The 57290-nt window shown below is 48.6% G+C and carries 56 protein-coding genes and 2 riboswitches (2 of these 58 only partly in view); of the genes, 37 read left to right on the top strand and 19 right to left on the bottom strand.

Annotated features, from left to right (window positions below):
- Positions 1-427: the 3' portion of an aminotransferase-like domain-containing protein gene (locus HPY27_RS18175; RefSeq protein ID WP_174225621.1), read on the top strand. Its footprint begins 1022 nt before the window's first position; the window shows 427 of its 1449 coding nt (coding positions 1023-1449); its start codon lies beyond the left edge, outside the window; it ends in the stop codon at positions 425-427.
- Between the two features lie 42 nt (positions 428-469).
- Here the strand turns inward: HPY27_RS18175 and HPY27_RS18170 are convergent, their stop codons facing one another.
- From HPY27_RS18170 to HPY27_RS18140, 7 genes are all read right to left on the bottom strand, one after another.
- The gene (locus HPY27_RS18170; protein WP_017251484.1) at positions 470-802 is read right to left on the bottom strand and encodes a spore coat protein; all 333 of its coding nucleotides are present in this window, start codon (positions 800-802) and stop codon (positions 470-472) included.
- Between the two features lie 13 nt (positions 803-815).
- Positions 816-1136, bottom strand: a complete 321-nt coding sequence (locus tag HPY27_RS18165; RefSeq protein ID WP_007718471.1) for a ferritin-like domain-containing protein — start codon at positions 1134-1136, stop codon at positions 816-818.
- A gap of 104 nt (positions 1137-1240) precedes the next feature.
- Entirely contained in the window at positions 1241-2047 is an 807-nt protein-coding gene (locus HPY27_RS18160; protein WP_174225620.1) for a hypothetical protein, read from the bottom strand.
- Positions 2048-2124: 77 nt separating this feature from the next.
- Positions 2125-2967 carry a pyrroline-5-carboxylate reductase gene (gene proC, locus HPY27_RS18155; RefSeq protein ID WP_174225619.1) on the bottom strand — a complete coding sequence of 281 codons (843 nt, stop codon included), beginning with the start codon at positions 2965-2967 and terminating at the stop codon, positions 2125-2127.
- A 20-nt stretch (positions 2968-2987) separates the two neighbouring features.
- Entirely contained in the window at positions 2988-4256 is a 1269-nt protein-coding gene (locus tag HPY27_RS18150; protein WP_173622893.1) for a glutamate-5-semialdehyde dehydrogenase, read from the bottom strand.
- Between the two features lie 39 nt (positions 4257-4295).
- Positions 4296-5396, bottom strand: a complete 1101-nt coding sequence (proB, locus tag HPY27_RS18145; RefSeq protein WP_017251480.1) for a glutamate 5-kinase — start codon at positions 5394-5396, stop codon at positions 4296-4298.
- Positions 5397-5745: 349 nt separating this feature from the next.
- Complete coding sequence (locus HPY27_RS18140) at positions 5746-6363, bottom strand: hypothetical protein (RefSeq protein ID WP_017251478.1); 618 nt, start codon at positions 6361-6363, stop codon at positions 5746-5748.
- Between the two features lie 152 nt (positions 6364-6515).
- Between HPY27_RS18140 and HPY27_RS18135 the strand changes: the two genes are divergently transcribed.
- From HPY27_RS18135 to HPY27_RS18105, 7 genes are all read left to right on the top strand, one after another.
- On the top strand, positions 6516-6932 hold the full coding sequence (locus HPY27_RS18135) for a hypothetical protein (RefSeq protein ID WP_017251477.1): 417 nt from the start codon (positions 6516-6518) through the stop codon (positions 6930-6932).
- A 140-nt stretch (positions 6933-7072) separates the two neighbouring features.
- A complete protein-coding gene (locus HPY27_RS18130; RefSeq protein WP_174225618.1) occupies positions 7073-7798 on the top strand; it encodes an ABC transporter ATP-binding protein in 726 nt (241 codons plus the stop codon).
- Positions 7791-9458 carry a putative ABC transporter permease subunit gene (locus HPY27_RS18125; RefSeq protein ID WP_174225617.1) on the top strand — a complete coding sequence of 556 codons (1668 nt, stop codon included), beginning with the start codon at positions 7791-7793 and terminating at the stop codon, positions 9456-9458. The genes HPY27_RS18130 and HPY27_RS18125 overlap by 8 nt, the downstream gene beginning before the upstream one ends.
- 229 nt (positions 9459-9687) lie before the next feature.
- Positions 9688-10809, top strand: a complete 1122-nt coding sequence (locus tag HPY27_RS18120) for an S-layer homology domain-containing protein (RefSeq protein ID WP_174225616.1) — start codon at positions 9688-9690, stop codon at positions 10807-10809.
- A gap of 371 nt (positions 10810-11180) precedes the next feature.
- Complete coding sequence (locus tag HPY27_RS18115) at positions 11181-13589, top strand: 3-hydroxyacyl-CoA dehydrogenase/enoyl-CoA hydratase family protein (RefSeq protein ID WP_174225615.1); 2409 nt, start codon at positions 11181-11183, stop codon at positions 13587-13589.
- A gap of 18 nt (positions 13590-13607) precedes the next feature.
- On the top strand, positions 13608-14786 hold the full coding sequence (locus HPY27_RS18110; RefSeq protein ID WP_017251472.1) for an acetyl-CoA C-acetyltransferase: 1179 nt from the start codon (positions 13608-13610) through the stop codon (positions 14784-14786).
- Between the two features lie 25 nt (positions 14787-14811).
- Positions 14812-16590 (top strand): acyl-CoA dehydrogenase family protein, encoded by a 1779-nt coding sequence (locus tag HPY27_RS18105; RefSeq protein WP_174225614.1) that lies wholly within the window; start codon positions 14812-14814, stop codon positions 16588-16590.
- Between the two features lie 55 nt (positions 16591-16645).
- Here the strand turns inward: HPY27_RS18105 and HPY27_RS18100 are convergent, their stop codons facing one another.
- From HPY27_RS18100 to HPY27_RS18090, 3 genes are read right to left on the bottom strand one after another with little or no spacing between them, the layout of a single operon-like run.
- The gene (locus HPY27_RS18100) at positions 16646-17797 is read right to left on the bottom strand and encodes a Ger(x)C family spore germination protein (protein ID WP_174225613.1); all 1152 of its coding nucleotides are present in this window, start codon (positions 17795-17797) and stop codon (positions 16646-16648) included.
- Position 17798: 1 nt separating this feature from the next.
- The gene (locus HPY27_RS18095) at positions 17799-19307 is read right to left on the bottom strand and encodes a spore germination protein (protein ID WP_174225612.1); all 1509 of its coding nucleotides are present in this window, start codon (positions 19305-19307) and stop codon (positions 17799-17801) included.
- Entirely contained in the window at positions 19294-20478 is a 1185-nt protein-coding gene (locus HPY27_RS18090) for an endospore germination permease (protein ID WP_254612924.1), read from the bottom strand. Before HPY27_RS18090 ends, HPY27_RS18095 begins: the two co-directional genes overlap by 14 nt.
- Positions 20479-20542: 64 nt before the next feature.
- Between HPY27_RS18090 and HPY27_RS18085 the strand changes: the two genes are divergently transcribed.
- Genes HPY27_RS18085 through HPY27_RS18075 form a run of 3 tightly spaced genes read left to right on the top strand, consistent with a single transcriptional unit; the run spans position 20543 to position 24299 of the window.
- Positions 20543-22087: a spore germination protein gene (locus HPY27_RS18085; protein ID WP_174225611.1), complete on the top strand. Its 1545-nt coding sequence runs from the start codon at positions 20543-20545 to the stop codon at positions 22085-22087.
- Complete coding sequence (locus HPY27_RS18080; RefSeq protein WP_173622899.1) at positions 22087-23187, top strand: GerAB/ArcD/ProY family transporter; 1101 nt, start codon at positions 22087-22089, stop codon at positions 23185-23187. Before HPY27_RS18085 ends, HPY27_RS18080 begins: the two co-directional genes overlap by 1 nt.
- Positions 23184-24299, top strand: a complete 1116-nt coding sequence (locus tag HPY27_RS18075; RefSeq protein WP_173622900.1) for a Ger(x)C family spore germination protein — start codon at positions 23184-23186, stop codon at positions 24297-24299. Before HPY27_RS18080 ends, HPY27_RS18075 begins: the two co-directional genes overlap by 4 nt.
- A 52-nt stretch (positions 24300-24351) precedes the next feature.
- Here the strand turns inward: HPY27_RS18075 and HPY27_RS18070 are convergent, their stop codons facing one another.
- From HPY27_RS18070 to HPY27_RS18055, 4 genes are read right to left on the bottom strand one after another with little or no spacing between them, the layout of a single operon-like run.
- Positions 24352-24864 (bottom strand): 1,2-dihydroxy-3-keto-5-methylthiopentene dioxygenase, encoded by a 513-nt coding sequence (locus HPY27_RS18070; RefSeq protein WP_173622901.1) that lies wholly within the window; start codon positions 24862-24864, stop codon positions 24352-24354.
- Between the two features lie 13 nt (positions 24865-24877).
- Complete coding sequence (locus HPY27_RS18065; protein WP_174225610.1) at positions 24878-25534, bottom strand: methylthioribulose 1-phosphate dehydratase; 657 nt, start codon at positions 25532-25534, stop codon at positions 24878-24880.
- Between the two features lie 3 nt (positions 25535-25537).
- On the bottom strand, positions 25538-26206 hold the full coding sequence (locus HPY27_RS18060) for a 2-hydroxy-3-keto-5-methylthiopentenyl-1-phosphate phosphatase (RefSeq protein WP_106834401.1): 669 nt from the start codon (positions 26204-26206) through the stop codon (positions 25538-25540).
- Positions 26203-27417 (bottom strand): 2,3-diketo-5-methylthiopentyl-1-phosphate enolase, encoded by a 1215-nt coding sequence (locus HPY27_RS18055; protein ID WP_174225609.1) that lies wholly within the window; start codon positions 27415-27417, stop codon positions 26203-26205. Before HPY27_RS18055 ends, HPY27_RS18060 begins: the two co-directional genes overlap by 4 nt.
- An 86-nt stretch (positions 27418-27503) precedes the next feature.
- Positions 27504-27680, bottom strand: a riboswitch (SAM riboswitch).
- Positions 27681-27810: 130 nt separating this feature from the next.
- On the opposite strand from HPY27_RS18055, the gene HPY27_RS18050 reads away from it, so the two are divergent.
- The 9 genes from HPY27_RS18050 to HPY27_RS18010 all read left to right on the top strand — a co-directional run bounded on the left by HPY27_RS18050 (position 27811) and on the right by HPY27_RS18010 (position 36964).
- A complete protein-coding gene (locus HPY27_RS18050) occupies positions 27811-28062 on the top strand; it encodes a sigma factor (RefSeq protein WP_371814342.1) in 252 nt (83 codons plus the stop codon).
- On the top strand, positions 28014-28118 hold the full coding sequence (locus HPY27_RS30620; RefSeq protein WP_371814341.1) for an anti sigma factor C-terminal domain-containing protein: 105 nt from the start codon (positions 28014-28016) through the stop codon (positions 28116-28118). Before HPY27_RS18050 ends, HPY27_RS30620 begins: the two co-directional genes overlap by 49 nt.
- 141 nt (positions 28119-28259) lie before the next feature.
- Positions 28260-28405: riboswitch (SAM riboswitch) on the top strand.
- 135 nt (positions 28406-28540) lie between these two features.
- Positions 28541-29770, top strand: a complete 1230-nt coding sequence (gene mtnK, locus HPY27_RS18040) for an S-methyl-5-thioribose kinase (RefSeq protein ID WP_174225608.1) — start codon at positions 28541-28543, stop codon at positions 29768-29770.
- Positions 29767-30807, top strand: a complete 1041-nt coding sequence (mtnA, locus tag HPY27_RS18035) for an S-methyl-5-thioribose-1-phosphate isomerase (protein WP_017251457.1) — start codon at positions 29767-29769, stop codon at positions 30805-30807. Before mtnK ends, mtnA begins: the two co-directional genes overlap by 4 nt.
- A 100-nt stretch (positions 30808-30907) precedes the next feature.
- Positions 30908-31480 (top strand): GNAT family N-acetyltransferase, encoded by a 573-nt coding sequence (locus tag HPY27_RS18030; RefSeq protein ID WP_017251456.1) that lies wholly within the window; start codon positions 30908-30910, stop codon positions 31478-31480.
- Positions 31481-31618: 138 nt separating this feature from the next.
- Complete coding sequence (locus HPY27_RS18025) at positions 31619-33361, top strand: ABC transporter ATP-binding protein (protein WP_174225607.1); 1743 nt, start codon at positions 31619-31621, stop codon at positions 33359-33361.
- Positions 33362-33380: 19 nt separating this feature from the next.
- On the top strand, positions 33381-35465 hold the full coding sequence (locus HPY27_RS18020; RefSeq protein WP_174225606.1) for an ABC transporter ATP-binding protein: 2085 nt from the start codon (positions 33381-33383) through the stop codon (positions 35463-35465).
- Positions 35466-35493: 28 nt separating this feature from the next.
- Positions 35494-36678, top strand: a complete 1185-nt coding sequence (locus HPY27_RS18015) for an MFS transporter (RefSeq protein ID WP_174225605.1) — start codon at positions 35494-35496, stop codon at positions 36676-36678.
- 133 nt (positions 36679-36811) lie between these two features.
- Positions 36812-36964, top strand: coding sequence for a hypothetical protein (locus HPY27_RS18010; protein WP_017251452.1), 153 nt, complete (start codon positions 36812-36814; stop codon positions 36962-36964).
- Positions 36965-37029: 65 nt separating this feature from the next.
- Here HPY27_RS18010 and HPY27_RS18005 read toward each other — a convergent pair whose 3' ends face one another.
- From HPY27_RS18005 to sppA, 3 genes are all read right to left on the bottom strand, one after another.
- Entirely contained in the window at positions 37030-38040 is a 1011-nt protein-coding gene (locus HPY27_RS18005) for a CAP domain-containing protein (RefSeq protein WP_174225604.1), read from the bottom strand.
- A gap of 116 nt (positions 38041-38156) precedes the next feature.
- Positions 38157-38648, bottom strand: coding sequence for an RDD family protein (locus tag HPY27_RS18000; protein WP_017251451.1), 492 nt, complete (start codon positions 38646-38648; stop codon positions 38157-38159).
- 30 nt (positions 38649-38678) lie between these two features.
- Positions 38679-39644, bottom strand: a complete 966-nt coding sequence (sppA, locus tag HPY27_RS17995; protein WP_174225603.1) for a signal peptide peptidase SppA — start codon at positions 39642-39644, stop codon at positions 38679-38681.
- 177 nt (positions 39645-39821) lie between these two features.
- Here sppA and HPY27_RS17990 point away from each other — a divergent pair, with 177 nt between their 5' ends.
- Positions 39822-40550 carry an amino acid ABC transporter ATP-binding protein gene (locus tag HPY27_RS17990; protein ID WP_217368685.1) on the top strand — a complete coding sequence of 243 codons (729 nt, stop codon included), beginning with the start codon at positions 39822-39824 and terminating at the stop codon, positions 40548-40550.
- Between the two features lie 59 nt (positions 40551-40609).
- Here the strand turns inward: HPY27_RS17990 and HPY27_RS17985 are convergent, their stop codons facing one another.
- Complete coding sequence (locus HPY27_RS17985) at positions 40610-41311, bottom strand: polysaccharide deacetylase family protein (RefSeq protein WP_017251448.1); 702 nt, start codon at positions 41309-41311, stop codon at positions 40610-40612.
- 141 nt (positions 41312-41452) lie between these two features.
- Between HPY27_RS17985 and HPY27_RS17980 the strand changes: the two genes are divergently transcribed.
- From HPY27_RS17980 to gcvH, 6 genes are all read left to right on the top strand, one after another.
- The gene (locus tag HPY27_RS17980) at positions 41453-42265 is read left to right on the top strand and encodes a DUF2797 domain-containing protein (RefSeq protein WP_174225602.1); all 813 of its coding nucleotides are present in this window, start codon (positions 41453-41455) and stop codon (positions 42263-42265) included.
- A 47-nt stretch (positions 42266-42312) separates the two neighbouring features.
- Entirely contained in the window at positions 42313-42486 is a 174-nt protein-coding gene (locus tag HPY27_RS17975; protein WP_017251446.1) for a hypothetical protein, read from the top strand.
- Positions 42487-42619: 133 nt separating this feature from the next.
- The gene (locus HPY27_RS17970; RefSeq protein ID WP_026043314.1) at positions 42620-42985 is read left to right on the top strand and encodes an arsenate reductase family protein; all 366 of its coding nucleotides are present in this window, start codon (positions 42620-42622) and stop codon (positions 42983-42985) included.
- The gene (locus HPY27_RS17965) at positions 42982-44172 is read left to right on the top strand and encodes an aminotransferase class I/II-fold pyridoxal phosphate-dependent enzyme (protein WP_174225601.1); all 1191 of its coding nucleotides are present in this window, start codon (positions 42982-42984) and stop codon (positions 44170-44172) included. The genes HPY27_RS17970 and HPY27_RS17965 overlap by 4 nt, the downstream gene beginning before the upstream one ends.
- 33 nt (positions 44173-44205) lie before the next feature.
- Complete coding sequence (locus tag HPY27_RS17960) at positions 44206-44658, top strand: redoxin domain-containing protein (protein ID WP_017251443.1); 453 nt, start codon at positions 44206-44208, stop codon at positions 44656-44658.
- A gap of 59 nt (positions 44659-44717) precedes the next feature.
- Positions 44718-45098, top strand: a complete 381-nt coding sequence (gcvH, locus tag HPY27_RS17955; RefSeq protein WP_017251442.1) for a glycine cleavage system protein GcvH — start codon at positions 44718-44720, stop codon at positions 45096-45098.
- A gap of 54 nt (positions 45099-45152) precedes the next feature.
- On the opposite strand, the gene HPY27_RS17950 is transcribed toward gcvH, so the two are convergent.
- Complete coding sequence (locus tag HPY27_RS17950; RefSeq protein WP_174225600.1) at positions 45153-47207, bottom strand: methyl-accepting chemotaxis protein; 2055 nt, start codon at positions 47205-47207, stop codon at positions 45153-45155.
- 308 nt (positions 47208-47515) lie between these two features.
- Here HPY27_RS17950 and HPY27_RS17945 point away from each other — a divergent pair, with 308 nt between their 5' ends.
- The 10 genes from HPY27_RS17945 to sufB all read left to right on the top strand — a co-directional run.
- Positions 47516-47956, top strand: a complete 441-nt coding sequence (locus tag HPY27_RS17945; protein ID WP_017251440.1) for a hypothetical protein — start codon at positions 47516-47518, stop codon at positions 47954-47956.
- Positions 47957-47978: 22 nt separating this feature from the next.
- Complete coding sequence (locus tag HPY27_RS17940; protein ID WP_007726371.1) at positions 47979-48371, top strand: VOC family protein; 393 nt, start codon at positions 47979-47981, stop codon at positions 48369-48371.
- A 499-nt stretch (positions 48372-48870) separates the two neighbouring features.
- Positions 48871-49212 carry an SCP2 sterol-binding domain-containing protein gene (locus HPY27_RS17935; protein WP_017251439.1) on the top strand — a complete coding sequence of 114 codons (342 nt, stop codon included), beginning with the start codon at positions 48871-48873 and terminating at the stop codon, positions 49210-49212.
- Between the two features lie 59 nt (positions 49213-49271).
- The gene (locus HPY27_RS17930; RefSeq protein ID WP_017251438.1) at positions 49272-50414 is read left to right on the top strand and encodes a M20 peptidase aminoacylase family protein; all 1143 of its coding nucleotides are present in this window, start codon (positions 49272-49274) and stop codon (positions 50412-50414) included.
- Between the two features lie 292 nt (positions 50415-50706).
- On the top strand, positions 50707-52290 hold the full coding sequence (gene pckA, locus HPY27_RS17925; protein WP_174225599.1) for a phosphoenolpyruvate carboxykinase (ATP): 1584 nt from the start codon (positions 50707-50709) through the stop codon (positions 52288-52290).
- Between the two features lie 666 nt (positions 52291-52956).
- Positions 52957-53745: a Fe-S cluster assembly ATPase SufC gene (gene sufC / locus HPY27_RS17920; protein ID WP_017251436.1), complete on the top strand. Its 789-nt coding sequence runs from the start codon at positions 52957-52959 to the stop codon at positions 53743-53745.
- A 21-nt stretch (positions 53746-53766) separates the two neighbouring features.
- A complete protein-coding gene (gene sufD, locus HPY27_RS17915; RefSeq protein WP_017251435.1) occupies positions 53767-55065 on the top strand; it encodes a Fe-S cluster assembly protein SufD in 1299 nt (432 codons plus the stop codon).
- A complete protein-coding gene (locus HPY27_RS17910) occupies positions 55065-56291 on the top strand; it encodes a cysteine desulfurase (protein ID WP_017251434.1) in 1227 nt (408 codons plus the stop codon). Before sufD ends, HPY27_RS17910 begins: the two co-directional genes overlap by 1 nt.
- Entirely contained in the window at positions 56278-56715 is a 438-nt protein-coding gene (gene sufU, locus HPY27_RS17905) for a Fe-S cluster assembly sulfur transfer protein SufU (RefSeq protein WP_017251433.1), read from the top strand. The genes HPY27_RS17910 and sufU overlap by 14 nt, the downstream gene beginning before the upstream one ends.
- 39 nt (positions 56716-56754) lie before the next feature.
- A protein-coding gene (gene sufB, locus HPY27_RS17900; protein ID WP_017251432.1) for a Fe-S cluster assembly protein SufB crosses the window boundary here: on the top strand, positions 56755-57290 show its 5' end (the start). Its footprint extends 862 nt past the window's final position; only the first 536 of its 1398 coding nucleotides appear in the window; the start codon lies at positions 56755-56757; the stop codon falls past the right edge of the window.

The following is a 57290-nucleotide window of genomic DNA, read 5'->3' as shown; positions in this document are numbered from 1 at the left end:
TGAGCCTGTCATTGAACGCCTCGCGGATGTGAAAATGCAGACGGACTACGGAGCGAGTGCTATTTCCCAATGGGTGGCGACAGAATGGCTCACAAGCGAGAGATATTCTCGGCATCTGGATCAGCTAAGAGCGGCACTGCGACACAGAAGGGACAGGATGTGCGAATGGCTTACTCGCTGGTTTGATGATTTGGCAGATTGGCGTATACCACATGGCGGTTTTTATATTTGGCTTCGTCTGCATCAGGCGGTTTCGATGCGCAAGCTTTTTACGGAAGCATTGGCAAAAGGTGTCCTGTTAAATCCCGGCTTTGTTTATGATCAGACGGATAGTCATCATCTTCGCTTGTCCTATGTGTATGCAGAGGAAGCCGACATGGAAAAGGCGTTATTTGTCTTATCTCAGCTCCTCCGTGGCAAGGGTTAATGGAAAGAAGACACCTGCTTGGGCTAGGTGTCTTCTGCTATTTCAATGATAAGGGAACTGCGTGGAGTACCCGCTAAACTGCTGATAAGCTTGCTGCAGTTGTTGCTGTTCAGCAGCCTCCAGCTTGTACCATCCTTTTTGGAACATGAGATTGAAAGCATCGCGTGCTGACTGATGGGTTTCATTCAAAATTTGTACCATGTCATCATAAAGCTGCTGGTGGCTGGCTTCCCGAACGGCGACGTTAAAGTTATCCGTCAAATACTTGCACGTAGCCAGACAGTCGTTAAGGTAGTCACGATCGTTCATTTGCGGACCTTTTACTTGTGGCAGCTGACCGGATTGCGGATTGGCGATCTGGTTTTGGTTTGGCATCCCGATTCCTCCCTTATTGCATTTGATGTTGTGGCTGGGATTGCTGTTGCTGGGACTGTGTCTGCGGAATGGTCGCCATCACTGCGGTGTTGTTGTTTTGCAGGTGACTCAGTAGTTTTTGGTAGTGTCGCTGGTGCATTTGTCCTTGCTGCTCCAGACATTGCTTGACCTGGGGATCAGTAGCTTGTTGTGCGAAAGCATGCAGCTTTTTGAAAGCGATCAGTTCCCATGACAAAGCATCCTTGAGATAGCTCAAGTCCTTTGTCGTAATGACCTTAGGCGGTTCAGGAATCGGAGCTTGTGTAAAGGGTTTGGAAGACAGGATGGATGGCATCGGGTTGCTCCTTTCAGATGGAATCATGTTTAGGATGAGCAACAAGTCAGGATGTAACCCCTGAGGATTGCAGCCAAAAAAAAATCCGGTCGCAAAGGACCGGATCAGGATAGCTCCAGCGAAGTAACGACGATGTCGATGCTTGCGGGAGCGATATTGAGACAATATTGAGCTTCTTTGTACAACGTAGATTGAAGGGCATGGATAAGTGCTGGAATATTTGTCATGTAAGGCAGTTGAAGAGCAATCGAAACCTGAAACCGAGGCAAATCCTCAAAGCTGGAGACGATCTTGACCACATGATGGACCTCGTCAAACTGGTCGCAGGTCGCTTCTACGATTTTTCGCAACACCTGGGGATGAATCATGATACGTCCGCCTGAGAACGGAGGATGAACTACGGTTGTTTCCCCAATCACTTCTTTTTTCGAGCTGAAAATCTGTTGGGCAGAGGAGATGAGGCGCTGGAGGAAATCTTTTTCTACCTCGACACGCGGAATCGGTATCGTGTGCTTGCCCATTGTTTCCCGCACGTAGCGGGCAGCCTCGATTTCCTGCGGAGGCTTGATGGATTCAATCGGGATGAAGTCCACCTGCAAAGGCAAATGCAGAGCTTCCACGATACGACCAATCATCCGCTGCGAAGTTCCTAACACGAGTAGTCGGCTTGGTTGAATCTCGCCGAGACTTCGCCGTACTTCTTCAGCGTGCTCCTTATAATGAAAAATAGCTCGTTTTACCGCCTGAATTTTTGTCTTCTCATATTTGGCAGAGGTTCCGGCCACCTTGCGTCCCTGGTAAATCAGGATGCCATCATCAATAATGGCGTCGATGTTCATTCGGTGAGCAAGTTCTAATGCACTGGTGCTTTTTCCTGTTCCACTGGTGCCGTACAAGGCGTAAATTTCCATGGGACCTCCTTCGTCATTTTCTCGACTATGCTTGATCTGTTTTATTATACATGACAAGGAGGGGGGACAAAACGAATTTACTGGTATTGTGCCCCCATCTCCCGCGATCTTTCCGCAGCGCGCAGGATGGCTGCAGTGACGGCCTCCTGGAATTGATAGGCTTCCAATACTTCCAGTCCTGCCTGGGTCGTTCCACCCGGACTCGTTACTTTTTGGCGGAGAATAGAAGGCTCTTCGCGTGTATCGAGCAGCATATGTGCGGCGCCGATCACGGTTTGCAGTGTTAATTGGCGTGCCATTTCCCGATCCAGCCCCGCTGTGGCACCTGCCCCCATCATCGCTTCTACCAAATAGTAAATATAAGCAGGACCGCTTCCAGACAATCCAGTAATGATGTCCAGCTCTTCCTCGGCGACTTCATATACGGTGCCAATTGCTTCGAAAAGTTTGGTAGCTAGCTCGCGGTGCTCTTCCTGGACAAAAGGATTCGCGCACAGTCCTGTAGCAGACAAACCAACCGCAGACGATGTATTGGGCATCGTGCGGATGATCGGGCACTCTGCACCGAGCCACTCTCCGATCAAGCTGGTGGAGACGCCAGCAACCACCGAAATGATCAATTGGTCCGAACGAACAACTCCACGCAAATCCTGCAAAGCCTCAGCTGCATCCTTCGGCTTGATGGCCAAAATCAAAATATCGGAAGAGCGGACTACCTCAAATTTGTCCTGAGTAGCAGTTACCCCGTAGTCATTTGCCAACTGTTCCAAACGCTCCCTATTATTGCGGTTGGAGACGGTAATACGCTCAGAAGGGAGTAAGCCTTTCTTTACGATACCGGAAAGCATGGCCTCCACGATCGAGCCTGCACCGAGAAAACCGATCCGCCCTTCTGTAATCATTGTTGCTTGGTTACTCATGGTGATTCCCTCCCTTTGGACTATCGGATTTGGCCGTTTCCGCGTACGACATACTTGTAAGAAGTGAGCGCTGGCAAGCCCATTGGCCCACGAGCGTGAAGCTTTTGCGTGCTGATGCCTATTTCGGCACCGAAGCCGAATTCTCCACCATCTGTAAAGCGGGTAGAGGCGTTGTGATAAACCGCTGTGGCATCGATCGCAGTCAAAAACTGACGGGCTGCGACTTCATCTTCCGTTACGATTGCCTCTGAATGGCCGGAAGTATGCGCTGTAATATGTTCAATGGCCTCGCCCAGGCTATCAACAGTGCGAACCGAAAGAATCAGCGCAGAGTATTCCGTATCCCAGTCTTCTGCCGTTGCATGGTGCAGTTGAGTGGAGAGGTCGGAATGCAGCTCTATCGTACGCTCACAAGCACGGAGTTCAACGCCCTTCGCCAGTAGTTTTTGGAGCAAGGCTCGTTGATTTTCCTGTGGCCAACTGCTGTGCACGAGCAGTGTTTCAGCAGCATTGCATACGGCAGGTCGACTCGTTTTGGCATTGATCACGATGCTTTCAGCCATGTCATACTGAGCCGCTTCATCCACATAAATGTGGCAGTTTCCGACGCCTGTTTCGAGTACAGGTACGCTTGCGATTTGCAGAACCCGCTGAATCAGTCCCGCGCCACCCCGAGGGATGATGACATCGACGAGACCATTGGCGGTACACAAGTAATCGACAGACGCATGTTCGGCAAAAGGCAAGTACTGCACCGTTTCTGCGTCAAGTCCGGTCGCAGTGAGCGCTTGACGAATGCTAGTCGTCAACGCGAGATTGCTGTGAACAGCGCTGTGGCTGCCGCGCAAGACGATCGCATTGCCCGTTTTGATAGCGATAGCTGCTGCGTCAACGGTGACGTTCGGTCTGGCTTCGTACACCATTCCAATGACGCCGAGAGGGACGCGGATTTGTTCGATAAAAAGTCCGTTTGGACGTGTCCACGAGTCGATTCGTTCCCCGACCGGATCATCGAGGGATACCAGCTGCGCTAGACTATCCACGAGCTGTGCAATTCGCTCCGGCGTCAACAGGAGACGGTCCAGATAGGAAGCAGGCTGACCATTTGCTTCCGCGAGGGCGAGGTCCTTGGCGTTTTCTGAGAGAATGACGTCCTCATCAGCCAGCAGCTGGTTGCCGATTGCGACGAGCACCTGGTCTTTTTCTTTGCGAGAGAGTATTGCCATTTTTCGTGAAGCCTGTTTGGCTAGGCTTATTTGTGTATGCACTTTTTCCTTCAAGATTTCCATGGTTTCTCCAACTCCTTCTTTCTATCTACATGGATTCGTTTAGATGACAGGCGTCCATTCATCCCGATGTATAACAGTACCGCTGTGTCGCGTTACGTTATCAGGGGAAAGAAAATCACTTAACTGTGCTGCAGTAAATCTGCTGATACCGCGACCGATCAACGTACCCTCACAGTAAACCTCGATAACCTCACCTTGCTCGAACATGCCGGATACATCGCGGACACCTGCCAAGAGCAAGCTTTTGCTTTTTTCCAAAATCGCTTCCGCTGCACCGCTATCAACCGTGATTTTTCCGCGGGTAGGGGAGTGAAGCGCAATCCATTGCTTGCGTGTAGGAACGCCATTCGGTGCAGGTGCTTCTGGATGATAGTTGACATAGGTGCCATTCCCGTTGCCAGTAAGGACAGCCAACAAATCAGTGGTATTCGTCAATTTTCCGATAAAGCTCGGAATTCCTAATGATTGGGCGGTTTTTGCTGCGATCAGCTTGGAGCGCATACCGCCTGTTCCCAGTTGGGAAGCTCCGCCTGCAAGTGCCTCGATTTCGTCTGTCACACATTCGAGCCAGCCCATGTGTTTGGCATCAGCATGATAACGTGGGTCTTTATCATACAAGCCATTCGTATCAGTCAGGATCGTGTACAAATCAGCATGGATGAGACCAGCGACGAGTGCGCCAAGCATATCATTGTCTCCGAAGGTCAATTCCGCTACGGATACCGTGTCGTTTTCGTTGATGATTGGCAAAATATTTTTATCCAAAAGCAGTGACAATGTGGAAAACGCGTGCTGATACCGTTCCTTGTGAGAAAAGTCACCGCGTGTCAGCAAGATTTGCGCCACGCTGAAGTTATGGGCGCCAAACATTTGTGTATAGGTCTGCATCAACAAGCTTTGCCCAATAGCTGCCGCTGCTTGCTTGGCTGCCAAGGATCGCGGTCGCTGCTGATAGCCGAGACTTTGATAGCCGCTGGCGACAGCTCCCGAGGAGACTAAGACAACCTGATGACCCGCTTCGCGCAATTGGCTGATAGCCGAGACGAGCAGCGACATTTTCGCCGGATCAACACCGCCTGTAGCTGCTGCAATCGAACTGCTCCCCACCTTTACTACCAAACGCAACTTACCCTTTTTCATGCGTAAAACCCCCTTCTTGCATACAAAAAAGCCCTCTCGTCTCTTTGATAAGGACGAAAGGGCTTGATAACCTCACGCGGTACCACCTTATTTGACGTTTTGGACTGAAGGCATACTTCAGCCAGAAACGCCCGGCTCTCTTTCTTTGATAACAGGTGAAAGAAACCTGTCCAGGTCTTCCCTGGATGCTCTGGGGTGGGTTCAAATCGATTCAAGGACGAAACCTCTCAGCCGGTGGATTTCGCTCTCTGGACCTGAAGGGCGGTTTTACTATTCCCCGTCATTGCCGCTCACTATGTGCTTATTAATTCACTATTATTCGCTTGGTCTGCAAGAAATGTCAAGAGGCTTATTGAAATTGTTCATTCCCATAAGCGCCCACCCGTGATTTGATTTCGAACCGTTTGGTCTTTTGATCGCGTACGAGTCGGTAGCGCAGCGTGCGGTCAGAAGCAAAGGAAGAATCGGTTACATCCTCCACGGTCACACTGAGTTCTCCATTGTTTTTTTGAACAGTCGTGTTTCGTACCGAGATCAGAGTCGGATAGTCGACGCGTGGGATTGCTACGTATACTTTTTCCTTCACCAGCTTGGTTGTCATGTTGTCGTACATGGCTTCTGCCAGTGGACGGCTCCAAAAACGGCCGAAGTACCCCGTTATCTTGTCTTTACTGTCGAAGCGCTCAGGCAATTCACGAAAGACGAGACCATCCTCAAACTCAGATTTGCCCTTCGCATTGTCCGCAGCAGCATAATATACATTTTCCAGCTGATGCTCGGCTTGCTTCAAAAAGAGGACCACATCCATTTTGTTATCGCCAAGCTTTTGGATGGCAGACTGCTTGGCAGGCTTACTCTGTGTTTTGGCCTTGTTTTTTGCCTGCTGCTGCTTTACTTGCGTCATGCATCCTGTGACGAGCAAAGAGAGAGCGAGAATAAACATCCAATTTTTCCAGTTGACTTTCATGGCACACCTCACTTGGAAGCAGTCGTTTTACGTTAGCGTGTGTGTCAAAAAAGACAAATAGCCCAGTTAATATATGGATAGGGGTTGTCTGACTCTCGGATTATGTCTATCATGGAGAGAGTTGGACAGATCGAACGATTGAGGTGGAATATATGTTTGGGTTTGGCAAAAAAGCAAAAAAGCCAGATGGTATTGATGTTTTGATAATCAAAACCGAGGAAGCGAAAAATCGCAACTTTTATCAGGTTGCTTTTCCGAGCGTGGTAGCGAATGATATTTTGTCCATGCTGCAAAAATTGGAGAAATCAAAAATGAACAAGCAAGAGTTCCTGGGGGAAATCGGCGGTTTCCGTATCGTAACCCACTTGGAAGCCTTGACTAGTTTTGAAGTTTTGGATGATGCAGATATGGAGGCGCAGCCGATACAGATTCAAGATTTTGCTAACATGCTTTTGCGTCGTTTGGAAGCGTTGGAGGAAAGTGGCAAGTTCGGCGAGAGCGAAGATTTAGCATTCATCATGGGTGAATTGACTATGCTGCGTGATGGCAGCTTTGTACCACAAGACTAAGAAGCTTTAACGAGGGCCGTTGGGATAACCGACGGCTCTTTTTCTTTTCCGGAACTTTTCTTTGAACCACTCGTAATAAATGGAGTGGAAGTAAATTGGAAAAAATGTTGAAAACAGCGGGGGAGAGGGGAGACACAGCGATGATAGAACTTGTCAATGTGACGAAAAGCTACAACGGCATCATAAGAGCAGTTGATCAAATGAATTTCACAGTGCCCAAAGGAGAAATTTTTGGCTTCCTCGGACCAAATGGAGCTGGCAAGACAACCACGATCAAAATGATCACAGGGATCACACGTCCGGATCAAGGTGAGATCACGATCAATGGAAAAAATATTCGATCCGAAGCACTGGAAGCAAAACGCCAATTCGGTTATGTACCAGATAGCCCTGATCTTTTTTTGCGCCTGAAAGGTCTGGAGTATGTCAGCTTCATGGCAGATATTTACGAGGTGCCTCAAGAGGTACGAGGAAAACGGATTTTGCAGTTGGCGGATCGCTTTGACATGAAGAACGCATTGGGGGATCCGATTCAGAGCTATTCGCACGGTATGCGTCAAAAAATCATGATCATGGGTGCGCTCATTCATCAGCCAGAAGTGTGGATTCTCGATGAGCCTTTGACTGGACTCGATCCCAAGTCATCCTTTACGTTAAAAGAAATGATGCGTGAACATGCGGATAGCGGTCGAAGCGTATTCTTTTCCACACACGTGCTGGATGTTGCTGAGAAGTTGTGCGATCGAGTCGGGATCATCAACAAAGGTAAAATTTTGTTCTGTGGAACCTTTGCTGAGCTGCGCGAGCATTTTCAGTCAGACGTATCACTGGAAAGCTTGTTCCTGGAGTTGACCAAGCATGAATAAAGTGCTGATTTTGACGAAGATGATGATGAAAAACGCGGAGCCAGCCTGGAGAGTGGAGAAAGGGAGTGGCTGGAAGACCGCTCTGTTGCTTATCGTCATTGCACTAGGTGTTCTTCCCATGATGGCTTCGGCTGTACTGGTGATTTCTGAGTTGTATGACGGATTGGCGCTGATCGGACAGCAGGGGGCTTTACTCGGATTTGGCGTAGCCATGACGTCTCTTGTCATCTTTTTATTCGGGATTTTGTATGTTTTGAGTGTTTTCTACTATTCCAAGGATGTTGAGCATTTGTTGCCGATGCCGCTTGCTCCAGGACATATTCTCGGAGCCAAATTTACTCTTGCACTCGTGTATGAATATTATACAGCAGTGGTTTTCCTGGGGCCTCTGTTCATTACGTTTGGCGTGAAAAGCGGCGCAGGGATCATGTATTATCTACTAGCGATCCTTGTCTTTTTGGTTGTTCCTGTTTTGCCGCTTGTGCTGGCTGCTCTTGTCGTGATGTTGTTCATGCGTTTTACGAACGTCAAAAAATACAAAGAGCGCTTCCGTATTATTGGAGGGCTGAGCGGGATTGGAATTGTCGTTGGTTTTCAAGCGCTGTTCCAACGTCAGTCTAGCGGAAGTGAATTTGGTATTGAGCAAATTCAGCAAATGCTGTTGACACAAGAAAATGGGCTGTTGGGCTTTGTCACTCAGCTGTTCCCTGGAAGTAATCTGGCTGCCCTTGCTTTAATAGACAGCGGTACTTGGGGTTCTCTCGGCTATCTGTTTGCTTTCCTTTTCGTGGCGATTACAGGTATAGCCGCCTTTCTCTACACCGGAGCGTATCTCTACTTTTCGGGTGTGATGGGAATGAGTGAGTCAGTCGCCAAACGAAAAGAAGTTGTCGATACTGCATTTGCCAAGCTTGTCCAAAAACGTCCGGCTATGCTGGCATACGCGCTCAAGGAATGGAGAATGTTATGGCGGACACCGGCATTTTTGATGAACTGTACGCTATCCAGCATTCTGATTCCGATACTCATGTTGATCCCATTACTTAGCCGTCGTGACAGCGGGGAAATGATTTCATTCATTCAAACTGTCATGCAGAAAGGCTCGGCAGCGGGTATGAGCATAGCCATCGCCTTTGCTGCTTTTCTTATCATGGGTGCCATGAATAGCACCTCCGTAACTGCCATATCCAGAGAAGGACAGGGATTCTTTACGAACAAGCTACTGCCTATGCCATATCGCGACATCCTGTTGGCAAAGCTGTTCCCAGGATTAGTGCTAAGTGCAGTGAGTATGCTGCTGCTTCTTACAGAGGCCGTATGGTTTTTACAGCTTTCGCCTGCCTTTATCATACTTGCCATCGTGAGTGGAATTCCGGGGCTGATTTTTATCAACATGATCGGAATCTTGGTGGATTTACAGCTGCCTAAGCTGCGTTGGAGCTCCGAACAAGAGGCCATCAAGCAAAATCTCAATCCCCTTTTCCCGCTGGTAATAGGCCTTATGGCAGGAGGTCTAGTCGTCCTCGCCAGTTTTTCGCTGGGGACATCCATGTTAGGGACCGCTCTTGGGATTATCGTCCTGTTCACTCTCATTAACATTTTCTTATATCGGTTGCTTGTAACCAAGGGACCAGGCTGGTTAGAGCAGATTGAAGGATAGTCAGCGCATAGAGAAAAAGGATATAATTGGGCCGCTACTACAAAGTGCGGCTCTTTTTCATTTGTTTTGAAAAAGTATAACAAAGTTCCGTTTTCATCCCGATACAAGAAAGGGAGAGATCAGACCCAGGAAAATAGACCAATATGGCAGGAATGGATGCTACTGGGGACGAATTCCAAAAAAAGGGAGTAAGGAAATGATCATGGAAAGAAAGGAGTCATCGTAAGTCATGGTAAAGCGTTTTGCTATCGTTTTTCTCTTGGCACTGCTAGTAGTGCAAAGCGTTTTTTCAGGGAGTGCGAATGCGGCTGCACCTGGCATGTATACGGACATACAGGAACATTGGGCGCGTGAGCACATCAACAAAATGGCGGATCTGGGCATCGTAAAGAGGAAGGGATATCAGCCTTTTTACCCAAACAAGCCAATTACTCGAGGCGAAGCTTTGGCTATGCTGAATCGCGTATTTGAGACGGTATATGGACCGATAGAAAAGCCAGAACGCAAGCCAAACCTGGATCATCGCTATCTACTCCGGGGGGAAGTAGATCAACTGCTGAGCAATCTAAAGACCATGATGAAAATCGAAACAGACGATTTGGGCAAGTTTGATCCAGGAGACCGGATGCTGTACTATCTATATTTGGCTGAAACCGGACACCTGATGAAAAAGCAAGAGAAGGAAAATCCGAACTGGTGGATGTCCAGTGCCGGGATGCAGTGGCCATTGACGAAAGAAGAGGCCAGCTTGATGCTGTTTCATATGCTGGCACCCCAAAAATTCCGTACAGCCAATATTAAGCCACAAGATACAGTCTCTTTCTTTAACAGCCATTACGAATGGAAGCGCGACCGATTCTATCGGGATACATATTCACCGTACCCACTGGCGATCCGCGAATTCAATCTGTTTCTCACGGACAAGACCTTTTCTCCGAACAAGATCCTGACGCGTGCAGAATACGTTGTCGTGATGGATCGACTGATTGATTATTACCGGATGGATGTAGCTTCGCAGTTCCGTGGTTCACCTGCGAATCAGCAGCATATCGCGCAGGCGTATTTACGAGCAGCGAATTTGGCGTACGAAACAAAAAATCAGAAGCAGCTGTCTGTGCTCTTTACAGACGATGCGCTCAAAAGCATGACAAAGCTGGAGCAAGTGCCCACATATAACGGACCAGTAAAAGTATCGGTCAAGGTAGACGAAAACAATTCGAAAACCCTCTGGGTGATTGCTCATTATCTAGACCCGAAAAACGGAGACTTCCAGATTGAATACCGATTGGAAGGAGACGCGTCCAACGCTTACGGACGCAAGATCACCACGCTGATTTACTCGCAAAAATAGCACAGAAAAAGGGGCACTGGAAAATCGAGTGTCCCTTTTCTTTTCTTTCTTACAAAGAAGCGACAAGAGACGATTGCAACTGACAGAATTTTCGATTACAATAAAAACTGAACGGTGATTCAGTTGGTGGGAGCGTAACATCTCCGGGCATGTAAGACAGCCAAAACGTGGGATGTCATTTTTTAACCCACATACTGAATGAGCATTCATTCAATAAGAGACATGTGCTGATGTACACAGGAATATCTATAGAGAAAGTAGAAGTTTTAAAAATGCTCCTCTAGTCTGAATATTAGGTATTCACTGTTGCGAGGCCATTCTTTTGACCATGAATAAGCCATGACTAGGTTTTTAAAAAGGAGGATTTGGAGATGGAACGCAAAATTCGCAAGGCGGCAGTTCTCGGTTCAGGCGTCATGGGCGCTGGGATCGCAGCACATTTAGCCAACGTCGGTATTCCCACTTATTTACTGGACATCGTGCCGCGTGAATTGACAGCAGATGAGAGTACAAAAGGACTTACTTTGTCTGATAGCGTGGTGAAAAATCGGATCGCACAAGCGGGCCGTGACCGACTTTTGAAGGAGAAGCCGGCGCCGCTCTACGATAAAAAGAACATCGACCTGATTACAGTTGGTAACTTCGAAGACCATCTTTCTTGCTTGAGCGAGGTCGATTGGATTATTGAGGTAGTCGTCGAGAATATCGAAGTGAAGAAAAGCGTCTTCGCTATGGTAGAAGCGCATCGCAAGCCAGGGACAATCGTGTCTTCCAATACGTCCGGTGTTTCTATCAACGAAATGGCAGAGGGACGCTCTGATGACTTCCGCAAGCATTTCCTCGGCACGCACTTTTTTAACCCACCGCGCTACTTGAAACTGTTGGAGCTGATCCCAGGTCTTGATACAGACCCGCAAGTCATCTCTTTCATGAAGCATTTTGGTGAGCATGTGCTCGGAAAAGGAATGGTCGTTTGCAAGGATACGCCTAACTTCATTGCGAATCGCATCGGTACATATGGATTGCAGGTTTCGATCCACGAAATGGTGCGACTGGGGCTTGGGGTAGATGAGGTAGATGCGTTGACAGGACCGGTCATCGGCCGTCCGAAGAGCGCTACGTTCCGCACACTCGATGTCGTCGGACTGGATACGTACGTACATGTGGCGGGTAACGTCAGGAACAAAAGCACGGATGAACAGGAGCGCTCGGTTTTTGAAGTGCCGGAGTTTGTTCTGCAAATGGTAGAGAAAAGATGGATTGGGCAAAAAGCTGGTCAAGGCTTTTTCAAGCAGGTGAAGACGGAGAAAGGGAAAGAGATCCTGGCACTGTCAGTTGACACGCTGGAATACCGTCCAAGTGTGAGGCCGAAGTTCCCTTCCCTCGAAACAGCTAAAACAGCCAAGACATTGCCTGAGAAGTTGAGAGCGCTCGCTTACGGCAAGGACAAGGGCAGTGAGTTTGTCTGGAGTGTCTTCAAAAAGGTATTGCTGTACTCTGCGGAAAAGGCTCATGAGATCGCGGATGATATCGTCTCTGTCGATCAGGCCATGAAGTGGGGCTTCGGCTGGGAGATGGGACCATTCGAAACATGGGATGCCATCGGTCTCGAAAAGTCAGTGGCAAGAATGCGTGAGGAAAACGAGAAGATTCCGGCACTCGTCGAGGAGCTGCTCGCGAGTGGGAAAACCTCCTTTTATCAACAAGAGCAAGGGAAGCGCAGCGTGTTTTCCATCGGAGGCACCTACAAGGACGTCGAAGAGAGCAAAGAAAACATCAACTTGGCAGCACTTAAGGAGCAAGGCAAGCTGATCAAGAAAAATGCGGGTGCCGCCTTGATCGATTTGGGCGATGGAGTCGCATGTCTGGAATTCACCTCTCCGCATAATGCGCTCGGTATGGATGTCTTGCACATGGCAAGTCAGGCCGCAGAGGAAGTGCAGAAGAACTTCGCTGGTCTGGTCATCGGTAATCAAGGCAAGAACTTCTGCGTCGGGATGAATCTCGCAATGGCGTTGATGGAAGCACAGGATGAGAACTGGCTGGAGCTCGATATGCTCGTCACGAACTTCCACAAAACAGCACGGGCACTGCGCTACATGCATCGTCCAGTCGTCGCAGCACCGTTCGGCATGACGCTGGGCGGCGGTGTCGAGGTGGTCTATCTCGCGGATCGTGTACAGGTATCGGCAGAGACATACCTTGGACTGGTAGAGGTGGGAGTAGGACTTTTGCCTGGTGGCGGAGGAACGAAGGAGATGCTGTTCCGAGCAATGGAAAACGTTCCAGAGGGAGGCAGCGTGCCAGTTGATCCGTTCCCGTTCGTGGCGAAGGCGTTTGAAGCCATTGCTATGGCAAAGGTATCTACGAGTGGACAGGAAGCTATCAATCTGGGGTACCTGCGACCGACTGATCGCATCAGCGTGAATGCTGATCATCTGTTATACGATGCGAAGCAGCTGGTGCTCACGATGGATAAAGAGGGATACACGCCACCCGCGCCACGCAAAATTCGCGTCATCGGAGAAACGGGTTATGCGAACCTGCGCCAAAATATTTATGCCATGAAGAAGAGTGGATATATTTCCGAGCATGATGAACTGATCGCAAGCAAAGTTGCTTATGTCATGTCCGGTGGTAACGTGCCAGCGGGTACAGAAGTGACAGAGAGCTACATTCTGGAGCTGGAAAAGCAAGCGTTCCTCGAACTGATTAAGACACCGAAAAGCCAGCAACGGATGCAGCACATGCTGACCAAAAACAAGCCTTTGCGTAACTAGGGAGAGGGAGGGATAACGATGAGAGAAGCAGTTATTGTCGCGGGCGCCCGCACCGCTATAGGTAAATCGAAAAAAGGAAGTCTCAAAGATTTTCACCCAGTCGATATGGGAGCCGCAGTTGTAAGCGACCTGTTGCGCCGCGTGCCACAGCTCGATCCGGCTGATATCGAGGATATCATCATAGGGACGGCTGTACCGGAAGCTGAGCAAGGCATGAATATGGCTCGCTTGATCGGACTGCGTGCCGGATTGCCGACAAATGTATCGGGAATCACGATCAATCGCTTTTGCTCCTCCGGTTTGCAGACGATTGCTTACGCTGCTCAGCAGATCATGGTCGGCAGCTCCGATGTGGTTGTCGCTGGCGGAGTGGAGAGCATGAGTCTGGTGCCGATGCTCGGTCACAAAATCGCACTTAATCCGACTCTGGTAGAAACGAAGCCGGAAGCGTACATGAGTATGGGCCATACGGCTGAAGAAGTAGCGAAGAGGTACAACATTTCTCGTGAGGATCAGGATGCTTTTGCTCTGCAAAGCCATCAGCGTGCGACAGCTGCGATAACTTCAGGAAAATTCCAGGATGAAATCGTACCATTGACAATCAAGCAGCATTTTGTAAATGAAGCTGGCAAGGTTCACGTCCAGGAACGTGTTTTTGACAAGGATGAAGGAGCGCGCTCGGACACGACTCTGGAGGCACTCGCCAAGCTCAGGCCGGTCTTTCATGTGCAAGGCAGCGTAACGGCAGGAAATTCCTCGCAAACGAGCGACGGCGCAGCGGCAGTTCTCGTGATGTCTGCTGAAAAAGCAGCCGAGCTGGGTGTCGAGCCGATGGCAAAGTTCCGTTCCTTTACGGTTGGCGGCGTAGACCCTGATGTCATGGGAATTGGTCCGGTTGTCGCGATTCCAAAAGCATTGAAACTAGCGGGAATCAGCTTGGAGGATGTCGATCTGTTTGAGTTAAATGAAGCGTTCGCTTCTCAATCGATTGCCGTCATTCGCGAGCTGGGACTCAATCCTGAAAAGGTCAATGTAAATGGTGGGGCAATCGCATTAGGGCATCCACTTGGTTGCAGTGGTGCCAAGCTGACCGTCCAGCTTTTGAACGAAATGAAGCGCAGAGGTGGCAAATACGGAGTCGTTACGATGTGTATCGGTGGTGGAATGGGAGCCGCTGGCGTTTTTGAGATGATCTAAATTTAAAATAAGGAGTGGGATAGTAATGGCAGAAACAAAAGATTTGATCCGCGGTGGAAGCTTTTTGATCGATGCAGGTTCAGCTGATGATGTATTCGTGCCAGAAGAATACACCGATGAGCAAAAGATGATTGCCAAGACGACGGAGGATTTCGTCAATAATGAAGTTCGTCCTCATTTGGAAGAGCTTGAAAACCACCAATTTGATATTTCGGTTCGTCTGTTGAAGGAAGCAGGGGAGCTCGGTTTGTTGGCTGGAGACGTTCCAGAGAAATACGAGGGACTGGGGCTGGATAAAGTCAGCACTGCACTCGTCACAGAGAAGTTCTCGCTGGCTCGCGGCTTTGCGCTCAGCTACGGCGCCCACGTCGGTATCGGATCACTGCCGATCGTGTACTTTGGAAACGAAGAGCAAAAACAGCGCTACCTGCCTGATCTGGCATCTGGAAAACGAATCGCTGCCTACTGCCTGACAGAGCCTGGCTCTGGCTCAGATGCGCTGGGTGCGAAAACGACAGCGACTCTCTCCGCAGATGGCAAGCACTATATTCTCAACGGAGAGAAGCAATGGATTACAAACGCTGGCTTTGCTGATGTATTTATCGTATACGCGAAAATCGATGGCGAGAAATTTACTGCCTTTATCGTCGAGCGGACATTCCCAGGTGTTTCGTTTGGGCCGGAAGAGAAGAAGATGGGGATCAAATGCTCCTCAACACGCACGGTCATTTTGCAAGATGTACCTGTACCGGTAGACAATCTGCTAGGTGAGCCTGGAAGAGGTCACGTGATCGCGTTCAACATCTTGAACGTTGGTCGTTACAAGCTCGCGGTGGGTGCAGTCGGCTCCGCGAAAAAAGCGGTGGAACTCGCGTCGAACTACGCAAAAGAACGCAAGCAGTTCAAAACGCCAATTGCCAACTTTACTTTAATCAAAAACAAGCTGGCGAACATGGCAGTAAAAACGTATGCGGCTGAAAGCTCCGTCTATCGGACAGTGGGTCTGTTCGATACAGCACTGACTCGCTTGGGTGAAAAAGCGGATGATGGCGCGGAGGTTGCGAAGGCGATTGCGGATTATGCAATCGAATGCTCGATCAATAAAGTATTTGCCACTGAGGTTTTGGATTACTGCGTGGACGAAGGCGTGCAAATCCATGGTGGATATGGCTTTATGTCCGAGTATGAGATCGAGAATATGTACCGTGACTCGCGGATTAACCGCATTTTCGAAGGAACGAACGAAATCAACCGCATGCTCATCCCGGATACGCTCGTGAAAAAGGCGATGAAAGGCGAACTGCCACTCATGCAAGCAGCAAGCAGCCTGCAAGCAGATCTGATGAGCTATTATCCAGAAGAGATTGAAGATGCACCTTTAGCTATGGAGAAGCATCTGATCAACATCACGCGCAAAATCATTTTGATGGTGGCTGGTTCTGCGTTGATGAAATACCAACAAGCGATGTCCAAAGAACAAGAACTCTTGGCATTCGCTGCTGACATGCTGATCGAGCTATATGCAATGGACAGCATCGTGAAGCGTACAGAGAAAGCAATGGCGGAAAATGGCATCGAAGCCGAGCAGCAAAAGCTGGAAATGACCGCTGTCTATGTGCATGAGGCATTCGATCGTATCGAAGGCTGGGCGAAGGAAGCATTGGCGGCAATGGAAGAGGGCGACGAGCTTCGTCTGCGCCTCTCGATCCTGAAAAAGCTGACCCGCCGCACGCCGATCAATACGGTGGCACTCAAACGTTCGATTGCGGATCGTGTGATCGAAGCGGGAGCATATGTGGTGTAGTTCCAAATAGAAGACAAAGAAAGGAGCAAAGCTCAACGCTTTGCTCCTTTCCCATTTAACGCTCTTGCTTCACCTTCGAAATCCCGCCATCGAAAATCGTTACTTTGACGTTCACCGCCTCCAGAGAGGACGGGTTAAGCGGTAGCGTTTCATTTTGCTGCATTCGTTTCCATTCTTTCGGATATTTGCGATAAAGGGTGTGCCCCAGTTGAAGCGTGTCCATCTGTTGCTTCCGTCCTTTTTCGTACAACCCCCGAATCTCCTCTTCGATTTTTTTCGCGGCTTCTTTCTCGATTTCCCGAACGGTGCTTATGTGATGGTATAGCGGTATGAAGCCCAGCAGCTCCACATCGATCTGAAACGTGACTTGATTGTCTCGCAGTAGCGGCTGTATCTTTACTTTTGGTTTTTGCAGGACGAGATTTGCCAGAGGTTGTTTGCCCTTTTTTACGGTCAGTAACGATCGATTGGTATGCTCGTCTAGCCAGCGCAATCCGAGCAGCTCAGAGCGCGGCCAGCAACCCTTGACCTCCTTGTTTTGCAGCATGCAGGCACCGGTTGTTTTAAGCTGGGGCAAAGGTTTGTTGTCCTCCGACCAGGTCTTTCTGTTAATGGAGAGCATTGGCAAATAGACGACCTTGTTGGGTTCATCTCTTTTCCTGACAAATTGAAACAGCTTCATCGGATAAATCGCCGAGTTTTGCTTGTGAAGATCCTGCGGATTGGACAATTGCGAGTAAATGGCAGGCTGGTTGAATACTTGCTTGGGCGTAAGAATATCCATCAGTGGTTCTTTGGACACATACGTCCAGATGGTGTAACGAAATTCGTAAAACCGGTCGAGCTCATCGATGACTTGATCGAGAAGCGGGCGTTTCAATACCTGTTCACTGAGAACCAAGGAACGAATATGACTCCAAGTCATTTGCGCCTGATTCGTGGGATACAGACTAAAAAGGGCGCTCACAAAAGAATCGCCGCTTCCTTTTGCAATGGCCACCCCGCTTGCAGATCGTTCTCCTCCCGCTTCTTGTTTGGCGATGGTAGAGAAGTTCAGCAATTGGGCGTACACCTCGAATTTATTGTCAACATAATCGACCCCAAGTGCATTGACATAAAGCAGATTTTCAATTTCACGTGCGTTCCAGCAGCCACTTAGCAGGAGCGGGAGGAGGAGGATGACGGCCATTACACGGATGCGAGCCATATCAGGAGCCCTTCCTTTTCGAGGGATCATGCAGGAATTCAGGGCTTTTCTCTACTTTTCGCCATGGTGTGCGGAACAGTGTTTTATACAAGTCAGGCCAAGAGGTCGGGGCAAGCGGCGACAAATAATACAAGCCAAAGGAGCGCATGTTGGAAAAGAACAGAACCATTGCCAGAAGCGACATCATGAAGCCAAACATCCCGAGAAGGGAGCATAAGAGCAATATCCCGAACCGAAACAGGGTAACAGACGAGACGATATGTTGATTCGATAACGTAAAGGTAGCCATTACGGAAAGCGCGACAATGACAAGACTGCCTGTAGAGGTCAAACCGGCCGATATCGCTGCTTGTCCAACGATCAGGCCTCCAACAACGGACAGTGTTTGACCAATCGATAGAGGAAGGCGCAAACCAGCCTCTTTAAACAAATCAAACAAGAGCACCATGAGCAAAACTTCCAATGCAGCTGGCAACGGAACACCTTGTCGCGACTTCACAATGGTGGCAATCAAGGTGTACGGAAGCTGTTCCTGATGATAGGTAATAAGCGCGACCCAAAGGCCGGGTAAAAAGAGCGCAATGATCACGCAGGCCATCCGCAGAATACGGACAAACACTACGGAAAAAACAGATGAGCTGGTATCCTCGGCAGCGTTTAGCAGCATGAAAAAGTTAACCGGGCCAATTAATGAAATAGGTGAGCCATCGATCAATATGGCAAATCGACCTTTTAAAAGAGCGTTCACTACATAATCGGGCCTTCCGGTGTACTGAAATTCTGGTAAAAGAGTAAAAGGGGATCGAGATAACCGTTCTTCTACTTGCATACCGCTTACAATGCCCTTGCTATCAAGCGAATCCATTCTGTCGTGAATTTCCTTCAACAAAATCGGATCGATTTGGTCTTGCAAATACAATAAACCAATGCGCGTATGAGTGTGGCTCCCGACGATATATGGAACGAATTTTAGCTGATACGTCCGAAGCCTTTTGCGGATCAGACCCAGATTCGTATTGATTTCTTCCGTAAATCCATCGCGCGGGCCGCTAATCGATGCGTCGGTATTGGTTTCCTCAGGTTCGCGTCGGGGGGGATTTCCCGTCTCTACATAATAGACAGTATGAAAGTCTTCAAACACCATCAACAAATTTCCGGAGAAAACGTGTCTGCAAATCCAATCAACATTCGTCGGCTGTGTCAGCTCATTCATGAAAAAGAGCCGTTTTTCAAATAAATCCTCAGCATCTAGGATGTTTTCGTTCACAAAAAGCTGCACGAGCTGTGGCATCAAATACTCGCTGATCTGGTTCAAATCGCACAAGCAGTCGGAGTAGATAAAATGCACGCGAGTGGAAGAGTGTCCTGGGACGAGGGAGTGCGTATCTATGCATATGTCATTGCAGTCTTCAAACAAATCATGAAATGCCTGTAGCGAAATCGAAGGCAATTCTTTAACGGTTGTTGCTGGCGTGTACCCTTTGACCTTGGCAAACCTACGATTCGTCATGTTGTTTCCTCCTAGAGGCGAAGGCTGTCAAGAGAGCAAAAACGATGGAAAGAGACAGGGCCAATACGAAAAGACTGGGCAAAAGCTGTTTCGATAACAGGCTGTAAAATTGGATCGCACTTATGGGATAGCGGGAGAGGGCAGATGAGAAGAAAAATAGCCCGATTAACCACCAAATCCGTTTCTTTCCATACGGAATCATCAGTATTTCGACAATCAGCAAAAGCGAGAGAGAAATGCGCGTAAAGGCACCGCTAAACCATTGGTATATGCTCAGGGTATCGAGATGCTCGATATGTAGGCCTATATTGGCGAGTCGCCATTCCTCATAGGCAGGATAGCGCAATTTTCCGGCTTTATCCGGACCGAATTCTACAATAGCACCTAAGGTTGGCCCGAATGTGAGGCCAATCATGACAAACGCCAAAATGAAAAGTTGATAGTACGGCACTCTCGATTGAAGGTGATGCTGCATACATAACAGGAGGATCAGTTCGACAAAGCCTGTGCCCGCATACATCATTCCTCGTAAAACAGGGGCAATCCCGTTTTCCATCATAGGGAGGAGCAGACTGTAATCTTTGTTTGGAAAGTTAGTAGACATCACGAAAAATCCCAAAAGGACGACGAATGGTAAAAGTACAGAAGAGGTCATTGCGATGGAGCGGATTCCAAACATCGCGTTGACGAGACAAAGGACTGCAAACAAGATCGTATGTACCTCCAGCGGTGTCTCTGGAGCAAACGATAAATTAACCCACGTAATCGTATCGGTCATCGTCATGGTGGCGATTGTAAAGCAGTAGACACATGTCAGCAGCGCCAATACGCAATAGAGCGGGAAGCCGTACGTTTTTTTGATCCAGTAAAACAGATGCTCATTCTCTGTTTTTTTATAGACCGAATAGAGTAAACCAGTCCACAACAAGTAAAGCACCCCAGCTAACAAAACCGAGATCCAAGAGTCTCTTTTGGCCGAATCTAGCATCATCGGAATGACGATGACATGGTTCATCAATCCGTTGGTTAAAAGCAGCATGACGACGATTTGTGTAAAAGATAATCCGTTTTTCATGATTTCCCCGCCAAAGTAATCTCGTACTCCCAACAGTATTTGCAGGGCGTTGGGATTTATTCGATCGAGCGGCAGAATGTGCCAAGTCGCATGCATATTTTGGGAAGCTCTCACGAACGCTAATGGAACATACTTCGTAAAAGGGCGGGAGCTGTAGGAGATGGCGATGAGAGGGTGGCTGAGAAGAAAAAAGACATCTGTCAAAGACAGGATGAGCCACTCGAGTGAGCCTATCCGTGTACGAGAGATCAGTGAGCGATTAAGTGATAACCTTGCGGAGCTGAATGCGATTTTCACGCTGACACCTGATTTGGTCATTCGGACGTTTGCTTGTCAGCATATAGAGGATATGGTTACACTCGTCTACTTGAACGGCTTGGTTGACAAAAACTCGATTAACAACAATGTGCTTCGTCCACTTTTGTCACATCCAGCGGGTGAGAAATCGAGTATTTTTGACCTGTTATCTGTCGGAAAGGTATCAGTTGCCTACGACTTTCGGAAAGTAGAAACTGAGATTTTGCTTGGGAGCAGTCTATTATTTATCGAGGGTCGAAAAGAAGTGCTTGTGATTGAAACGAATGGATGGCCGCAGCGGGCGATAGAAGACCCGCAGTTGGAGGCTGCGCTGAAGGGCGGACACCAAGGGTTTGTCGAAACGGACACGCAGAACATTGCCCTCATTCGCCGCTATATTCCCAACCGTGAAATGAAAATAAAAGAAATGTGGTTAGGAGAACGAGGCCTTTCAAAGCTTTCGATCATCTATTTGGCTGATGTGGCGAATCCGGAAATATTACAGGAGCTGGAAGATCGGCTCAAGAGCATCAAGGTTGACTCGATTCTCAATGCGTCCGAACTGGAGGAGTATATCGAGGATAATCCTTACTCTCTGTTTCCGCAGTTTTTGACTTCAGAGCGGCCAGATACAGTTGCCTCTCATATCTTGCAAGGGAAGATTGCTGTCGTTGTCGATCGCTCTCCAAGCGTATTAATCGGTCCGGCTACTTTCGTTTCCTTTTTTCAAAATGTTGACGATTACGGTACGCGCTGGCCTGTCGCTACGTTCATCCGATTGCTTCGCTACTTGGCTTTCTTGATTGCTACTTTTTTGCCTGCGATTTATATTGCAGTGATTTCTTTCAATTATGAGGTGATCCCACTCGATTTGATTTTGTCAGTCGGAGAGTCCCGCGAAAAGGTTCCATTCCCTCCCCTGTTAGAGGCATTCATTATGGAGCTCACATTGGAAATGCTCCGGGAATCGGGAATTCGCTTGCCAGCACCTATCGGACAAACAGTCGGTATCGTAGGAGGTATCGTGATTGGTCAAGCGGTCGTACAAGCGGGGATTGTCAGCAACATTATGGTGATCGTCGTTGCATTTACAGCGATCTCATCCTTTATTATCCCGAACTATGATATGGCCTCGGCAGTTAGGCTAATGCGATTTTTGATGATGATACTTGCTGCGATGTTTGGGTTCGTTGGAATTATAGTGGGATTAATGACACTGATTGGCCATTTGATTACGCTGGAATCATTAGGTGTTCCTTATGGAAGCCCTCTTGCCCCTGTGCGTTTCGGAGATTGGAAAGATTTGTTTATCCGCCTGCCACTATGGAAAATGAAAGATCGTCCCCTGTCAGCCCACACGATTGAGGAGCAAAGGCAGGGGAATAATCGGCCAAGGGAGGACGGGTGATGAAAAAGTATACATACAACCAATTGAGCGTCCTCCAGTACATTCTCCTCATTCATGGGGCACAAGTAGGGATCGGAGTATTGACGATTCCCAGAGAATTGGCGGAGAAGGCGAGCACCGATGGATGGATATCGCTTGTGATTGGATGGCTTGGGGCAACGCTAGTCAGTCTTGTCATCACGAACATGATGAAGCAGTACCCGGAGAAGACGATTATCGATATATTTCCATTGATCCTGGGCAAGTGGCTCGGTCGTGTCGCTATTGCTTTGATGTCCATTTATTGCGGGATAGCGGCGTTCGTTTTGATGATAAATGCCACGGGAATCATTAATGTGTGGCTCCTGTCTCAGACACCAGCCTATGTCGTCGTATTCCTTTTTGCTCTGCCGACCTATCTTATTATCCAGGGAGGGGTTCGTGCGATTGGAAGGTACGCCGAGCTCGTGTTCTATCTTACACTTTGGATACCTTTTGTTCTCACGACGGCTTATCGAGAAGTTCAGTGGTTAAACCTGCTGCCAGTAATCAAGGATGGCTGGCACCCAATATGGGAAGCGAGCAAATCCACGGTACTCTCTTTTCTTGGATTTGAATTTGGTTATTTCGCCTACCCTTTTTTGCAAAAAAAACAATATGCGTCTCTCGGCATTGTCATTGCGAATACATTGACGATGCTTGTGTATATATCTGTCATCATCGTTTGCTTTGCTTATTTTAGCCCCGATGAAATCACGGAGTATACATGGCCTACGCTCAATCTATGGAAAGCCATCGAGTTCCGTTTTTTGGAACGTGTCGATATTCTATTTCTCTCTAGTTATTTGTTTATATTGTCAACAACTGCAACGCCGTACATCTATTTTTGTGTCTTTTCATCCAGTCAGTTATTTGGCATGAAGGATCACCGCAAGCATTTGCGTCTGTTCCTTCTTTTGGTTCCAGTGGCGGTATGGTTATATACGCCATCCTTTATCGATCTGAAGAAAGCGTCACAAATTTGGAGCTATACAGGATTGTTCTTTGCTTATGCGCTTCCGTTACTAGCTTGGGGACCGATCAGGCTATCGAAACGAGCAGAAGGTGGGAAAAAAGCATGAGGGTATTTCAGATTCTGTTATGTAGCTTCCTGGTAATCATGTTGGCAGGATGCAAGGACCAGATCAATTTGGAGGATACCACTTTATCGCTGATGGTCGGAATTGATTTGAACGAAAAAAACGAGCTTCTCTATTATATCTCAAGCCCTGTGTTCAGTCGGGAAGCAAAGGAAAAATCTGAGCAATACGGTATCCGGTCATCTACGATTAGAGAGGCGAGAATGGGCTTTGATGAGCGAGTGACAGGCTTGACCCAACCAGGCAAAATTCAGGTGCTTGTAATGGGGAAAAAACTGCTGGCTCACCCGGACTGGTTTCGGTTGCTAGATGTCGTTTTTCGGGATGCAAAGTTTAGTGTCAACGCCCGCATGGCTGTACATGATGGTCCAGTGAATGAGTTGTTTGATTTTAAACCAAAGGACAAGCCTCGTCTGTCCATTCATGTTACAAAGCTGATAGACACAGCCAATAGCAGAAATCTGACGGTAAAGACGAGGGCGCAGGAGCTCCATCGGCAAATGTTTGAAAAAGGGATGACGCCTACCCTGACTGAGTTGAAGAAAGAAAAGAAGGCGGTAAAGGTAATGGGGACGGCTTTGTTAAAAGAAAATGGAACGTACGCAGGCTCGATAGAACCGCGGGATACCATTCTTTTGCAAACGCTGCTCCATGAAAAACAAGGGGAACTGTCCGTCACCATCCCGATTAAAGAGCCGAACGAACACAATCAAATTGTGAAAGACAGGATCAGTTTTTTTATCAAGGGCGTCCAAAAAAAAGTGAAAACATCCTATCAGAACGGTCGGTTTCATTTTGACGTTCATTTCAAATTGCGAGTGTCCATATCGGAGCGAATGTTTCCGTACGACATGAAAAAGGACTACAAAAAGATGGAGCGAATGATCAGTGACGAGTTACAGAAGGATTACACGAAGTTAATCAAGAAATGCCAGGAAATCGGTGTAGACCCATTTGGGTTTGGTCTCTATGCGCGTGCCTATGAATATAAGGAATACAAAAAGGTAGAGGATGATTGGACGAAAGCCTTTTCCAATGCCACTGTTGAAATCAAGCCTGACGTATCGATTAAGGGAAATGGCGTCATAAAGTGAAGGGTGAAAGACAAAACCCCCTGGCAATCAGTAAATGCCAAGGGGTTCGTTATTAATAGATTGCTTCCCAGCCTGCAGGAGTGACGAATAGGCGAATCGCTTTGATTTTGCGGTCGTCCATCAGGGTGAAGTAGTGGCGGTAGTTCGGCGGTACGGAGATCAGATCGCCTGGCTCCAGCTCGACGTCGAAGTAGCGATCATCTTTGCCTTTGATGGCGAAAATACCGTGACCATCGACGCAGAAGCGGCACTCATCGTCTGTGTGGTGATGCTCGCCCTTGAATTTCACCAACAGCTCGTCGAGGTTAGGCGTTTTGTCAGAGAGGACGATGATGTCCGCTGTCAAGTAACCGCGACGTTGGCTGATCGCATCGATTTCTGACTTGAAGGTGTCGAGAATCTCTTGTTTTTCCTCGTCTGTCGGGCTGTAGTTATCACGGTGCTTTGGATCAAGGCGATCCACGCCCCATTTTTCGTAAATGATCTCTTGGGTGTCCAGGAAGGAGACAACTTCCTCGGGTGCTGAGATGTACTCATTGTTGTCGTGAAAACGAATTTGTGCCATCGTTTATTCCTCCTTAATTGGTGGTTGTAGTGGACACGACTGCTTGGCGTAATTGCAGCCAGCGGGCGTGATACTCGAATAGGAATTCAAAAGCTTCCAGGTGGCGCTTGGCCTCGAAGTCATTGCCGCCCCACGTGTAGATACCGTGGTTACGGATGAGTACACCGGGAACTTCTGGTGTGATCACTTTTTCAATTTCGTTAGCCAAGGTCGGAATATCGGCAAAGTTCTCAACAATCGGAACAGTAATACGCGCGTTTTCTTCCCAGATTCCGAGTCCTTTGATCAGCTCTTGTCCTTGAATGGAGAAAGCGCGTTGTCCAAAGTACAGCTCGGAAATGAGATTATTCCATACGGTATGGACGTGGAAGCAAGCCCCAGCCTTCGGGAACGTTTTGTAGACGACGGCGTGGATGAGCGTTTCCGCGGATGGCTTGAGAGCAGTTTCATCCACCGGACGCGAGTCTTGATCTACGACCAGATAATCTTCGGGAGACAGCTTGGTTTTGTCTTTGCCGCTTGCCGTTACGGCAAATTGCAAGGGATCGTTTTGTATTTTAATAGAGAGATTGCCGCTGGTGCCGGGAAACCAGTCCCGGCGGGCAAATGTCAGCTTGGCGTCATCCAGACGGCGAAAGGCATCCAGACGTTGTTCGAGTGTTGCAGTCATGAATTAGACGACCTCCTGTTGGACTTGCTGTAAAATGCGAATCACATCGTGGAATGTGGCGAACTTGCTATGCGACAATTGCAGCTCTTCCGCCTTGTCAGCGAGGAAGTGACGGGCAATCACATAGTCAGCGATTTTGGCTCCAGCCAAATCAGTGATGGAGTCGCCAATGACGATGCGGAAATGGGTTGCTGGATCGTAGCGGCGGATGATGGTCGTCTTGCACATGCCGCAGCCGTTCGTGCAATGCTCATCGCAAGCGTTGGGCCACGTAATGGTGATGCGCTCTCCGCTGAAATCACTGCCATTGCAGTAGATCGGTACATCGGTAAGATCGAAGGGTGCCAGGATAGGCTCCAGGAAAAAGTCGATGCCGCCACTCGTGATCAACAGCTCAATGCCTTCTTCGCGGCAATAGCTCACGAATTCAGCAAATCCCGGGCGAATCGTCGCTTCTTGGACAATGAAATCGATAATGTCCTGGCGCAAGGAGGAGGGCAAGAGTTGAAACAGCTTGCCTACCCCTTCTTGAACGCTTATTTTTTGCGAAAGGATTTGCTCCGTCAAGGCTTCCCACTCAGGGGGAGCAAACTTGCGGACAATCGCTACAATGTTGTCTTTTTCGGTAATCGTTCCGTCGAAATCGCAGAACAGGACGAGCTTCTTGCTCATCGTGCACCACCCCACTTTTCCAAGGCGATCGCCAGTTCTTGCGATTCTGCGGCAGCCTCTTCCAGTGTTCGGCCTGCGGTGACAGCCTCAATCGCGGCGACGAATGCTTTCGCTCCTGCGGTTGCTCCACCGGGATGACCGTGGATTCCACCACCTGCATTGACAATTTGATCCAGACCGAAGTCTTGATAAAGCTGTGGAACCAGCCCAGGATGAATGCCGGCAGATGGAACCGGGAAGGAACGGCGTACACGATTCAGTGGGTCGGTCAAATGCTTGGCGAGCTGTAACGCTTCTGTCTTGTCCAAGGCGACGTTGCCATATGGAGATGGGAAGAGTACCAAATCTGCACCAGCTACGCGCATCAACGTTCCGAGCAGAAGCGGGGTGGCGATACCGTAGTCAGGTGATGGATAGTAAGCGCCTGCCAATGCTGGATGCGCCATGATCGGTACGTGTACATCGGGATCGGCTGCCAAACGGTGCAGGGCATCGAATCCAAAGGCCAGCACATTGAACAAGAGGCAGTCAGCACCTGCATCTACCGCACGTTTCGCTTTTTCGTTCAGCTCATGCACTGGTCCAGTCAGGTTGGCTGCATAAAGGACGGGCTTGCCTGTTTCGGCTTCTGTCTCCTGGGCGATTTGCTTGAACGCTTTGATCCGTTCGATAAAAGGAGCGCGGTCATCTGCAAAGAAGATTTCGTCATCTTTCACGAGATCGACTCCGCCCAAGGCTTGTGCCCGGAATTGCGTCTTCAGGTCATCGAAAGGAAGGCCCAGGCACGATTTGAAAATGCTCATCAAGAGCGGACGGTTATGTGCCCCTAAACGTTCGCGCAGACCATCAATGCCGAACTTCGGTCCAGGAAAAGCCTGAAGGAATGAGTCAGGGAAAACGATGTCGACGAGCTTAATTTTGCCATCCATCGACAGTTTGCCGAATATTCCGGTCAACAAGGATGGAATGTCTGCTGTAAAATTGCGGGTCGGATAGCTGACGGTAATCAAACCGCGTGTTTCTCCGTTTTCCAGTGTCGCAAGCGGTGTTGCACTCACGGCTTCACCAAGATACGGCGCTAGCTCAGCTTGCTTGGCAAGCGGCAGATCCGTCCAGGAACCGACTGTCATGCCGACAGCAATGGCTTGCGCTTTCTTGTTCAAGTCTTTTGCTTGTGTGAGATAGGTGACGAGGATACGTTGTTCACTCATGGTACGTCTCATCCTCCTTGAATGATTAAAAAAAGCCTCCCCATTGAGCGGGGAGGCGGTTGTCGACTATGAAAGCGTCTCGTCTCCTCTCATCTCTCGGGTCAGTAGCCGAAACAAGCCAAAGAGGCTCTATCTCGACTCTTATCCGTTGGAATTAGCACCGTTTCGCTATCCAAGGTACGCATCATCCGCGTACGATTCATGGTATAGCGCCGGTTGCCGGGCATCATAGGGCCAGTCCCTCAGCCAGCTCGCGATAAGAGTTATTCGTTTCCCCCATGATATGACGTTCATTGTCAGGAGTCAATCCTTGTTTTTGCAGAGAATGTGCAGCAGGTTAGAAGAAAAATGAGACGAAGGTGAAACTATTTGGCACTTCCTTCGTGGTAAGGGATGAAGGGGTGTGAACGGCTTGGGAAAGTAGGTCTGGAGGATGTGTACCGGCTGCATGTAAACGATATGTACCGCTATCTTTTCCGGCTGACACGAGATGAGAGGCTGGCAGAGGATCTGACACAGGAAACCTTTTGTCGCGCCTACTCTTCCTTGGACGACTACCGTGGGGAAAAAGTACGGTCTTGGCTGTTCAAAACGGAGTGCGAATCTACGGAGCCGTCCTCACCGGACCTACCAAAGAACTGCTGAAGCTCAAGGCCGAAAAGTCAATAACAGCAGCGTTTCTAGGCAAGATAGACTGGTGAAATTGGGAGCGACCTGCGGCATCGGGAACACAATACAGCTACTGATAGCAAGGTGCGAATTTTTGCACAAAAGGGTGTTGACATCGTGGAAGCGTTGGTTGTATGATTCAAACTAAATCAAAAACCGAATACGATTTGGATACCTTATCCAGAGAAGGTGGAGGGACTGGCCCGATGATACCCGGCAACCGACATGACGCCATTCAGACGCAAGGAAGCGACTGATTGACAGGCGACATGCACGGTGCTAATTCCTGCAGAAACAAAAGTAGTCTGGAAGATAAGGGGGACATCAACACGGTTCTTACACGTGACGACAGCGACCTCTTTTCTTCGGGAAAAGAGGTCTTTTTATTGCTCCAGGTACTCAAACAAAACAAGTAGAGATAGAGGGAAAATACGTAGAGGGGAGTTTTGGAATCATGGCATATCGCGCATTGACTGAACAGGAAGCAGTGGAGTACGTAAAAGGAATACCGGGTCTTTTTAGCGAAGGAGCAGAGCTGACCAGCCATGAAATCGGGGATGGCAATCTCAATCTGGTTTTTGACATTCAGGAGCTGGCAACCGGTAAGAGCGTCATTGTCAAACAAGCACTGCCTTTTGCCCGCGTCGTGGGAGAATCTTGGCCACTTACGATTGATCGGGCTCGTATCGAGAGCGAGGCACTCCGCATTCAGCACAAATACGTTCCAGACTTGGTGCCGCAGGTGTATCATTTCGATGGGGAACTTGCGTTGACTGTCATGGAAAACGTCGGGGACCACATCATCATGCGCAAAGGTCTGATCGAAGGAAAGCGGTACCCACTATTCGCGAAGCAAATTGGTCGTTTTCTCGCGCAAACCTTGTTCTTCACCTCCGATCTGGGCGCGCATCCGTACGATAAAAAAGCGCTAGTCGGAACATTCATAAATCCAGAATTATGCAAAATCACGGAAGATCTCGTCTTTACCGATCCGTATGAAAATGCGCCTACCAACGACTTCAACCCGTTGATTCGCCGGGAAGTCGAGGCGATCTGGAACAACAGGCCGCTGAAGCTGGAAATCGCCAAGCTGAAATACGATTTCCTTACGCGATCGGAAGCGCTGCTGCATGGTGACCTGCATACGGGAAGTATTTTCATCACGGAAAACAGCTTGAAAGCAATCGATCCAGAGTTCGCTTACTACGGTCCAATCGGTTTTGACATCGGGGCGGTCATTGCCAATCTATTGCTCAACTACGCAGGACAGCACGGTTTGCAAAAAGATCAAGGAGAACGGGAAGCGTACCGCGAATACTTACTGGAAACGGTCGAGGATGTCTGGAATGAATTCGTTTCGCAATTCGTTCAGCTCTGGCACAAGCAAGCCAAAGAGCGCAGCGCCCATGTCGAGGGACTGTGGCAAAGCTACGTGAAGCGCTTGATTCAGGATACAGCAGGCTATGCCGGATGCAAAATCTTGCGCCGTGTCATCGGCTTGGCAGGCGTAGCGGACCTGAATGCCATTGAAGACGACCAGACTCGCGCAGAAGCAGAGCGTCTGGCTCTCTCGATTGGAGAAGCGCTGATTCTCGGTCGCGGCGGCATCGACGAATCGACAGATATCACGGACATCGTACGCACTGTCACCGAACGTTACTATCAGGAGGCTACAACAGTATGACAACCAGCACTCAATTGGCACCTGTTAAGTGGGAGAATGACGCATTGGTCTTGCTTGACCAGACGCGTCTGCCAGTAGAAACGATCTATTTGAACTTGACTACCTCCGAGCAAGTATGGGGTTCCATTCGTCGCTTGGAAGTACGAGGCGCACCGGCGATTGGCATGGCGGCGGCTTACGGGCTCTACCTTGGTATTCGTGGCAGTGAAGCGAGTAACTACGACGAGTTTTGGCAGGAACTGAACCAGCAGGCAGACTACCTGGGCTCTTCCCGTCCGACAGCCGTGAATCTGTTCTGGGCGTTGGATCGCATCAAAGCTCGTGTTGAAAAAGAAAGCGGAGCGTCGATTGCCGAGTTGAAGGCGGCTGTGCTCGATGAAGCACTGACGATTCAAAAGGAAGACGCTGAAGTATGCCGGACCATTGGAGAGCATCTGCTCACTCTGTTGCATGACGGTATGGGAATTCTCACGCACTGTAATCCAGGCGCATTGGCTACAGCAGCGTACGGTACGGCTACCGCTCCATTTTATTTGGCAAAGGAACGCGGCTGGAACCTGAAGGTGTACGCGGACGAAACCCGTCCTGTCCTGCAAGGCGCTCGTCTTACTGCATTCGAATTGCAGCAAGCAGGGATTGATGTGACGCTGATCTGCGATAACATGGCGGCGATGGTTATGTCCCAAGGGAAAGTAGAGGCTGTCATCGTGGGTACAGACCGCGTAGCAGCGAATGGCGATGTCGCCAACAAAATCGGCACGTATGGGGTAGCGGTATTGGCAAAAGCTCATGGCATTCCTTTTTACGTGGCAGCTCCCTTGTCCTCCGTCGATCTAGATACACCGACAGGCGCAGATATTCCGATTGAAGAGCGTCCAGCTGAGGAAATTACCCATGGCTTGGGCAAACAGGTAGCTCCAGACGATATCAAGGTGTACAATCCTGCGTTCGATGTAACGCCTGCGAAGTACATTACAGCGATCGTCACGGAGACAGGTATTTTCAAGCCGGAAGAGATCGGCAATAGCAAACCATAAAAGAATGATGGATAAGCGTTCGCCCTGTTGTTACTGGCGGGCGCTTTTTTGCTCATTTTGACGTTTTCCAGTAAAATATCCAAGAAAAGGGGAGATTCGTATGCAAACGATTCAACGGATAGCAATCAATGAAGATACGTACTTGAAACAATTAGAATTAGCAGATGCTGAGGAGTTATTTTTGCTTACGGATTCGAACCGGGAGAATCTTATGGAATGGCTGCCGTGGCTGAATTATACGAAGAAGGTAGAGGATTCTCGCCAATTCATCCAAGCGACGATCCATCAGTACAACGATAATCGCGGCATCAACTACGGCATTTGGTACCAAGGACGTCTGGCTGGTACAGTCGGTGTACATACGGTGGACTGGATCAACAAAAAGACGTCTATTGGCTACTGGCTGGGTTCACAATTTCAAGGCAAAGGCCTGATGACAGAAGCAGTGGCGACCTACTTGGACGTATTGATCTTCGGGTCATGGGATTTGGAAAAAGTAACGATTCAGGCTGCTACGGAAAACGATAAGAGCAGATCGATTCCAGAACGATTAGGGTTTCAACTGGAAGGGATACTCCGCCGGAATGAATTCCTTTACGATCATTACGTGGATCATGCCACTTACAGCCTGCTAAAAGAGGAATGGCTGGACTGGAAAAGCGATAAAAAATAGTAGATTGAACTGTATGCTTCGATTGACAATGAAAATTCTGTCAATTACGATGGTGAAGACAGATCAAGAGGGCTGCGCGTGATTCGCAAGCCCTTTTTTAGTCGTGCTGTTAGGTTTGAATAAATAGAGGTGATTTACATGCAGACACTTCGGCAATTATCTTGGTTTTTCCGTGCCTATTGGAAACGGTACGTCATTGGAATCTCTGTGTTGTTTATTATTGATGTCCTCATGCTTTGGCCACCGAAATTAATCGGGGACACGGTGGATTCGATTCGCAACAGTTCCCTGACAAACGCTGACTTGACGCAAACAGTGGTCATCTTGCTCGTTTTGGGTGTTAGCTTGTATGGATTGCGGTTTCTCTGGCGGTTCTTGTTAAATGGGGGGGCCCTGATACTGGAGAGGACGTTGCGCGAGCGACTGTTTGCCCATTTGACGAGAATGACCCCGTCGTTTTTTCATCGTAAACGCAGTGGGGATCTGATGGCCGTCGCTACCAACGACATTCCTGCCATTGAACAAACAGCTAGTACAGGGGTGCTTACGCTTGTCGATGCGCTGTTCATGACCTTGTTAACGCTGGGCGTCATGGTGACCGCGATTGATTGGAAGCTGACGCTTGCTGCACTGATCCCGATGCCGTTTTTGGCTTGGTCAACGGCGTACTATGGGAGGTTGCTGCATGAGCGCTTTTACTTAGCGCAGGAAGCCTTCGGAGAGATGAATGATCATGTCCAACAATCCGTATCGGGCGTTCGGGTGTTGAGAGCATTTGTTCAAGAAAAGGCCGATATCGAGGCATATCGCCGGGTCAGTGAAAAAACGTTGGAGCGAAATGTGAGCGTTTCGCGGATCGACGCCCTGTTCGAGCCGACAATCGCGATTATTATTGGCTTCAGCTTTTTGATCGGGCTGGGCTATGGGACGTATTTAGTGTTCACCAGCGTCATCTCCTTAGGGGATTTGGTTGCGTTCAATTTATACTTGGGACTTTTAATTTGGCCGATGTTCGCCTTTGGTTGGCTAGTCAATGTGTTGCAGCGCGGTGGTGCTTCCCACAAGCGTTTTACAGAGCTAATGGTGGAGCAGCCAGATGTGACGGAGGCAGCGAATCCGGTCACGAGCCAAATCGCCAATACCGTAGAAGCACGCCATTTTTCCTTTACGTATCCGGGGACTGACAAGCAGGCACTCACTGACATCTCGTTTCATTTGGGCGAAGGAGAGACGCTTGGGATTGTCGGACGGACAGGAAGCGGCAAGTCGACGCTATGCCGTGCTTTATTGCATCAATATCAGATGAAGGAACAAGCTCTGTTTATCGGGGGCATCCCGATTGAGGGACTTGCTTTCGATACGCTGCGAGAAAAAATCGGCTATGTGCCTCAGGAGCATTTGCTGTTCTCACGGACGATTGCAGAAAATGTTACATTCGGGAAACCACAAGCGACGACCGAAGACGTGATGCATGCGTTGGAGCTTGCGGAGATGAAGAGAGATCTGGCGCAATTCAGAGATGGATTGCAAACCATGGTTGGAGAGAAGGGGGTCACCCTCTCCGGTGGGCAAAAACAGCGTATTTCCATTGCACGCGCTCTTTTGATGGATGCGGGTATCTTGATTCTCGACGATTCTTTATCGGCTGTGGATGCGCGGACTGAGGAGAGTATCCTGCGTCATCTGAGACAGGAGCGCGCAGATAAAACGACGATTATTACCGCTCATCGTCTGTCTGCTGTACAGCATGCACAACTGATTCTCGTGCTGGATGAGGGGCGGATCGTTGAGCGGGGGACACATGACGAGCTGATGCAGCGCAACGGCTGGTATGCAGAACAGTACCGTCGTCAGCAAATGGAACAGGATGTGGCTGGTTGAGAGAGGGGGAAAGTGTTTCATGAGCAAAGAAAATGTATGGGGGCGTTTGACCGAGTACGCCAAGCCATTTCAAAAGCAAATACTGGGAGCGCTGTTCCTGCTCTTGCTGGGAACGAGTGCAGAGTTGGCGGGTCCTTTTTTAGCCAAGGTCATAATCGATAATCACATCCTAGCGATCCAAAAGCCTTGGTATCAACTGGACGAAGTGCCACCACAAGCAGCGGGGCAGGTCGCCTCACTGAACGGTACGAACTATATTCGTGAAGATGTCGCAGCAAAGACGGGTATTGCTTTGGATAGTATCCGTCAAAAAGAAGGAACCGTGCTGACAGAAGGCACGACCTATTACTTGGTTTCCGGCAAGGTGAATCCAAACACGGAGAAGCAATTCACCCCGATTACGCCAGAAAACGGCAGGGAACGCTTCGAGGTAACAACGAAGGATCAATCAGGTCAAAAGATGAGCTCCACAGGTATTCGGCTGACCGCAGAGGAAGTCAAGGCGATGTATCAAGGGGATGTCCTGCCCATTGTCTGGCTTTCCGCAGGCTATGGAGCATTGATCTTGCTCTCAGCAGGATTCAATTACGTCCAGATTTTGTGGCTGCAAAAGATCGCGCAGCGCATCATTCAGCAAATGCGGATGAAGCTGTTTATCCATTTGCAAAAGCTCCCGGTTGCCTTTTTTGACAAAACGCCAGTTGGTGCGCTTGTCTCCCGTGTGAGCAATGATACAGAAGCCATTCGTGAGCTGTATGTGAGTGTACTCGCGACGTTTGTGCAGAATGGTCTTTATTTGATCGGAATCTTGATCGCGCTCTACATCTTACAGCCTGAGCTCGCTCTCTTCTGCTTTTTGACGGTGCCAGTGCTCGTACTGTTGGTCTACGTGTATCAAAAGTACAGCTCTCGCTACTATGCGGTGATTCGCGCGAAGCTCGGTGATATGAATACAACGATCAATGAAATGATCCAGAACATGACGATCGTGCAGGCTTTTCGTCGGGAGAAAGGTGTGCAAAAGGAGTTTGCTGATGTAAATGAAGACTACTTCAAGGTGCGGATGAAAGAAATCAATCTCGAATCCTTGCTTTTGCGCCCAGCGGTAGATCTGATCTGGAAAATTTCCTTGACCCTGATCGTTTGGTATTACGGCTCGAGTTCCTTCCACAGCGCAATTTCCTTTGGTGCGCTTTTTGCTTTTGTTGATTACATGGGGCGTTTTTTCGAGCCGATCAACATGATCATGAATCGGTTGTCACAAATGCAGCAGGCGACCATTTCGGCGGGGCGCGTCTTCGAAATTATGGATGAGACTACGGAGAAGAGAGAAGCTGGTGCACAAATCGAGCGCCCGCGTGGAGAGGTTGTTTTTGATAACGTATCTTTTGCTTATCAGGGTGACGATTACGTCTTGAAAAACGTCTCCTTTACGGCGCAGCCTGGTCAGACGATTGCACTGGTAGGGCACACCGGATCGGGAAAAAGCTCTTTGATGAATTTGCTGCTTGGGTTCTATCCGGTGACGAAAGGGAGCATTTTGATCGACGGGCAAGATATGAGACAGATTGATACGCACTCGCTGCGCAGTCATGTCGGACTGGTTTTGCAGGACCCGTTCTTGTTTACGGGAAGCATTGGATTCAATATTCGCATGTACAACGATACGATTACGGATGAAGAAGTGAAGCGGGCGGCAAAAGCGGTACGTGCTGACGAATTCATTTCCAAGCTGCCGGGCAGTTATGACGAACCAGTCGTCGAGCGAGGCATGACGTTATCCGCAGGCCAACGCCAACTGATCTCTTTTGCTCGGGCACTGGCTGCTAATCCCGCGATGCTGATCTTGGATGAAGCAACGGCAAGCATTGACAGTGAAACAGAGCTAGCCATTCAGGAAGCGTTGCATGTACTATCAAAAGGTAGGACGACATTCATTATTGCTCATCGATTGTCGACGATTCAGCACGCTGACCAGATTCTTGTTTTGTCCCGTGGAGAAATCATGGAGCGAGGTACCCATGATGAACTCATGGTGAAAAATGGTCTTTATCAAAAAATGTATCAGCTTCAACAGGGGAGTGCTTCCGTAGAGAGTGCTTAGTAGGGAGCTAGGAAGGAGAAACAACACCATGTCACAGTCACGTTACACCTTTTGGGTGTTGATTTTGGTTGTCGGCATTGCGGGGTTAAGCCAAGGCTTGACGATCCCGATGCTGACGGTTTTATTGGAAAAACAAGGTGTTTCATCCGTGATGAATGGACTCAACGCCGCCGCCTTGTATATTGGAATGGTCATGGTCAATCCATTTTTGGAAATCCCACTGCGGCGCATTGGATACCGATCCACAATATTATGGGGGTTGCTGTTGGTGACGATCGCAACAGCGCTCATCCCGATGTTCAGCCATTTGGCGATCTGGTTCGTATTACGTTTACTGATGGGTGTGGGCGATAGTGGTTTACATTACGCCAGCCAAATGTGGGTGACCAAGATCGCATCTCCCGAGAATCGAGGACGCGATCTTTCCATTTACGGGCTGGCATATGGCGTGGGCTTTAGCATTGGTCCATTAGGCTTAAGCGTGCTCCATTTGGGGATTTGGGTACCTTTTGGAGGCTTGCTCGTTCTGTATCTGATTGCCTTCTTATTATTATCCCGGATCAAAAATGAGTTCCCTGCACAGATCGAACAAACGGAAAAGAAGCAAAACAAATACGCATTTGTTTTGCGACTTGCTTGGTTGGCGCTGATTCCTTCGTTTTTGTTCGGATTCATGGAGACGTCGCTCAACGGCAGTTTTCCCGTTTATGCTTTGCGTACCGGCTTGTCCGTTGAATGGGTTTCCTTGATCCTTCCGTCGTTTGTCGTGGGAAGTATTATTTTGCAGATGCCGCTGGGGGCATTGAGTGACCGTATAGGTCGCAAGCAGGTCATGCTCGCGTGTGCGCTTGTAGGGGGATTGGCCTTCTTCCTGTTCCCGTTTGCAGGTGAAAACGTATGGCTGATGATGCTGTTGTTGGCTATAGCTGGAGCGGCTGTCGGTTCCTTTTACTCGTTAGGCTTGGCTTTTTCGGCAGATATTTTACCAGCATCGATGGTTCCTACCGCAGGAATTATCGCGGGCGTCAATTTTGGTGTCGCCAGTATTTTGGCTCCGAATGTGAATGGCCTGCTGATGGACGTGTGGGAGCCGTGGACGATCTTTTGGCTGATGGGATCGCTGCTCATTGTTTTCGCGGCAGCTTGCCTGTTTTTCAAACAAAAGGCAACCCAAGAACAGACGTATTCGATGCCCTTGCAAAAACAGGGGTAAAAACAAGGATGGATAAGCTTCGCCAAGCTTTTGGCGAGGCTTTTATTTTTTTGCCCAAAAAAGCATAAACGGGCATCAAGGTGGGAAGCGTATGAATAGTAAGTAGAACAGCATGATTGGAAGGGGTTACCCGATGCTGACACCATGTATTTTCAGAAGAGGCATTGCCTGGATCTTATTTTTCGTGCTCAGTCTGGTAATCATTCCGTTTTTCTCAGATGACGGCCAGGCTCCGACACCGTCTGCACCTGCACCTGCCACTACAAATGCAACTTCGCAGCCATAGCTTTGCCCTTGTGTTCATGAAAAAAAGACACGCCACTTACGAAGGCGTGTCTTTTTGCTGTAGTGTTAGCGGGTGACAAAATTTTGGGTGAAATATGGGCGGCCATCTTTCATAACGATACCGACACCGAGCTGCTTGAAATTTGGAGAGAGCAAGTTTTGACGATGCCCTGCGGAGTTCATCCAGCTCATGTGGGCTTCGATCCCGTCTAGCTGTCCGTAGGCAATGTTTTCACCAGCTGCGCTGTAACGAATGCTGGCTTGCTTCAAACGATCAAACGGACTTCCCGTAGATGGGGAGGTATGGTTGAAAAAGTTATTCTGGGCCATGTCTTGGCTGTGTGCTCTGGCCACTGCTGCAACTTGTTCATCCCACGTGATAACGGGCAGCTTGGCACGTTGCCTTGCCACGTTGAGTAAGTCCAAATTTTGTTTCTCGTATGCGAGCGCTGCCTGCTTCATCTGTGCGTCTGTCAGTTTCGGCAGTTCAGGTAATTTCGTATAGGAAATGGGATACATCAAGCCAATCGCAATAGTGGCAAAATGCTCAGGAGTAGAGATGCGCACCCCTGCGACCTTATTTCCACCCAGCTGATCAATAGAGAAGGTGATCGCCTGATTGTTTTGGAGATAGGTCGGATGAGTAAGGGTATTTTTTTGGATACGCAGACTCGGGTTGATCGTCAGCGTATTTTGCGGTGCACCCCAGCTGTTTTGCAGGTCTTTTGTAGTAGAGCCAATCGTGATGCCATTCAGATTCAGCTTGGCTCCATTGGTGAACAACGTCACGACTTTGCCGTTTTGCATGCCGACTTGAATATAGTTGTTCAAATCTTGATTGTAAATCCACCATTCCACGCCCGTATGACTTGGATCAATGCGGGCAGGCTTGCCTACTGTTTGTTCTACCTGTGCGGTGCTCATTCCTAGCTGAAGGTTATAGACGACATTCGTTTTAACGGCTGCTGCTTGAGGGGCAGCAGATGCAGCTGAAACAGGAAGGACAGGGGCAACGTGGCCGAGCAGAGCCAGCGAAAGGCTCAGGGCGAGGATGCTGGTTACTTTCTGTTTTCGCATGTATCTTCCTCCTCGGTTGGATAGGATCTGCCTTGTTGGTAATGGTATCGGCAGGAAGCTCCTACAAAAATAGGGACCAAGGATGCAAAAATAAAACCCCCGCTATAGAGCGGAGGTTATGGTCGACGATCCCGGATGACATACGTTTTGGCGATCAGATCATGCCAGCCTTGCTTACGTGGGTGCCATGCAACCCATAGATAGCCCAATCCGAATACGAGTGAAGCGACGAATTTGCCGATGACTTCTCGTAAAAATACCTGTCCGCCAGACAGATTGCCTCGCGCCTGTCTGGCACTGATGACGCGGATGCCTGTGATCAGCTTTCCCAAGGTTTGTCCGGTCCACCAGGTCAGCAAGATCATATAGAGGAGATCAAACAACGCCTCTACCAAATCGATGAAATGAAAAGAGGCGTATGGAACGGCAAAAAAACGTCGTAACGGATTGAAAATGAGGTAGCTAATGCCGATCAAGAACATCGAATCAAGGAGCGACGCCACCACACGAATCCAGAAGCCAGCATACAAATGTTGTGGTTGGGCTTCTGAATATGGATCAAGGGAATCAGGATCATGTGCTTTTTCTTCGTCGGGAAGCTGGTTCATAAGAAGCCACTCCTTTTTTGTTTTAACAGGCTAAGGCATGAACTGATACAGCAGGCGAGGTGAACTTTGGCGGTCCCATATTCGATTGAGACCAAGCGGATCAGGATTCGACCAGTACTGCTTCATACTGAATAACAGCTTGCTGATGGAGAGTTGGTCCGCATAGCGTATGACCATGGCTTCTTTTTCTCCAGACAAAGAGAGGGCATAGCGTGTCGCTTCCTCCAAATCGCCGAATTCATCGATGAGCCCCAGGCGTTTTGCTTGTTCACCCGAATAGACACGGCCGTCAGCGATTTCCAGCACGCGCTGACGCGAGAGGTTGCGGCCCTTGACGATGACGTCGACGAAATTGTTGTAGCTTTCGTTGACGAGTGTTTGGAAAATGTGCCGTTCTGGGTCCGTCAGTGGCCGGGCTGGACTGCCGATGTCCTTGAAGCGTCCGCTTTTGATCGCGTATTGATGTACACCTAGCTTGTTCGCAGCTTCACTATAGTTAAACAGATTGAAAATGACGCCGAGACTGCCGGTTAGTGTGTTGGGATTGGCAAAAATCGCATCGCCTGTTGTGGCCAAGTAATAGCCGCCTGAGGCTGCTGTGGAACCCATGCTGACGACAATAGGAAGATTGCGAACCTGCTTGAGCCGCAGCAAGCGTCTGTGTAGTTCATCGGTAGCGACGACCTCTCCCCCTGGACTATCAATGCGAAGGACCACGGCTTTCACCATCTCATCCTCTTCAATTCGGCGTAGCTGTTCAGTCAATAGCTCCGTCATCGAAGGCAGCCCAGCGTTATTTTGCTGCCCCGAAATAACGCCGTTTACAAATAGCTGCACAATTTTGCTGTTGCCATAGCCCGATACCACATTTTCTTCCCAAGCGAACCCAGGATGGTCGACGAGTTCTGTATAAGTCCCGTAAATACCCTCAACCAAAAGCCCTAATAGAAAAACGACCAGTACGATTACGAGCGCGACCCATTTTTTTCGATGCATGAAAACCACCTCACACTTAGCATGAGCCGTCGAGGGCAGAGTTACGCATAGGACTAGCACTGGAAAAAATGGGAATGAGGTAGGCTGACAGTAAATTCATGCAATTTTTAGACTATTGCAGTAAAATGAAATCACAAGAACTACAAGCTTGTTTTATCGCAATAGGGGGACAGACAAATGATTATACAGGTGTCGGATTTGACGAAGAACTACGGCGATCTGAAAGTGTTGAAAGGCATTACGACTCAGGTAGCAGAAAAGGAAGTAGTCTGTGTCATTGGTCCGTCTGGCTCGGGCAAGAGCACGTTTTTACGTTGCTTGAATCAGCTGGAGGAAATGAGCGGCGGAAGGATTGTCATCAACGGACATGATTTATCAGACCCCAAGACCGATATTAATAAAGTCAGAGAAGAGGTCGGGATGGTCTTTCAGCGCTTTAATCTCTTTCCGCATAAAACGGTGTTGGAAAACGTCATGCTGGCCCCTGTAAAAGTGAAGAAAATGTCCCAGGAAGATGCCCGAAAGCAAGGCTTGGTTCTCTTGCAGAAGGTGGGGCTCCAGGATAAGGCCGATGTGTATCCCGAGCGGCTGTCTGGCGGGCAGATGCAACGAGTCGCAATCGCAAGGGCGCTCGCCATGAATCCAAAGGTTATGCTGTTTGATGAGCCGACATCCGCCCTAGACCCGGAGCTGGTAGGAGAGGTGCTTGCCGTCATCAAAAATTTAGCCAAAGAAGGCATGACAATGGTAGTCGTTACACACGAAATGAATTTTGCCAAGGAAGTGGGCGACCGCATCATTTTTATGGATCAGGGTATCATCATGGCAGAAGGTCATCCCAGCGAGGTTTTTGGCAACAGCAAGAATGATCGCTTACGCTCGTTCTTGGGCAAGGTATTGGCGTAAAAAAGAAGGGCACCAGTTGCTTCGTTTCGTTTCATGAAAAACGAGGCACTGGTGCCGTATTATTTTGCTGCATCCAACAATTGACTGACCGTGACAAACCGATAGCCCTGCGAACGCAAATCCGTGATGAGCTCCCGAAGCGCAGCGACTGTTTGCCGTTGGTTCAGACCCCCATCATGAAACAGGATGATATCCCCGGAGGAGACATTGCTTTTGACGCTTTTGGCAATGACATTAGCCGTGCGTGCCAAAGACCAATCGCGAGGATCAATGGACCAGTGAATGATGTCGTAGCCACTGGATTGAACCGCATTCATGACGTCATGTGTCAGGATGCCGTAGGGTGGACGGTAGTATTGCGCCAAAATGCCGGTCGTCTTCAAAATGGAGCGCTCTGCATGCTTGATGTCTTCGTACACTTCATGCTCGGTCAGCTTGTTCAGGTCAAAATGGTGGTAACCGTGGTTGCCGATTTCATGCCCGGCCTTGTAAATCCACTGCATGACCTTTGGATGCTTGTCCACTTGTGAGCCAAGGACAAAAAACGTAGCGCGAACATTGTACTGGTGCAGCACCTCAAGAATTTTGGGCGTGTAGATAGCATCCGGCCCATCATCAAAAGTGAGGGCGACGACCTTTTTCTCTGTGTCGATTCTGTGGATCGGCTCATACGAAGGTAGTGTTTGCTGGGCAAAGGTAGGTAGGGTGCCGTAGCCAAGAAGGCAGGCGAAAAGCAAGGCGTACCGTATGCATTTGCGCATGAACAATCGCCACCTTCTTCTGGGATGTGATTAGGTTCACCTCCTGCCAGGGAAAACATGCTACCAAAAGAAAACAGCGGTCAGAGTAGGTGGCGGTTATGCTAAAATGGAAGAACCGTACATAGGAGAGGAGAGAGTTTGGTGGAACTCCGCGGTATTTTGCAAGGACTAACACACGAGTACCAAGGAGGGGACAAGCCGGTAGACTACTATTTGAATATCGGTGAAGATCGCCTTCCGCTTAATGAATGGCTGGGCAGTGAATTGACGATTTCGTTTTTGGGCGAAAAAAATTGCATTGCCTGTGGCCGCAAAACAAACAAGACGTTTAACAGCGGGTATTGCTATCCCTGTTTTACCAAACTGCCGGAAAATGACTTGTGCATCGTCAAGCCGCATGAATGTCATTTTGACTTGGGGACTTGCCGCGACGAGAGCTTCGGCGAGAGATATTGCATGATTCCTCATTTTGTCTATCTGGCAGTATCGAGTGATATAAAGGTAGGATTGACTCGCAAGCATAATGAATTGAGACGCTGGGTGGATCAAGGTGCGATTCGCGCGATTCCGATTGCGGAGCTTCCCACTCGTCGGATGGCTGGGGAGCTTGAATTCCATTTGAGTCAGTTTTTGCCGGACAAGACCAACTGGCGCAAAATGCTCAAGGGAGATGTGAAGGAAATTGACTTGCTCGCCATGCGTGACGAAGTGTACGGTCATTTTCCTGAACAGTTTAAAGCATTCCAATATCGTGAGGACGAATGGGTAGATATTGCCTATCCGATCTTGGAGTCACTCGATAAAATTAATTCCAAGACACTTGATAAAGAAGAACAGCTCGGCGGCCGATTGATCGGTGTGAAAGCACAGTATTTGATTTTTGATAATGGTGTATTCCAGACGAGAAAGCACGCTGGCTACCAAGTCGAGATCAAAGCAAAACCGTCTGCATAATGACGTGCAAACTCCTCACACTAGGAAATGTGAAGGAGGATGGGCAGATGGATGAGCACATTGAGTACACCATGCCTTTAACCGGGACACTGGCTGAGGCTGTGGAAGACCAGAATGCCAAGCAACTAGGGGTGCCCTTCTCGCCGCTTTCGCAAATGTGGCAGGTAAATCCTGACCAGACGAATGAGAAAGATTATGCTAAGGCCGAGCGCACCGAATAACAGATACCACATGAGAAGGAAACGTATGACGACAGCCAGAAGAGAGGGACGGCTGTCGTTCTTGTTTGCTACACGTTTACCAATTCTTATACAATAAATATAATGACAGAAACGAAAAAGCGAGGAAATGAATATGACGACGAAAGCCTACCTATACAACAAATGTGATACATGCCGCAAAGCGAAAAAATGGCTCACGGATCAACATATTGGCTTCGAAGAAATTCCGATTGTTGATGCACCGCCGTCTAAAGAGGAGCTGCGTCAAATTTGGCAGACAAGCGGTCTCGATTTGCGCAAGTTTTTCAATGTGAGTGGTGTTCATTACCGCGAGCTCGGCTTGAAGGACAAGCTTCCTACAATGTCAGAGGATGAAATGCTTGAGCTGTTGGCTTCCAATGGCAAGCTGATCAAACGGCCTCTTATCGCAAGCGATCGTACGGTAACCCTTGGTTTCAAAGAAGAAGAGCTGGAGAAGGCTTGGGGAGGGAAGGCATGATGCGCCAACCTTCCAACAGACTGAACCATCTTACCGCCGACATTTTTTCAGAGATGGAGGCTCGCAAAAGGGAAGTTGCCAAAACAAGAACGGTATACGACTTGAGCATCGGCAGTCCTGATCAGCAGCCTGACGAGAAGCTACTGCAAACGTTAATCCATGCCATCCAGCAACCAACTGCTTTCCGCTATCCATTGAGCGATGGAACGGCGGCCTTCCGAGAAGAGGTCGCCCGCTGGTATCAATATCGTTTTGGGGTGGAGCTGGCGCCTGATGGGGAGGTTCATTCTTTGATGGGGTCACAGGATGGTTTGGCTCACTTTGCTTTGGCATGGACCGATCCTGGAGATATCGTCCTCGTACCTGATCCTGGGTATCCAATCTACGAAGGCAGTGTTCATTTGGCGGGAGCAGTTCCTTACCGGATGCCTCTACGGGCAGAAAATGAATTTTTGCCAAAGCTGACAGACATTCCAGAGGAGATAGCGGCTCGTGCAACATTCATGATTCTGAACTATCCGAATAATCCGGTTTCCGCGGTCGCTACGTTTGCCTTTTTTGAAGAGGTCGTGGCTTTTGCCAAGCGTTTTGACATTATCGTGGTTCATGATTTGGCCTATTCGGAAATGGTGTTTGACGGCTACCAAGCGCCGAGCTTTTTGCAAGTGCCAGGAGCGAAGGAAGTGGGAATTGAATTTAATTCGTTTTCCAAGAGCTTCAACATGGCAGGTTGCCGGATCGCTTACGTTGTAGGGAATGCAGACATCATCAAGCCGCTTGCGATTGTCAAATCCAATATCGATTACGGCGTCTTTTTGCCTGTACAGCAAATGGCCATTGAGGCTTTGCGAAGGGATCGGGAATCGGGTGAGAAAAACACAGTCGCACCCGTTTACCAAGAACGGCGTGATGTGCTGCTGGGGGCATTGGCACAGGCAGGATGGAGCATTCCATCTCCCAAGGCGACCATGTTCGTCTGGGCAGCTGTACCGAACGGCTGGACGTCACGAGAGTTTGCCTTCGCTTTACTGGAGAAAGCCGGAGTCGTCGTCGTTCCGGGAAGTGCCTTCGGCGAAGAAGGAGAAGGGTATGTACGAATTGCTCTCGTTCAACCTCCCGAGATCCTGTTAGAGGTTGTAGCTGCCATCGATCAATCCGGGATTCTTCACATGAAAACAAGTGTGTAGCGGTTGAAGTCCAAAAAGAGGGGATGAGCTTTCATGCGTTTGCACGAAGAAATGCCTGACTTTCCTGGGATTACAGAGTGGATCAACGGGCAAGTAACCAAAGCTGATTTGGTTGGAAGTCCTGTCTTGGTGCATATCTGGTCCGTCAGTTGTTACATGTGCAAGGAATCGATGCCAAGCATAAACGAATGGCGAGATCAATACGCTGCTAACGGTTTGAAAGTCATTGGAATTCATATGCCTCAATCGGAAAAAGATACAGACATCGAGATGATCAAGAAGGCGATTGCAGAACAACATTTGACACACCCTATTGCAATCGATAATGATAGAGAGACAGCCGATGCATTCCAGAATGAATACGTCCCCGCTTTTTATTTGTTTGACGAGGCTCTTCAGTTACGTCATTTTCAGGCAGGAGAGAAGGGTCTCCAACTGGTAAAAAAACGCTTGTTCAGAATTTTGGGGATCGAAGAGGAATCCTAGAATGTTCGTCTAATTATGTATGTGTAATGGATTGTACCCGATAGGAGGATATGTAAACGATGGAATTCCCGAAAAATCTACGTTACAGTGAAGAGCATGAGTGGGTGCGAGTAGAAGGAAACAAGGCGTACATCGGAATCACTTCTTTTGCTCAATCAGAGCTGGGTGACATCGTGTTTGTCGAATTGCCTGAGGTAGGCACGACAATCCAACAGGATGAGCCGTTTGGCAGCGTGGAATCGGTAAAAACCGTTTCTGAACTGTACGCTCCTGTAACTGGTAAAGTAGTAGAAGTAAATGGCGAACTGGAAGATGCACCTGAACTGGTTAACTCCTCGCCATACGAGCAAGCATGGATGATCGTCGTCGAATTGTCTGATGCAGCTGGGCTGGACAAGCTGATGGATGCAGACAAATACGAAGCGATGGTAAAAGAATAGGAAACAAAAAAGCCGGGGCTTTTATGCTCCGGCTTTTCTTTATATAGGGATGGACTACTCCAGCTTGAATGTTCGTATTGCATCATTAAGCTCTTCTGCCATTTTCGCTAGCATCGTTGCAGCCGAAGAGATTTCCTCCATGGAAGCGGTTTGTTCTTCCGCTGCTGCTGCAACTGTTTGAGAGTTGCCAGCTGATTGTTCTGCGATTTGTGTAATATGCGTTATAGCGGATACAATCGTTTGCATTTGCTGACTGATCTTGCTCATTTCTGTTGTCACTTCATTCATACGGTCGAGCAGCCCTGACGTGGAGCCAGTAATTTGCTCAAATGCATTTCCTGTTGAGCGAACGAGTGTCATGCCTTCTCCCAAAATAGAAGCGCCATGATTCATTGCCGCGATCGCTGAGCCTGTGTCCTGCTGAATCACGGTGACGATGTGACTGACTTGCTCAGCGGCAGAGCTGGACTGCTCGGCCAACTTGCGCACCTCGTCGGCTACAACTGCAAAGCCTCGTCCTTGTTCTCCGGCGCGAGCTGCTTCGATAGCGGCGTTCAGAGCGAGCAGGTTGGTTTGATTGGCGATCGTCGTGATGAGTGAGATCATTTCTCCAATCTCTTGGGAGCGCTGGCCTAGCGTATTGACGATGGTAGAGGTCTTGGCCATCTGGCTATGGATCACATCCATGTGCTCGACCGTTTTAGCTGCCATCTGATTGCCATCTGTGGCTTGGCGGTTCGCTTCTTGTGTAGAGAGATTTACATCCTCAATTCCTTTTTCCATCGCTTCAATGTGTACGGCAATCTCGTTGATGACTTCATAGCCTTGAACAGTCGCATCCACTTGCTGCTCAGTACCGTAGGCAATTTCTTGAACGGATTGAGCGATCTGCTCTGTTGCTTTGCTCGTCTGTTCCGCACTTGCCATCAATTGCTCAGACGTAGCAGCAACCTGTTGAGCGTTGAAGCTGACTTGACCCAGCGTTTCGCGCAAGGTTGCCGTCATGGAGTTAAAGCGATTTGCCATAACCCCTATCTCATCAACTGTCTGAATATCCATGGAAGCAGTAAAATCGCCGTTGGAAAGGGCTTGCGACAGCTGGTTGGCTCGCTCGATTTGTTTGGTCAGGTATTTGCTGAAGGAATAAATGACAGCAATCATGATCAACAGACCGATCAGGCTCACCGTACAAAGCTCGAAGAACAAGTCATAGAGAGGATCTACAATTTCTTTTTCTGGCATAACGAGAGCGATTGTCCAGTTTGTATCTCCGAGCTCTTGAAAATAAACACGATTGATGCCGTTTTCATCGTTAAACGTCTTCATGCCTGACTTCTCTTCTAGAAGAGAAGGACCTATTGCTGCCAAGGAAGCATTCTCGTCAGATTGAACGGAATGATTCATCAGCTTGTCTGATTGAGGATGAGCGAGGTATCTCCCTTTTTGATCCACCAAAAAGGCCCAGCCTGTTTCGCCTACTTTTGTACTGGAGACGAGCTTTTCCACGTCAGTGAGGGTAATATCGTCTGTGGCCACACCCAGAAGCTTTTTATCCGGGGTGTAAAAAGGAGCGACTACCGTCACCATTGACACCTTGGAAATTTCGTCAAAGTACGGCTCTGAATAATCGCTTTTCTTTGTGGTCGTGATGCCGACCTTGTACCAGTCTTGATTTGGATAGTTATAGGAGTCGCTGCTGTATTCATCTGTAATGTTAACCTTGCCGTCAGTCTTTGCCCCGTATGTAGCAACGAGTTTTTTGTTCGGGTCAAATGCGTAAGGTTCCATGAAAATTCCCATTCCAACCGTCGTGTCATTAATGAGAACGGTTTTGGACAGCAGGGAATTTAACTGCTCCAGCGAATTTGTAATAGGAGCCATTTCAATAAAGCGAGCCATACTCAGGGTTACCTTGCTGTGGGCTTCCAGTTGCTTTTCTACATTGCTGCCGACCATATCTAGTTGATAATTCATTTTGTCCTCAATTTCCTGGTTCAGTTGGTCGACAGAGAACCAGAAACCGATACCCACAACGAGCAAAAGTGTCAAGATAATGACAGGAAGGGTAATAGTCAGAGTCCGAGCACGAAGACTTTTGAAACGAAACATGAAACCGCTCTCCTTTTGAATTTTTGCTAAAACGATTATTATTCCTTATTATCGGATAGATTAAGACTATCTTGTATGATGGATTTAGGCAAATGAGGGAAAAATATTCACACTAGTCAGAAAATGTTGCAGAAATCAAAGTAAATCGAGTAAAATAGATAAACCAAATCTTTATGCGATTTCCTTCATTGGTATCATTTGCGGGTGGAGTGTTAATGGGTATATAAGCTACAATGCGGATACAGACAGAAGTTTCGACCAAGAAACGGACATGGACGTTTCATTTGGCGAATAGGGAGGGAGACTATATGAGTTTTTGTTGTGGTGCTGGAATGGTAGGTTCCGTAGGCTCAGTCCGTCATTATAAAACGCTTGTACACAATGTCCCCATCATGTTTTGTCCTGTATGTGACAGAATTGAGGTTCATCCCGGTATTGAGGGAGAATACGAAATTTTAGTAGAATATGCTCAGGGAGATCAGGCTCCAGAAGTGGATTTTGCTGACTTTGTGAGTGTTGACAATACATCCGAGTTGTTTGAGAATTGTACCATGACGGATGAAGCGGCCAGCTTCGCCGAAGTATTAAAGCAGCAGATCGATATTTCACTTGATCTGCTAGGAGTCGCCAAGGAGTTACAGGATGACGATTGGCGGGAAGCATTGATGATTCGTTTAAGACGGTTAAGCGAGCGATTGAAGCAGTACAATAAAAGAAAAGCTAATGTCGCACAAGAGCGCATGACCTGAGTTGACGTGGGAGGCAGTGTGAATGTTTCATTTGAAAGCCGTTCACCACATCGCATTGAATTGTAGTGATGTTGTGAAGGTAGCTCGTTTTTTTAAGGACATTTTGGAAGTCCCTATCCCGGAAGAGAATATGACGGAAGGAGCACCTGTCTACTTTCAAATTGGCACATACACACGGATCGGTCTTCATCCTCATGGCGGGGAAGCTGGGAAAGGCGGCGTAGGGCAGGTCGATCATCTCGCCTTCTCTGTGCAAAGCCGAGCTGAGCTGGACTATCTGGTCGATAAGCTGGAGGCAGAGAATATTTGCTATCGTGGCCCAATTACACAGCCTACTAGCTATAATTTGTATTTTGAGACACCCGATGGTCACCACCTTGAGGTGCGACTCGATAAAGACGAGTTTGATGAGTAGTGTTTCAGGAAGCATCTGCGTAAAGCAGATGCTTTTTTTATTTGCCATCTCACTACTGTGGTGCGAAAAAAGCGGTTGCGGATGTTTTTTTTAGTTTTAGAATGTACCGATGAACAAACAAAGCTGGTGAGAAGAAAAAGCACAGGGCTCGTAGACCTTGACAAAGCCTCCCCAGTCGGAACTTAAAAAAGGGGACCACGCTTGTCGAACACTTCTTCCTGGAGAAACTCCCGCCCGTAGGGTGGCTTTGGCTCGACGGTCCCCTTTATTAAGTGGAGACGGTCAGTGAATCCCTTTGCGGGCGTGTCAGAGTCGAAGAGAACTGTGCTTTTTCTTCTCCTCCACGATGTTGACTCAAAAGCCCTCTTTAAAGGTCTTTCTAAAATGTCGAGAAAAAGATAGCTACCCTGACAACAGCCGACAGTGACTCTCATTCCTCGCCAAAGGATTCGACCTGACAGGCCACGAACCCAATTGGGAAGAGAGGGGTGGCGTGCAGATGATCGGAATGGGCAGACTGCTTTTTGAACTGGGCGAGAGACTGCAAGGAAAAGCACACTTGCGATTCATAACAGCAGGATGGGAGCGCAGGATCGGAATTGTGGTCGATGATTCACCTTCACAGTGGCAATTGACGATAGTAAAAGGCGTTGCATCCTGGGATGTGTGGACAGAAGAACAGTCTGCCGATCTGATCATCAGGGGAGCGGAGAAACAAATGCACATGCTGTTTGGCGGCGATGAGCTCGTCTATGCGCTCGCCAAAGAAAAGGTGCAAATAGCAGGGCCATTGCGCGACCAATTGAAGCTCGATGCCATTTTGCGACTGACCTGTCGGTGAACTGTCTATTAGGGCAGTGTGATATAATAGGAAGAAACGGTTTTGGAGGAGGCGCTTTAATGTCTACTGTTATGTCGTTGCAACAGACGGTTGCCGCACGTAAAGATGCTATTGCCGAAACATTCCGTCATCTGCATGAGAATCCGGAGATAAGCTGGAAGGAAGTAGAAACGACTCGTTATTTGGCGGAGCGCATGCGTGCCTTGGGACTGCGTGTTACGACTTTTGACGATTGTACAGGATTAGTAGCTGAATGGGGCGAAGGGAAGCCAGTTGTTGGCTTGCGCACAGATATCGATGCTCTCTGGCAAGAAGTGGGGGGTGAATGGCGCGCGAATCATTCCTGCGGTCATGACGCCCATATGACATTGATCGTGGAAACGGTAGAAGCATTGGTTGCCGCTGGATATCAACCGCCGGGAACGTTAAAAATTTTGTTCCAACCAGCAGAAGAAAAAGGAACAGGAGCATTGAAGCTGGTGGAGAAGGGTGTCGCCGATGACATCGATTATTTGTACGGTGTTCACTTAAGACCGATTCAGGAGATGGCAAATGGAACGGCGGGACCCGCAATCTACAATGGAGCAGCCATGTTTCTCTACGGGGAAATCACAGGAGTGGCTGCGCACGGAGCGAGACCGCATCTCGGGATCAATGCGATAGAAGTAGCGGGAGCCATTATTTCTGGACTCGGGCATATACATATCAATCCGATGGTGCCTGCTACCGTTAAAATGACCATGCTGCAAGCCGGGGGAGAGAGCTACAACATTATTCCGGACAAGGCGCGTTTTGCTCTCGATCTGCGAGCGCAGACGAATGAGGCGATGGAGACCCTCGAGAATCGCGTTCGTCAAATGATTAACGGAGTCGAGGAGTCTTTTCAGGCACGCATAGAGGTAGAGTCCGGTTCTCGCATGGTGGCGGCGGAGGTCGATGATCAAGCGAAGGCATTTATGGAGCAGGCGATCGTAGATGTGCTCGGTCAAGAGAATTTGCGAGCGGCTCCTGTCAGTCCGGGAGCGGAGGATTTCCACTACTATACGGTGGAGCGCCCTCATATCAAGGCGACGATGCTGGCTCTTGGATGTGATTTGGTGCCAGGGCTGCATCATCCGCTGATGCATTTTGACCGCTCTGCATTGGAAAAAGGTGTGGCGATTTTGTGTCAGACAGTCGTAAAAACGTTTGAAAATACGTAAATCTTTATGCCTTGTGAGAGCAACACTAAGGGAGTAAACTCTTGGTGTTGCTCTTTTTGTGGGGAAAATGTCTCTGTGTACTTCCCGTATAGTCGATAGACTGATTGGTTTGTGGACAAAATACTGCTGTTGGGGAATAATACGCATGAGGAGGGTTATTCACACATTCTCCATGAGAGATTATAAAATTATGTAGCTTATTTAGCTAAATGTGATATACTAATTACAAATCGAGCGACAATTAGAAAGTCACAATAAATGATACACATTTTGGGAAGGAGATCGTTCACACATGGAAACCAATACGGTTCAAAAGCTTACTGACATTCTTGGAGCTACAAAAGTGTATCATAACTTACCTGTAGCTAATCTTGTTGAGATGGCAGTGAAGCGTGGCGAAGGGATTTTGACCGATAAGGGGGCGCTCAATGCGCTAACAGGGAAGTTTACCGGCCGTTCGCCAAAGGACAAATTTGTGGTGGACGAAGCTTCCGTACACGATAAAATCAACTGGGGTCCGGTTAACCAACCAATCAGTACTGAAAAATTCCAAGCACTTCAACAAGACGTGCTCCAATACTTACAATCAAAAGATGAACTGTTTGTCTTCGATGGCTTTGCGGGTGCAGATACAACCTATCGCCTGCCAATCCGCGTAGTGAACGAATTCGCATGGCATAACCTGTTTGCACGTCAGCTGTTCATCCGTCCGTCCGAAGAAGAACTGGCTGCGCACGAATCAGAATTCACGGTTATTTATGCGCCTAATTTCAAGGCCAATCCTGCGGTACACGGAACAAACTCCGAGACCTTCATCGTGATGAGCTTTGAGCAAAAGACAGTATTGATCGGTGGCACTGAGTATGCTGGCGAAATGAAAAAGTCGATCTTCAGCGTCATGAACATGCTGCTTCCAGAGCGCAACGTACTCTCGATGCACTGCTCTGCGAACGTAGGTAAAGACGGTGACGTTGCCCTGTTCTTCGGTTTGTCCGGTACAGGAAAAACAACGCTGTCTGCTGACCCGGACCGCTTCTTGATCGGTGACGATGAGCACGGCTGGTCTGACAATGGCGTGTTCAATATCGAAGGCGGATGCTATGCAAAATGCGTCAAGCTGTCTGAAGAAGGCGAACCGCAAATCTGGAAAGCAATCCAGTTCGGTACCGTACTTGAAAATGTAGACGTAAACGAAGCGACTCGTGTAGCAGACTACGATAGCACCAAATATACAGAGAATACACGCGCTGCATACCCAGTGGAAGCAATTCCGGGTGCTGTGATTCCAGGCGTGGGCGGGCAACCAAATGTCATCGTCTTTTTGACAGCCGATTCGTTCGGTGTATTGCCTCCAATCTCCAAGCTGAATAAAGAGCAAGCCATGTATCACTTCCTGTCTGGCTACACCAGCAAAATGGCAGGTACAGAGCGTGGTGTAACTGCTCCGCAAACAGAGTTTTCTACTTGCTTCGGTTCTCCATTCTTGCCACTGCATCCTGTAGTATATGCAGAAATGCTCGGTAAGAAGATTGACGATCGCAAGGTTCAAGTATACCTGGTGAACACTGGTTGGACTGGTGGTCCGGTAGGTGTTGGGCAACGTATGAAGCTGTCCTACACGCGTGCGATGGTAACAGCAGCATTGAACGGTGAGCTGGAAAAAGTAGACTATGTAGCTGACGAGATTTTCGGGGTACAAGTACCAACTTCTTGCCCGAACGTTCCTGCTGAAGTTCTGCAACCACGCAATACATGGGCAAACAAGGAAGATTACGACAAGCAAGCGGCTGATCTGGCTGCACGCTTCATTGAGAACTTCGAGAAAAAATTCCCGAATGCAGCAGATATTGCGAATGCGGGTCCTAAAGTAAAGTAATCGAACAAGAAAGAAACGGGTAGACAATAAGGTCTATCCGTTTTTTCTTCGTGAAAACAGAAAAAACCGTCAGTGACCGACGGTTTTTAGCTCATCCGTTACTTGCTGCCATCGAATACTTTCGAGGTATTGATTGGGACAACTTTTCCATTTGACTGACGGAAAAGAGTCAGGTAAGCTTCCCAAGGGAGCCCTTCAATAGTGTGATAGCGATACATAACCATTATATATGAATGGTTCTGCTTTGGTTTTGACGACGTGGTCATTGACTATCAATTTAATGTTGGAGAAACGAGCATATATTTTCTCTGTGTCCGTTTTGCGAAGACTGTGGGCCACCTACAAGTAGTAAGACAATAGCGAGTTTCTTGTTACTCTTTTTCAAAATGCTCCATCCCTTTCTAGGTATCTAGTGGTGTTTTTTACAAAAAGTACCTGGAATTTAGACAAAAACGTATGTCCAAAAGTTACAAAGGGAAAAATGCTGCGGAGGCAACAATATTTAGGAAGGATTCATGAGCAAAAACGGACTTTCTAAATATAATGATATAAAAAATACAGATATGTTTCATTCCTTGATTTATAATTATTCTTATTATAAGATAGTTATTGAGAATGGATTGAGAATTTACCAACTCACTTTTGACGTGTATGGAGGGAATTCAGATGACAGCAGTACCGCATTTGCAAATAAAAAACCTTCGCGCCAAGATCGAGGACAAAGAGATCCTCAAAGGCCTGAATTTGGAGATCAAGGGCGGCGAAGTGCACGCGATCATGGGACCAAATGGTACCGGTAAATCGACATTGGCATCCACATTGATGGGTCACCCAAAATATGAGGTAACCGATGGCGAAGTGCTGATCAATGACGAAGACTTGTTGGAAATGGCAGTAGACGAGCGCGCACGTGCAGGTCTGTTCCTGGCGATGCAATACCCGTCCGAAATCAGCGGTGTAACTAACTCTGACTTCCTGCGCTCTGCGATTAACGCACGCCGTGGCGAAGGAAACGAAATCTCCCTGATGAAATTTATCCGTGAGATGGACAAAAAGATGAACACGCTGGAAATGGATGAGTCTTTCTCCCACCGTTACCTGAACGAAGGTTTCTCCGGTGGTGAGAAAAAGCGTAACGAGATTCTGCAAATGATGCTCTTGGAGCCAGCTATCTGTATTCTGGATGAAATCGACTCCGGTTTGGACATCGACGCATTGAAAATCGTTGCAGCTGGTGTAAACGAAATGCGCTCCGCAGACCGCGGATTCTTGATTATTACGCACTACCAGCGTTTGCTGAACTATGTAAAGCCTGACTTCGTACACGTCATGATGCAAGGTCGTATCGTGAAGTCCGGTGGTCCTGAGCTGGCTGAACGCCTGGAGGCAGAAGGCTATGACTGGATCAAGGAAGAACTCGGCATCGAGGACGAAACCGTAAACGCCAACGTGTAGGATGAAGGAGGCAGCAGTGAAATGAGTGTGGATGTACAGCTACGCTTCGATTCCGAGGCGATCACCCAGTACTCCAAAGCTAATCAGGAGCCTGCCTGGTTCCTGGAAAAGCGCCTCGCTGGACTGAAGGCGGCGGGAGAGCTGGCGCTCCCTGCCTTGGAGAAAACGAAGATTGATAAATGGAATACCGTTGATTTCGATCCGTTCCAAACCACTGCAAAGGTGGCAGCGGCGAATGAACTCAGCGATTTGGTAAAAGCACAAATCGATGTCGACAGCGTGAAAAACCTGTTGGTACAAAAAAATGCTTCTACCGTTTTTCAAGCAGTATCCGATGAGCTGAAGGCACAAGGCGTGATTTTCACGACGTTTGCTGATGCACTGCAAACACATGGCGATCTCGTGCAAAAATATTTGCTGAACGTAATCGCACTTGATGAGCACAAGCTGACTGCTCTGCATACGGCAGTCGTGAATGGTGGCGTATTCCTCTACGTTCCGAAAAACGTGGAAGTAGATGTTCCACTGCAAGCTGTGTATGAAATAGCAGGCGACAACGCTCTGTTGGCTCCACATGTTTTGATCGTGGCAGAAGCGAACAGCAAAGTAACCTACGTGGATACATATGTATCTGGCGAAGGCAAAAGCATGGTTGCGAACAGCCTAGTTGAAGTATATGTAGGCGCGGGCGCATCTGTGCAAGTAGCTTCTGTACGTTCTCTGTCTGTAGACGTTCACGACTACAGCTTCCGTCGTGCAACCGTTGAGCGCGATGGAAAAATGGAATGGATTTTGGGTGAGATGAACGATGGCAATACCGTTGCCAACAATACCACCATCCTCAAGGGATCTGCTTCGATCGCAGAGACCAAATCCATTTCTGTAGGTACTGGTTCCCAACGTCAAAACCTCACTTCCCAAGTACAGCATATCGGCACGCACACCGAGTCTGACATGGTGAGCAAGGCTGTTATGACGGATGAAGCAGTGAGTATCCTGAACGGTATCACGAAAATCGAAAAAGGCGCTGAAAAGGCAAACGGCGTACAGGCGGAAAACATCCTGATGCTGAGCGATAAATCTCGCGGTGATGCCAATCCGATCCTGTTGATCGACGAGGATGACGTTAAAGCGGGTCACGCAGCTTCGGTAGGACGTTTTAGTGAAGAGTCTATCTTCTACTTGATGTCCCGTGGTATTTCCCGTCAAGGCGCAGAACGTCTGATCATTCTCGGCTTCCTGGAGCCAGTTGTCGCTGAGATTCCAGTAGAAGAAGTGAAAAACAGACTCCGTCAGGCGCTTGAAAGGAAGTTAGGCTAATGAACGCCAAGGAGCTTCGGAAATATTTTCCCATCCTTGACCAGGAAGTAAACGGACATCCGCTCGTTTACTTGGACAATGGTGCAACCTCTCAAAAACCGATTCAGGTTATTGAGGCGATGGCTAAATACTACAGGGAGTATAACTCTAATGTGCACCGTGGCGTGCACACCTTGGGCAACATAGCGACAGATGGGTACGAGGGCGCGCGTGAAAAAGTTCGCGCCTTCATCAACGCCCGTGAAGCCGCAGAAATCGTCTTTACGCGTGGTACGACATCTGCTTGTAATACGGTAGCGTATGGCTATGCTCGCATGTTCCTTAAGCCGGGAGATGAAATCGTGACCACATTGGTGGAGCATCACGCCAATTTCATTCCTTGGCAGCAGGCAGCCAAGGCGACCGGAGCGACTTTTAAGTTCATTCCGCTGGCAGAGGACGGCACCGTTACTCTGGAAGCGGTTAAGGAAACGATTACGGACAATACCAAACTCGTTGCCATTCACCATGTTTCCAACGTATTGGGGGATACTACCCCAATCAAGGAAATTGCCCAAATCGCCCATCAGCATGGTGCACTTCTCTTTGTTGATGGAGCGCAGGGTGCTCCACACAAGAAAATCGACGTCCAGGATTTGGATTGCGATTTTTATACGTTTTCCGCGCACAAGATGGCTGGTCCGACAGGCGTAGGTGTCCTGTATGGCAAGCGTGAGGTGCTGGAGCGTGTGGAGCCGATGGAGTTCGGCGGAGAAATGATCGACTATGTGGATATGTACGACTCCACTTGGAAGGAGCTTCCTTGGAAATTTGAAGGAGGTACACCGATCATCGCAGGAGCTATCGGATTGGGAGCAGCGATTGACTTTTTGGAAGAGATCGGAATGGACAATATCGAGCGTCATGAAAAACATCTCGTGAAATACGCGATGGAACAAATGCGCGAGATTGAAGGACTGAAGATTTACGGCCCACAGCAGGATCGCAGCTGCTTAATTACATTCAACCTGGATACGGTACATCCGCATGATTTGGCGACGGTGCTCGACAGCTACGGAATCGCAGTTCGTGCCGGTCATCACTGCGCACAACCGCTGATGCGTTGGCTGAATGTGACGGCTACCGCTCGGGCAAGCTTCTATCTGTACAATACAGAAGAAGAAGTAGATGTGCTGATCGCGGGCTTGAAGAAGACGAAGGAGTATTTCGGCAATGTCTTCTCTTGATGATTTATACCGCCGCGTCATTATGGATCACTACCAGAAACCACGCAACCGCGGGAAGCTGGAAGAATCCGAAGGACTCATTGTAAATTTGAATAACCCGACCTGTGGTGACAGCATCTCGCTCTCCTTGAAAGTGGAGGATGGCAAGGTGGTAGATGCCAAGTTCCTTGGAGAAGGCTGTTCGATTAGCATGTCATCTGCGTCAATGATGACGGATGCGATCAAAGGCAAACCAGTTGCTGAAGCACTGGAGCTGTCACAGAAATTCTCCGATATGATGCAAGGTAAAGAAATCGATGACTCGATTGATCTTGGCGATATTGAAGCTTTGTCTGGCGTAGCCAAGTTCCCAGCGCGAATCAAGTGCGCGACATTGGCTTGGAAAGCATTGGAGCAAGGCGTCAAACAGGCAGAGCAGGAATAGGGATAGGTAAGGGACATGAACACGAAGGAGTGAGCAACGATGGCTGTTAAAGGCCCAGAAATACAGGAGTATCAGTACGGTTTCCACGATAAAGACGTTTCCGTATTCCGTACGAAAAAGGGTTTGACCCGCGAGATCGTCGAAGAAATTTCGAAGATCAAGGATGAGCCAGCTTGGATGCTGGAATTCCGTTTGAAATCGCTGGACATCTTCAACAGCATGCCGATGCCAAAATGGGGCGGCGACCTGGATGACCTCGATTTTGACAGCATCACCTACTACGTAAAGCCTTCTGAAAAGCAAGGCCGTAGCTGGGATGAGGTACCAGAAGAAATCAAGGCAACCTTCGATAAGCTGGGTATTCCAGAAGCTGAGCAAAAATTCCTAGCTGGTGTATCTGCTCAGTACGAATCTGAGGTTGTTTACCACAACATGCAGGAAGACCTGGAAAAACTGGGCGTTCTCTTCTGCGACATGGATTCCGCAGTAAAACTGCACCCAGAAATCGTGAAGGAATATTTCGCGACAGTGATTCCTCCAGCAGATAACAAGTTTTCTGCACTGAACTCGGCAGT

Source organism: Brevibacillus sp. HB1.1, assembly GCF_013332445.1.
Lineage (GTDB): Bacteria > Bacillota > Bacilli > Brevibacillales > Brevibacillaceae > Brevibacillus > Brevibacillus porteri.
This window is presented reverse-complemented; position numbering and strand designations above follow the sequence as displayed.

Coding starts and splice junctions, on each gene's coding strand:
- pckA (WP_174225599.1), top strand. CDS start 50,707: ATGGAAACCAATACGGTTCAAAAGCTTACTGACATTCTTGGAGCTACA.
- HPY27_RS18000 (WP_017251451.1), bottom strand. CDS start 38,648: ATGAACCAGCTTCCCGACGAAGAAAAAGCACATGATCCTGATTCCCTT.
- HPY27_RS17960 (WP_017251443.1), top strand. CDS start 44,206: ATGCGTTTGCACGAAGAAATGCCTGACTTTCCTGGGATTACAGAGTGG.
- HPY27_RS18050 (WP_371814342.1), top strand. CDS start 27,811: ATGAAGGGGTGTGAACGGCTTGGGAAAGTAGGTCTGGAGGATGTGTAC.
- HPY27_RS18070 (WP_173622901.1), bottom strand. CDS start 24,864: ATGGCACAAATTCGTTTTCACGACAACAATGAGTACATCTCAGCACCC.
- HPY27_RS18165 (WP_007718471.1), bottom strand. CDS start 1,136: ATGCCATCCATCCTGTCTTCCAAACCCTTTACACAAGCTCCGATTCCT.
- proC (WP_174225619.1), bottom strand. CDS start 2,967: ATGAGTAACCAAGCAACAATGATTACAGAAGGGCGGATCGGTTTTCTC.
- HPY27_RS17930 (WP_017251438.1), top strand. CDS start 49,272: ATGTCTACTGTTATGTCGTTGCAACAGACGGTTGCCGCACGTAAAGAT.
- HPY27_RS17910 (WP_017251434.1), top strand. CDS start 55,065: ATGAACGCCAAGGAGCTTCGGAAATATTTTCCCATCCTTGACCAGGAA.
- HPY27_RS18015 (WP_174225605.1), top strand. CDS start 35,494: ATGTCACAGTCACGTTACACCTTTTGGGTGTTGATTTTGGTTGTCGGC.
- HPY27_RS18080 (WP_173622899.1), top strand. CDS start 22,087: ATGAAAAAGTATACATACAACCAATTGAGCGTCCTCCAGTACATTCTC.
- HPY27_RS18105 (WP_174225614.1), top strand. CDS start 14,812: ATGGCAGAAACAAAAGATTTGATCCGCGGTGGAAGCTTTTTGATCGAT.
- HPY27_RS18075 (WP_173622900.1), top strand. CDS start 23,184: ATGAGGGTATTTCAGATTCTGTTATGTAGCTTCCTGGTAATCATGTTG.
- HPY27_RS18025 (WP_174225607.1), top strand. CDS start 31,619: ATGCAGACACTTCGGCAATTATCTTGGTTTTTCCGTGCCTATTGGAAA.
- mtnK (WP_174225608.1), top strand. CDS start 28,541: ATGGCATATCGCGCATTGACTGAACAGGAAGCAGTGGAGTACGTAAAA.
- HPY27_RS18020 (WP_174225606.1), top strand. CDS start 33,381: ATGAGCAAAGAAAATGTATGGGGGCGTTTGACCGAGTACGCCAAGCCA.
- sppA (WP_174225603.1), bottom strand. CDS start 39,644: ATGCATCGAAAAAAATGGGTCGCGCTCGTAATCGTACTGGTCGTTTTT.
- HPY27_RS17990 (WP_217368685.1), top strand. CDS start 39,822: ATGATTATACAGGTGTCGGATTTGACGAAGAACTACGGCGATCTGAAA.
- sufU (WP_017251433.1), top strand. CDS start 56,278: ATGTCTTCTCTTGATGATTTATACCGCCGCGTCATTATGGATCACTAC.
- HPY27_RS18095 (WP_174225612.1), bottom strand. CDS start 19,307: ATGACGAATCGTAGGTTTGCCAAGGTCAAAGGGTACACGCCAGCAACA.
- HPY27_RS18085 (WP_174225611.1), top strand. CDS start 20,543: ATGGCGATGAGAGGGTGGCTGAGAAGAAAAAAGACATCTGTCAAAGAC.
- HPY27_RS18055 (WP_174225609.1), bottom strand. CDS start 27,417: ATGAGTGAACAACGTATCCTCGTCACCTATCTCACACAAGCAAAAGAC.
- HPY27_RS18100 (WP_174225613.1), bottom strand. CDS start 17,797: ATGGCTCGCATCCGTGTAATGGCCGTCATCCTCCTCCTCCCGCTCCTG.
- HPY27_RS18060 (WP_106834401.1), bottom strand. CDS start 26,206: ATGAGCAAGAAGCTCGTCCTGTTCTGCGATTTCGACGGAACGATTACC.
- HPY27_RS18140 (WP_017251478.1), bottom strand. CDS start 6,363: ATGAAAGTCAACTGGAAAAATTGGATGTTTATTCTCGCTCTCTCTTTG.
- HPY27_RS17935 (WP_017251439.1), top strand. CDS start 48,871: ATGATCGGAATGGGCAGACTGCTTTTTGAACTGGGCGAGAGACTGCAA.
- HPY27_RS18030 (WP_017251456.1), top strand. CDS start 30,908: ATGCAAACGATTCAACGGATAGCAATCAATGAAGATACGTACTTGAAA.
- gcvH (WP_017251442.1), top strand. CDS start 44,718: ATGGAATTCCCGAAAAATCTACGTTACAGTGAAGAGCATGAGTGGGTG.
- HPY27_RS17985 (WP_017251448.1), bottom strand. CDS start 41,311: ATGCGCAAATGCATACGGTACGCCTTGCTTTTCGCCTGCCTTCTTGGC.
- proB (WP_017251480.1), bottom strand. CDS start 5,396: ATGAAAAAGGGTAAGTTGCGTTTGGTAGTAAAGGTGGGGAGCAGTTCG.
- HPY27_RS18115 (WP_174225615.1), top strand. CDS start 11,181: ATGGAACGCAAAATTCGCAAGGCGGCAGTTCTCGGTTCAGGCGTCATG.
- HPY27_RS18065 (WP_174225610.1), bottom strand. CDS start 25,534: ATGACTGCAACACTCGAACAACGTCTGGATGCCTTTCGCCGTCTGGAT.
- HPY27_RS17945 (WP_017251440.1), top strand. CDS start 47,516: ATGAGTTTTTGTTGTGGTGCTGGAATGGTAGGTTCCGTAGGCTCAGTC.
- HPY27_RS18170 (WP_017251484.1), bottom strand. CDS start 802: ATGCCAAACCAAAACCAGATCGCCAATCCGCAATCCGGTCAGCTGCCA.
- HPY27_RS18110 (WP_017251472.1), top strand. CDS start 13,608: ATGAGAGAAGCAGTTATTGTCGCGGGCGCCCGCACCGCTATAGGTAAA.
- HPY27_RS18135 (WP_017251477.1), top strand. CDS start 6,516: ATGTTTGGGTTTGGCAAAAAAGCAAAAAAGCCAGATGGTATTGATGTT.
- sufD (WP_017251435.1), top strand. CDS start 53,767: ATGAGTGTGGATGTACAGCTACGCTTCGATTCCGAGGCGATCACCCAG.
- HPY27_RS18160 (WP_174225620.1), bottom strand. CDS start 2,047: ATGGAAATTTACGCCTTGTACGGCACCAGTGGAACAGGAAAAAGCACC.
- mtnA (WP_017251457.1), top strand. CDS start 29,767: ATGACAACCAGCACTCAATTGGCACCTGTTAAGTGGGAGAATGACGCA.
- sufC (WP_017251436.1), top strand. CDS start 52,957: ATGACAGCAGTACCGCATTTGCAAATAAAAAACCTTCGCGCCAAGATC.
- HPY27_RS18120 (WP_174225616.1), top strand. CDS start 9,688: ATGGTAAAGCGTTTTGCTATCGTTTTTCTCTTGGCACTGCTAGTAGTG.
- HPY27_RS17940 (WP_007726371.1), top strand. CDS start 47,979: ATGTTTCATTTGAAAGCCGTTCACCACATCGCATTGAATTGTAGTGAT.
- HPY27_RS18125 (WP_174225617.1), top strand. CDS start 7,791: ATGAATAAAGTGCTGATTTTGACGAAGATGATGATGAAAAACGCGGAG.
- HPY27_RS18010 (WP_017251452.1), top strand. CDS start 36,812: ATGCTGACACCATGTATTTTCAGAAGAGGCATTGCCTGGATCTTATTT.
- HPY27_RS18130 (WP_174225618.1), top strand. CDS start 7,073: ATGATAGAACTTGTCAATGTGACGAAAAGCTACAACGGCATCATAAGA.
- HPY27_RS18005 (WP_174225604.1), bottom strand. CDS start 38,040: ATGCGAAAACAGAAAGTAACCAGCATCCTCGCCCTGAGCCTTTCGCTG.
- HPY27_RS17950 (WP_174225600.1), bottom strand. CDS start 47,207: ATGTTTCGTTTCAAAAGTCTTCGTGCTCGGACTCTGACTATTACCCTT.
- HPY27_RS17975 (WP_017251446.1), top strand. CDS start 42,313: ATGGATGAGCACATTGAGTACACCATGCCTTTAACCGGGACACTGGCT.
- HPY27_RS17965 (WP_174225601.1), top strand. CDS start 42,982: ATGATGCGCCAACCTTCCAACAGACTGAACCATCTTACCGCCGACATT.
- HPY27_RS18150 (WP_173622893.1), bottom strand. CDS start 4,256: ATGGAAATCTTGAAGGAAAAAGTGCATACACAAATAAGCCTAGCCAAA.
- HPY27_RS17970 (WP_026043314.1), top strand. CDS start 42,620: ATGACGACGAAAGCCTACCTATACAACAAATGTGATACATGCCGCAAA.
- HPY27_RS18090 (WP_254612924.1), bottom strand. CDS start 20,478: ATGCATGCGACTTGGCACATTCTGCCGCTCGATCGAATAAATCCCAAC.